This is a genomic window from Actinomadura rubrisoli, assembly GCF_004349215.1.
Taxonomy (GTDB): domain Bacteria; phylum Actinomycetota; class Actinomycetes; order Streptosporangiales; family Streptosporangiaceae; genus Spirillospora; species Spirillospora rubrisoli.
In genome coordinates this window covers 1-57,340 of record NZ_SMKU01000004.1, presented here as the reverse complement: position 1 = coordinate 57,340, position 57,340 = coordinate 1, and the positions used below count along the sequence as shown (strand labels likewise).

Below are 57,340 nucleotides of genomic sequence, written 5' to 3'. Positions count from 1 at the left end.
GAGGACCTCAGCGGCTACGGCTGGGGGACGGTCTTCGACTACGTCGGGGCGATGCGCACGCTCCCCGAGGGAGTGGTGCTGGTCTGCTTCGCCCCCGGGCACGATCACGTGGACGGCGACGACGTCCAGGCGGTGCAGCGGGCCGTCCGGGAGTACGCGCCGGACGCGGAGGTCGTCGCCACGGCCACCCACGACTGGGTCCACGACCCGTGGTCCCGGGGCACGTGGACCACGTTCCGGGCCGGGCAGATCACCAAGTACGAGACCCATCTGGCCACCCCGGAGAACCTGGTGCATTTCGCCGGGGCGCACACCGCGCACCGCTGGCCCGGCTTCATCGACGGCGCCATCGACAGCGGCCGGCGCGCCGCGACGGAACTGCTGGAGACCCTGTGACCACCTCCCCGGAGACCCCGCCCACCGGCTCGCCGACCGGCTCGTCCGGTGCCCCGCCCGTCGGGCCGGTCGACGCGACGCGGATCCCCCGCTACGCGGGCGACGCCACGTTCGCGCGGCTGCCCAGGCTCACCGATGTCCCCGACGCCGACGTGCTGATCTGGGGCGTCCCCTTCGATTCGGGGGTCAGCTACCGTCCGGGCGCCCGGTTCGGCCCCGGCCACGTGCGGCAGAGCTCCCGGCTGCTGCGCCCCTACCACCCCGCCTTGGACGTCGAGCCGTTCGCGGTGTCGCAGGTCGCCGACGCGGGGGACGTCGGCGTCAACCCGTTCGACCTGGCCGCCGCGATCCGGGCGATCGAGGACGCCGCGCGCTCGCTGTCGGGCACCCGGCGCCGCCTGATCACCATCGGCGGCGACCACACCATCGCGCTGCCGCTGCTGCGCGTCCAGCACGAGCGCCACGGACCGGTCGCGGTGCTGCACTTCGACGCGCACCTGGACACCTGGGACACCTATTTCGGCGCCCCCTACACGCACGGCACGCCGTTCCGCCGGGCCGGCGAGGAAGGGCTGATCGACCTGTCCCACTCGACGCACGTGGGCATCCGCGGCCCGCTGTACTCGCGGCTCGACCTGGACGAGAGCGAGAAGCTCGGGTTCACCGCCGTCCACGCCCGCGACTTCGCCCGGCAGCCGCTCGACGACATCATCGGACGCGTCCGCGCCAGGCTGGGGGACCGGCCGGTGTACGTCTCGGTGGACATCGACGTCCTCGACCCGGCGCACGCGCCCGGCACCGGGACGCCGGAGGCGGGCGGGCTGTCCAGCCGCGAGCTCCTCGAAGTGCTGCGCGGCCTGGACGGGCTCAACCTGGTCGGGGCGGACGTCGTCGAGGTCGCCCCCGCCTACGACCACGCCGAGATCACCGGCATCGCGGCGGCGCACGTCACCTACGACCTGCTGGCCGTCCTGCAAGGGGCGGGCCGATGACGGCGCCGGCCTTCGAGACCGTCCACAACGTCGTCAACGGCCGGCTTCGTCCCGCCGCGGACGGACGCGCCACCGACCTGGTCGACCCGTGCACCGGCGAGGTGTTCGGCAGTGCACCGCTCTCGGGCGAGCGGGACGTCCACGACGCCTACGCGGCGGCGGTCGAGGCGTTCGACGTCTGGCGCGCCACGCCGCCCGGCCGGCGCCAGCGGGCCCTGCTGCACTGCGCCGAGCTGCTCGAACGGCGGGCGGACGAGTTCGTCGCCGCCGAATGCCGCAACACCGGCAAGCCCGTCGCCACCACGCGCACCGAAGAGGTGTTCGCCGCGGCCGACTGCCTGCGCTTCTTCGCCGGGGCTACTTCCTGGCGCCCACCGTCATCACCGGGGTGACCCAGGACGACGCCGTGGTGCGCGAGGAGAACTTCGCGCCGTTGCTGACCGTCCAGCCGTTCACCGGCGAGGAGGACGCGCTGCGGCTGGCGTGCGGCGTCGACCACGCCCTGGCGTCGAGCGTGTGGACCGCGGACCACGGACGGGTCATGCGCATGGCCGCGCGCCTGGACTTCGGGTGCGTGTGGATCAACACCCACATGGTGCTGGTCCCCGAAATGCCGCACGGCGGATTCAAACGTTCCGGCTACGGCAAGGACCTCTCGCACTACGGCCTGGAGGACTACACCCGCGTCAAGCACGTCATGCACAAGCACTGACGCAGGTGATTGAGTTTTTAAATGCCTTGGCCACTGATCGCGTCCCAACCGACATTACCCGATCTGTTGATGGCCGGATCCGGACGTGTCAAGGTGGTTTCATTGCCCGCCCGCGGCGCCGCGGGAGAGGATTGTCGGGTTGCCTTCTTTGGCGATCACCGGGGGGTGTAACGGTGGAGAGTGGTCCATCGGCACGAACGTCGTTCGAAATTCTGGGGCCGTTACGTGTCCGGCGTGGTGGCGAGGGGGTCGAGCTTCCGCGGGCGGGGATCTGCAGGGTGCTCGGCGGGCTGCTGCTGACGCCGGGCGAGGTCGTGCGCGACGACCTGCTGGCCGAGTTCGCGTGGGGGCTGGACGGGGCGACCGCGTCGGCGTTGCACACGGCGGTGTCCCGGCTCCGCGCCTGGCTGAAGGAGCGTCTGGAGCTCGACGCCGCCCTGAAGCGGTCCGGCGGCGGCTACCGGATCGTCCTGGCGGACCAGCAGGTCGACGCCGCCCGGTTCCGCGCGCTCGTCGCGGCGGCCTCCGAGCAGCGGGACTCCCGCGCCCGCATGGACGGATTGTCAGAGGCGCTGGACCTGTGGCGCGGCCCGGTGCTGGACGGCCTGGACCGGTGGCTCAGCGATCAACCAGTCGTGGTCGGGTTGCAGCGGCTCCGTGTGGAGGCCGCCGGCCGGCTGTGCGAGGCGGCGATCGCGTCCGGCGCACCGGACCGGGCCCTGCCGGAGCTGGAGCGGCTGGCCGCGGTTCTCCCGTTCGAGGAATCGGTCCAGGCCGGTGTGGTCACGCTCCTGGACGCGTGCGGCCGGCGGGCCGACGCGGTGCGGCATTACCAGGCCGTCCGCGGCAGGCTCGCCGAAGAGCTGGAGGTGGAGCCCTCCGAGGTCCTTCACCGCGCCTACCTGAACGCGCGAAAGCAGCAGACGCCCGGCCCCGAACCGGCGATCCCCGGTGACGAGCCGTCCCCGGATACGCGCCCCGTCGTGCCCGGTGCCGTCCGCCAGCTGCCGAGGGACGTCGCCGAGTTCACCGGCCGGGCCGCCGACCTGCGCTACCTGCGGAAGCTGGTGGACGCCATGGGCGATGACGGCCCCCAGGTCACGGTCGTGGCGATCCAGGGGATGGCCGGGGTGGGCAAGACCCGGCTGGCGGTGCGGGCCGCACACCACCTCGTCGCCCAAGGCCGGTTCGATGAGATCCAGCTGTGGGCCGAGCTGCGAGGGTGCGAGCCGGACCGGTCGGCGGCCGATCCCGGAGCCGTCCTGGACGATTTCCTGCGGGCGCTCGGAGTGCCCGCCGGCCAGGTCCCGGCCTCGGTGCCCGACCGGGCGGCGCTCTACCGCAGCCGCCTCGCGGGGAGAAGGGCGCTGGTCGTGCTGGACGACGCGGCCACCGAGGCCCAGGTGCGCCCGCTGCTGCCCGGGGGGCCCGGCAGCCTGGTCCTGATCACCAGCCGGCGCGCCCTGTCCGGCCTGGACGGCGTCGAGCCCATGACGCTCGAACCGCTGCCGACGGGGGAGGCGGTCGAGCTGCTGGCCCGGATCTCCGGCCGGGACAGGGTCGCGGCCGACCCCGGCGCCGCCGCCCGGATCGTCGAGGTGTGCGGCGGCCTGCCCAGCGCGCTCGCCGCGGTGGCCCGGCAGTTGCAGGCCCGTCCGGCGTGGACACCGCGGTACGTTCTGGGGCGGCTCATCGCCGAGGGCGGCCTGCTCGGACGGCTGTCGGTGCGCGAGCGGTCCGTGCCGGACTCGTTCGACGCCTCGTACTACCAGCTGCCCGCCCAGCAGCGGCGCATCTTCCGGATGATCAGCCTGCACCCGGGTGAGGACGTCACCGCGGTGTCCGCGGCGGCGCTGGCCGACGTCTCGCCCCCGCAGGCCGAGGCGGTCCTGGAATCGCTGCTGGACGAGCACCTCGTCCAGCAGGCCGTCGCGGGCCGCTACCGCCTGCACCCGCTGGTCGGCCGGTACGCGCGCCGCCTGGCCGACCGCGATGAGTCCGAGCAGGGGCGGTACGTCGCGCTCGGCCGTCTGGTGGACTGCTACCTCTCCGCGGCCCAGCACGCGACCAGGCTGCGCAACCCGTCCGACTGGCGGCATCTCACCGGCGCCCGCGCGCACCCGGGCCCGATCGTGGAGGGCCTGTCGACCGCGGCGCAGGCGATCGGCTGGGCCGAGCAAGAGCGCGCCAACCTGATCGCCACCGTCGGCGCGGCCGCCGACCTCTCCGGCGCCCTGCCCGTCCAGGCGGTGCGGCTGGCGGCCGCCCTGTTCCGTCCGCTGGCCAACCGCGGTCACATCCCCGACCGGCTCGCGCTCGCCCATCTGGCCATGCGCGCCGCCGACCGCATCGGCGACGACCGCCGCCGGGCACTCGCCTTGGAGGACACCGCCAACATCAACCTCTACGACGGTGTGCTGCCGGACGCCATCGTCTACACCAAGCGGGCCCTGGACCTCTGGCGTGCCGTGGGAGACCGCATCGGAGAGGCCAAATGCGTCACCATCTTCGGGATCATCCACCGCCAGCAGGGGCATTTCGACCAGGCGGTCGCCGACCTGGAGATGGGGCTGGCGCTGAGCCGCGCGATCGGCGACCGGGTCAACGAGGCCGTCGCGCTCAACTACCTCGGCCTCACCCACCAGGGCCTGCGGAACTTCCACCGCGCCATCGACTACCACCGGCGGTCGATGCTCATCAACGAGGAATTCGGCGACCACTTCGGGGAGGCCGTCGCGGTCAGCAACCTGGCGTGGGCCCACCAGCGCTCCCACGAGCCGGACCTGGCCATCGCCCACCACCAGCGGGGCCTGGACCTCTTCCGCGGCATCGCCGACCTGTACAACGAGGCCGAACAGCTCTGGGGACTCGGACAGGCCCACAACACGCTCGGCCACACCCAGCGGGCACGCGACTACTGGAACCGGTCCATCGCCATTCTCGCCGACACGAGGCTCCTGGCTCCCGCGCAAGCGGACACCCTGCTGTCCCAGCCGATCCCCGACACCCCTGCAATCATCCGGCTCAACACCTGAAGGCCGTGTGCCCCATGCTCCCGACTCCCCGCCGTCTCGTGCGCCCTACACCGGTGACGGCCCTCTCCGCCTCGCCCGCCTGGCTCGCCGTCCTGTTATCCGCCCTGGCGGCGTCCGCCTGCGCTGGGGACCCACCCGGCGGAAGCGGAAAGACGTTCTCCTACGCCAGCCTGGAGCCGACCCACCTGACTCCCGGCCGGGAGACCAGCGTGCAGGGGCTGTACGTGCTGGACGCCCTGTTCGACACGCTGACCCGGATCAGCCCGTCCGGGCGGCCGGACAACGACGAAGCCGAGTCGATCACCAGCCCCGACCAGCGGACCTGGACGATCAAGATCAAGCCGGGGCTCACCTTCCACAACGGCGAGCCGGTCACCGCGCACAGCTACGTCAACGCCTGGAACGCCGCCGCCTACGGCCCCAACGCCTGGGTGAACGGCTTCTACTTCGCCCATATCGACGGCTACGACGCCCTGAACCCCCAAGACCCCGACGGGAAGGGCCCCCGCTCCGCGCCCGCGCCGCGCACCAGGGCACTCGCCGGGCTCAAGGTCCGCGACGGGCGGACCTTCCAGGTCAGACTGTCCGCGCCGTTCAGCCAGTTCCCGCTGACGCTGGCATTCCTGGGCTTCGCGCCGCTGCCGCGAGCCGCGTTCGCCGACCTGAAGGGATTCGACCGGGCGCCCATCGGGAACGGCCCCTTTCAGATGGACGGCGCCTGGCAGCACAACCGGCAGATCAAAGTCAGAAAGAACGCCAGGTACCACGGCATCCGTCCGGCGCGCACCGACGGGATCACCTTCAAGATCTATGCGACACGGGAAACCGCCTTCACCGATCTGCTCGCCGGCCGGGTCGACATCATGAGATCGATCCCCGCGCCGCTGGTGCCCCGCGCCCAGCGCGAGATGAAAGGCCGCTTCCGCGCCGTTCCCAGCAGCACCATGGAGTATCTGGAATTCCCGTTGTACGACAAACGGTTCCAGAATCCGGACCTGCGCCGTGCGATCTCCATGGCGATCGACCGGCAGGCCATCGTGAACGGCGTCTACAACGGCCGGTACCGCCCGACCGGCACCATCCTGCCGCCCATCGTGCCCGGCTACCGTCCCAACGCCTGCGGTGAGACCTGCACCTACCAGCCGCAGAAGGCCAGGCGGCTCCTCGGGAAGGCCGGCGGCTGGCACGGCCCCTTGGAACTCAGCGTCGCCCGGCAGGACTCCACCGACCAGCAATGGATGGTCGACGTGGCCAACCAGCTCCGGCAGAACCTCGGCATCGGCGACATCAAGCTGCGCGTGGTCCCGCAGGCGGACTACCTGCCCATGCTGCAACGCCACGGGGCGACCGGACCGTACCGGGCCACCTGGGTCATGGACTACCCCGGCGCGGAGAACTACCTGACCGCCCGCTGCTCCGCCGGCAACCGCCAGGAATACGACGGCAGCGCCTGCAGAGGTCTCATCTCCAAGGGCGACGCCGCCCCGTCGATGAGCCAGAGCCTGCCCTTCTACCAGCAGGCCGAGGACGTCCTGTTCAAGGACCTGCCCGTCATCCCCCTCTGGAACCGGCAGGACACCGCCGCCCATTCCGCGCGCCTCACCGGCGTCAACGTCGACCCCTACGTCTTCCCCCTCGTCCGCCTGGACCGGATCGCCATCAAATGACGCGGAGGACCTTCCAGTCCCCGGGCGATTCTCCCTCTTCTAGGCCCGGGGACTGGTCCGGCTCGGCCTTGACGCGTGGTCAGCAGTGGTGCCAGGGGCTCTCCCAGTAGGTGCCGGGGTCGACGTCGAGCTGGCCGCCCCACTTCACGCACTGGTTCCGGCCGTAGACGTAGGTCGGTCCCGCGTACCTGGAGAACTCGCCGGAGTCGCTGTCCCTGGCCGACCCGGTCTGGACGAAGGTCGACAGGTAGTACCGGTAGCCGGGATTGTTGAGAACGGTGACCGTGCAGTTGTAGCCATTCCCCGAGTTGTAGGTCAGGTAAATGGTCGCGGAGTTGCTCCCGCCGTAGAGGGTGTGCGAGTCCACCGTCCGGTAGCCGGATCCGCAATAGCTGCTACCGGGGTCCGCGCTCGCCGGCCCGGCCGCGAAGGTGAGTGCCCCCGCGGCAGTGCCGACGACCGCCAGAGCGGAGAGTGCTTTCCTCATTACTGGTCCCTTCTCGATGACCGCGCCCGATCCATGGCCGCCCACGAACGCAATTCCGATCCCATGACATTGATGACGGTAATCGCGGTGGATCATGGAGGCATAGGCCCCAGGGCCCAGGTCGGGACCCAATCACCCAGCGGAAACGCGCAGCGACATATTCTCGCCCCGGGCGAAAAGACCCCATCTTCTTGCAATGTCAACAAGCAGGTCGGTGACGTTCAGATGAACGCCGAGAACTGGTCACAGCGGCATACGCGACGCGGACGCTGGGTAATGATTGAAGCGTTTCCATTGGGGTGGTGGAGTCCGGGTATAGCGACTTATCGCCTGATCTGGGCTATATTTGCGGCCCGTGGCGGCGCGTGCGGGCATGCAAGCATGGGAGACCCTGGACGTGGGAGAGCACGAATGCGAGACAACGGTATGACCCCATCGCCGATCCCTGGGCCGCCTGCGGAAGGCGACGGCGCCGACGCCATCGTGGCCGCGGGAGGGTTGCACAACTACCAGCTGCACCTGCATGCCGAGTACGGGCCGGTGGTGCGGTTCCCGCTGCCGGGCGCGGGGCTGGCGGTGTCGGTCGCCGATCCCGTCCTGCTGGAGGCCACCGCGAAGATCAACAAGCGGCCGGAAGAGCTGTTCGAGTTCCTGGCGCCCCTGCAGGAGTCGGGCAACCTGCAGACGATCCCCGCCCATGAACACGGTCCGTGGCGGCGGGTGCTGCTGGCGGTGCTGGCCGGACGGCCCTCGCATGAAGCGCACTTCGCCCGGTTCACCGCCTTGACGACCGAGATGGCCGACCGCTGGGCGGGGCAGGCCGGCGCCGGTCCGGTCGCCTTGCAGAAGGACCTGAGCGAGCTGTCGCTTCGAATGATCTGCGAGTACGCGCTCGGCAGCGGCCTCGCGTCCGCGGAGTCCGCCGGACGGGTCGTGTCGGCCTTCGAGGACGTGCTCATCGAGAATCTGGCGCGGCTGTACCAGACGGACATGCCGGGCACAGAGGAGGAGCGCCGCGTCCGCGCCGAGGAGGCCCTGGCCTACCTGCGGGCGACCGTCGACCGGGTCCTCGCCGCGCACCGCGAGCCCGGGACGGGCCGGCAGGGCGGGCGGAGCGATCTGATCGCGGCCTTGGCCGAGGCGGGGGAGTCCCCGGCGCGGATCCGCGACACGGTGCTGATGACCATGCTGGCCGCCCACCACACCACCGGCGTCGCCATCTCCTGGATGCTGTACCTGCTGGCCCAGCACCCGGACGTGGCCGAGCGCGTCGCCGCCCAGGTGGACGAGGTGCTGGGCGAGCGTGCCGTGCCCGAGTACGGCGATCTCAGGAAGCTGACCCTCCTGGACCGGGCGCTCAAAGAGGCGATGAGGCTCTATCCGCCGGGGCCGTACGGCGCACGGGAGGCCACCGAGGACCTCGTTCTCGGCGAGTACGCCGTTTCAGCGGGTACGACCATCTTCTATCCGTTCTGGGCCGTCCACATGAACCCCGAGTACTGGCCGGACCCGCAGGTCTTCGACCCCGACCGGTTCGCGCCGGAGGCGTCGGCGGGGCGTCCGCGGCTCGCCTACATTCCGTTCGGGCTCGGCCCGCGCAGCTGTGAAGGCGCCGCCCTGGCGATGGTCGAGGCCGAACTCGTCCTGGCCGTCCTGCTGAAGCGATTCCGATTCCGGCCGGCGCCCGGCCGGACGGTCACGCCCGTCGAACGCTTCGTGCTGTGGGCCGCCGAGGACATCCACATGAACCTCACGTCACGCACCTGAACCCGCCACCGGCACGGCGGGTCCCTGAACGATCGTCAGCGGGCCCGTACCCCTCGCGGATGACGGTGAATCGGCGGCTCGGAGGACGCTTTCCGGACCGGGCCCTCAATAGCGTGGTCGCCATGAAGATCACGGGAATCATCAGCATGAGCGCGGCCGCCGTGGCGGCGCTCGCCCTGACGGCGGCCGTCGCCCCTGCCGAGGCGGCGGCCAAGGGAATCGACGGGGTGTGGCGCAGCGAGGGCTACAACTACATCTTCGTCGTCAAGAAAGGAAAGCTGACGTCCTACCAGACCACCTCGATCAGCTGCCTGCCCGGCGACATCAACTCCGCCCGGCTCCCCGGGGCGCCCGTCTCGAAGGGGGTGCAGTTCGGCCGGAAGGGACGGCCGGAGCTGGTCTTCACCCCGACCGGCCGGGACCGCGCCCGCCTCCTGGCGCTCGGCTCGGCGGGACCGATCGTCCTCGACAAGATCTCCGCACTGCCCGCCCGCTGCGGCAAGCCGGCGCCCAAGGACCCGTTGACGGTCTTCGACATCTACTGGACGACCTACGCGGAGAACTACCCGTTCTTCGCGTCCAGGAAGGTGGACTGGCAGGCGGCCCGCGCGAAGTACCGGCCCCAGGTGCGCCCCGACACCAGCGGCGAAGAGCTGTACAAGATCCTCGTCGAGATGACGACGCCGCTCGGAGACGCGCACACGTCCCTGGAGGCCGAGGACATCGGCGAATTCGAGGGCCTGCGCCCCGGCACCAGGACGGGATCCAACGAGTTCACCGCCAGGACCAACAAGGCGATCGGCACCTACCTCGGAGTGCCGCTGAAGTCCTGGGGCAACGACCAGATCTCCTACGCCGACCTGCCGGGCCGGATCGGGTACCTCAGGCTGAACCGGTTCGTCGCCTACAAGGGCCGCAGCGAGGACGACATCTTCTACGTCGACGACCGCGCCGAGCTCGACCGGGCGCTCAACGCGGTGTTCACCAAGTCGCGCGTGCGCACGATGAAGGGGCTCATCATCGACGTGCGCAACAACGGCGGAGGCTTCGACGCGCTGGGCCTGCAAGTCGCCGCCCGCCTGACCGACAAGCCCTACCTCGGCTACGTCAAGGCGGCCCGCAACGACCCGAAGAACCCCACGCGCTTCACCAAGCCGCAGCGGGTCACCGTCCGGCCCGCGCACGCACCGGCCTATCGCGGGCCGGTGGCGATGCTGACCAGCGACCTGTCGGTCAGCGCCGCCGAGACCTTCACCCAGGCGATGATGGGCCGCACGCCCAAGCCGACCCGGATCGGCCGCAGCACCCAGGGCGTGTTCTCCGACGTCCTGACCGGCCTGCTGCCCAACGGCTGGGCGTTCGGCCTGGGCAACGAGCGCTACACCGACGGCACTGGCCACAGTTTCGAGGGCCCCGGCATCGCGCCCGACATCCGCACGCCCGTCTTCACCGATGACGAGCTGGACCGCAACCGCGACTCGGGCATCGCCAAGGCTCGTCAGATCCTCTCGTAAGAGATCGCGTCGTCCACCCTGTCGGCATCGCCGGCCGGGCGGGGGCGTCCGCGCCGGGAGACGTTGATCACACGCGGTTGCGCTCAACCCGGGTTGAGTTAGGAGGGTTGCGTTCTGCCGGCCGCCAGGGCGGCGTTACGGAGGTGGAACGTGATCGAAGCGTCGACCCTGACCGAGGCCGCGCAGGCGCTGCGCGACGGGACGGTGACCAGCGTCGGGCTGACCGAGGCGGCGATCGCCGCGGCCGAACGGTCCGACGCGTCGCTCGGGGTGTACCTCGCGCGGTTCGACGAGCGGGCGCTCGCGGCGGCCCGGCGCGCCGACGAGGAACTGGCGGGCGGGCTCGACCGGGGGCCGCTGCACGGCATCCCGTTCGGCGTCAAGGACACCATCGCCGTGGCGGACGGGCCGACCACCGCGCAGAGCCTCGTCCTCGACCCCGCCTGGGGAGCGGGACGGGACGCCCTCGCGGTGGCCCGGCTCCGCGCGGCCGGTGCGGTCTTCACCGGGAAGACGACCGCGATGGAGTTCGGCTGCGGGCTTCCGGAGGCGGGCAAGCCGTTCCCGTTCCCGCGCAACCCCTGGCGGACCGAGTCCTGGGCCGGGGGTTCCAGCTCGGGAACGGGCAGCGGCATCGCGACGGGGATGTTCCTCGCCGGGCTCGGCGGCGACACTGGCGGGAGCATCCGCATGCCCGCCGCGTTCTGCGGGGTCAGCGGGCTGATGCCGACGTTCGGGCGGGTCCCCGGCGCCGGATGCGTGCCGCTCGCGTACAGCCTGGACCGCGTCGGCCCGATGGCCCGCAGCGCCCGCGATTGCTCCGCGGTGCTGAACGTGATCGCCGACCGGACGGACGTCCCGTTCGCCGAGCCCCCGTTCGACGGGGACCTGACCGGGCTGCGGGTCGGCGTCGTGCGGGAGCACCACTTCCCCCCGGACGGCGACCCGGCGGTGCCCGCGGCGTTCGACGAGGCCGTGGCGGTGCTGGCCGGGCTGGGGGCCGTCCCGGCGGAGACCAGGCTGCCGTACTGGCGGGAGCTGATCACCGCGCTCTTCGTGACCGCCGCCAGTGAGGGCCTGGCCTACCACCGCGCCGACCTGTCCCGCCGCTGGGACGACTACTTCACGGCCTCGCGGGGCCTGCTGGCGAAGGGCGCGCTGGTCTCGGGCGCGGAGTACGTCCAGGCGCAGCGGGTCCGGCGGGTGGCGCAGCGCGCCGTGGACGCGTTGTTCGCGGAGGTCGACGTGATCGTGTGCCCGACCGCGTCGATCGGCGCGCCGCCGTTCGACGCGCTGGCCGACGAGGCGGGCCACCAGGACGACGCGGGCGTGTTCGGGAAGATCCACACCCCGTACTGGAATCCGCTGGCCAACCCCGTGCTCGCGGTGCCGATGGGCCGCACCGCGTCCGGGCTGCCGCTGTCGATGCAGATCGCGGGCCCGGTGGCGGGCGAGGCCGCGATCCTGCGGGTCGGGGACGCGTTCCAGCGGCACACCGGCTGGCACCGCCGCATCCCCGTCCTGGACACGGCTGAGGAGATGAGCGCGTGACCACGCCGCACGAAGAGACCGCCGCACCGCACGAAGCGACCGCCGCGCACCGCGACGCGGCCGTCAGGGTGCGCAGCCTGCTGGCCGCCGCCGGGCTCCCCGCGGACGAGCGGGAGATCGCCGGGCTCGTCGCGTCCTACGTCACGCTGCGTCCGGCCATCGACGGCCTGTTCGATGTGCCCGCGGCGCGCTACGCCCGGCCCGTACTGGACCGCCGCGTCTCCGTCCGTCCGGACGAGGACGAGGACCCGGCATGAGGCCGCAGGCTCACGCGGAACGGGCTCCGGCATCGCCGCAGGAGGGCGCCCGGCGGCACGAGCGGCTGGTGATGGCGCTGGCCTGCGCGGGGTCGTTCGTCGTCATCTTGGACGCCACCATCGTGTCGGTGGCGCTGCCCGACATCCGTGCCTCGCTCGGGTTCTCACCGGCCACCCTGCCCTGGGTGGTCAACGCCTACACCCTCGCCTTCGCGGGCTTCCTGCTGCTCGGCGGCCGGTGCGCGGACGTGTTCGGCCGCCGCGCGATGCTGCTCACCGGGATGGCGGTCTTCACCGCCGCGCGGGTCCTCGGCGGCCTCGCCGTCACGCCGGAGATGCTGCTGGCCGCGAGGGCGGTGCAGGGCCTCGGCGGGGCACTGCTGATGCCGGTGACGCTGTCGCTGCTGACCACGACGTTCACCGACCCGGCCAGGCGCGCGCGGGCGCTGGGCACGTGGAGCGCGGTCGGCGCGATCGGCGCCGCGTCCGGTCCCGTGATCGGCGGGGTCCTCACCCAGTGGGCGGGCTGGCGATGGGTGTTCTTCGTGACCGTCCCGGTCGGGGCGCTCACCCTCGCGGGCGCCGCGCGCGGCCTGCCGCGGCACGACGTGCCCGGCCGCCGTCCCCGGCTGGACGTGGTGGGCGCCGCGCTGGTCACCGCCGGGCTGACCGGCGTGGTGTACGCGCTGATGCGCGCCGCCGTCGCGGGCTGGACGAGCCTTGAGGTCATGGGCGCGTTGGCCGGCGGGTTCGCGCTGCTGGGGATCTTCCTGCTGCACCAGGCGCGGTGGGCCCGGGAGCCGCTGGTGGCGCTGGACGTCTTCCGGTCGCGCGCGGTCAGCAGCGGCAACGTGGTGATGTTCCTGCTCGGCCTGGGCTTCTTCGCCAGCCCGATCCTGCTGTCGCTGTACCTCCAGGACGTGCACGGCTGGTCGCCGCTGCGGGCTGGGCTCGGCTACCTGCCGGTCGGCGTCGCGATGTTCGCGGGCGCCCAGGCGGCGGGCCCGCTGACGGTCCGCCTCGGCCCGCGCCGCGCGGCCGTGTCGTGCTGCCTGCTCGGCGCGGCCGGGTTCGCCGGGGTGGCGGCGTTCCTCGGCGTGGACGGCTCCTACGTGATGACGGTGGTGGTGTCCGGCGGTGTCTTCGGCTTCGGGACCGCCGCCGCGTTCACCCCGATCACGGTCGCGGCCACCAGCGGCGTCCCCCCGTCGAGGAACGGGCTGGCCGCGGGCGTGCTGAACACCGTCCGGCAGACCAGCGGGGCGATCGGGCTCGCCGTGCTCAGCACGGTCTCGGCCTCGGCGGCGGCGGGCTGGGCCGCCGCGCATCCGGGACGGGGCGGTGCGGACGCCCCGTCCGCGCTGGCCCACGGCCACACCGTCGCCTTCCTCGTCTCCGCCGGCTGCGTGGCCGCCGCCGCGCTCGTGGCGGCCCTGGCCATGCCCCGTTCCCGGTGACCGGCTCAGGAGGGCACGGAGACGGCCTCCCGGAACTCCGGGCACTTCTCCAGATCGTCCCCGTGGGGGCAGGAGAGGAGGTGGCCGAGATAGGCGCGCGCCGCGTCCAGCCGGGCGATGCGCGCCTCCAGCGCCGCGATGCGGCCGTGCACGGTCTCCCGCCACGCCGTGTCCGGCCCGCCCCGGCGCAGCAGGGCGTCGATCTCCTCGATGGACATCAGCCCGGTCTCCCGCCACAGCTTGATCAACGCCACCCGGTAGACCTGCTCGGAGTCGAAGTAGCGCCGCCCGGACCGCCGGTGGGGCTCCAGCAGCCCGCGCCGCTCCCAGTAGTGCAACGTGGAGATGGGCAGCGCGAACCAGTCGGCCACCTTCCGTATCGGCGTCAGCTCGTCCATGCCCCCATTGTCGGGCGTGGACGGCTGGCCGCGCCCACCGACGCCAAGGTTCCCACGGGCACCGGTGCCGGCGACCTGGCCTCTTTCGTCGGTGGTCCGGCATTCCGGCAGATGCACGGTCTGGCCTTCGCGCGACTCCATGTATTCAGCATCGGTCAAGCATTGTGACGCTCGATACTTTCGGCCTCACATCACGACAAGTCGTCGACATGGAATAACGGACGTCCATTATCGACCGGGGACGGATCCCTATTTCGAGCCCGCGCATGCGGGCGAAACCGAGGGAACCCAAGTAGCAAATGATCGATGTCGATCGGTTGCCGAGATGATTCGGCGTGCGGCGGATCGCCCGGCGTAGTTCTCGACGCAGGAGAAAGCAGGAACAATGCCGGCCACCCCGAATGATCAATTACGGGCGCTTCTGGCCGAGGCGCGGCTGAACGGAGCCGCTCTGGCCCGGGCCGTCAACCAGCTGGCAGACGAGAACGGCATGAGCTTGGCATATGGACGTGCTGCCGTGTCGCAGTGGTTGAGGGGTTCCCACCCGCGCCGTCCCGTGCCGCAATTGATCGCCGAGGTCCTGAGCCGTCGCCTTGATCGCACGATAACCCCGGATGCGGCGGGATTCGGGAACGGTCGAATTTGGACCGGCGGCCCACTCCAGTACTGGACGGACGACCCGCTCAAGCAATTGGCTGTACTGGCACCGAGCGCCTCGGGAAGTCATCTAGGGCTAGAAAAGCTGGTCTACAGCAAAGCCGCCCTGAGGATCCCCGCCTGGGCCGAGATCGCCGTCACCGCGGTCCACGACCATGGTGGTGAGCAGAAAGAACACGTGGGGCGGGCCGAGGTGGCCGCAGTGGCGGCGATGGCCGATATGTTCGCCGTTTCCGACGCTCTCACCGGCGCTGGACCCGTCCGGCCCGCGGCGTCAGGTTATCTGGCCACTCCCGTGGTCGACTGGCTGCACGCCAGCGCAGGAACCCGGATCCGTCCCTCGCTCTACTCGACGGCCGCCCGGTTGACCTGTCTGTGCGGTTATCTGTGCTTCGATGACGAACTACATGGAGCCGCCCAGCGCTACTTCCATGTGGCGCTCGCCCTGGCGGCCGAGGCCGGTGACCCCACCACGTACGCTATCGGCCTGCGAGTCCTGAGCATGCAGGCCCGGCGACTCGGCCACCACCAGGAAGCCCTGAATCTCGCGCATGCCGCGCTACAGACCCCGGCCCCGGCCCCACCCCAGACGCAGGCGCTCCTCCACAGTGAGGCCGCCGTGGCACACGCCGCCACAGGGGACAGAGCCGGCGCTCAACACCATCTGCGAACGGCCGAGGTGCGGCTCGAATGCGACTCTCGGCCCAGGATCGCCGTGGGCACCTACCACCCCGCCGACCACGCCCAGCAACAGGCCACGGCTCACAGCCTCCTGGGCGAGCGGCCCACCGCCATCAACGACCTCAAAGATTCCATCCGCCGCCGTTCCGCCGTTGAGCGCCGTGCTCGGACCATCGCTCTGGCCGACCTCGCGGAACTGCAACTCGCCTGCGGCCGGCTTGACCAGGCCATCGAGACCTGGCACCTGTTCATGGACAACTGCTCAACCGTTCAATGCGGACGCGTTCGCACCGCTCTCAGGAACATGCGCTCCAGCCTCCGATCCCATGATGGCTACCCACCGGCCCGAGTACTGCTCCACCGCACGGCACCCACCGATCGGCCAAATGGCGGGACATGACGTCGCACGGCACGACGAGGGCCGTGATCCCTGCTCCTGCGCCCGCGTCGCGGTCGTCCTGAGATCCTCGGAACCTGGCTGCCGCATGACCGTGCCCATCGACCACCAGGTCAACCGCATTGCGGTCTCATTTAACTCGGCTAGGTATTTGACATCCTGCCCGGGACCGGTGCGTTACCGGCGTCGCCGGTTCGGGCACCCAGACCGCAACACCAACCGGCGGTCAGCGCCGGCGCGGCGGCGGTGGCCCGGAAGTCCGAGCCGGCCGTCGCCTGATCGGAGGACGCGGATGATAGATCCAGAGTTGATCAAAAAGGACTTTCCACTGTTGGCCGCTTCAGCATCGGATGGCCGGGATCTGGTCTATTTGGACAGCGCGGCCACCTCCCACAAGCCCTGGCCGGTGCTGGACGCGATGTCGGATTTCTATGCCAGGAACAACGCCAACGTCCATCGGGCCGCCTACGACCTGGGTCGTAGGGCGACTGAAATGTACGAGGCCTCTCGTGATGCCGTGGCCGCGTTCATCGGGGCCCCCGCACGCGACGAAATCGTCTTCACCAAGAACACGACGGAGGCGCTCAACATCGTGGCGGGCGCGCTGGCCTGGGCGGACGCCCCGTACCGGCTCGAATCCGGTGACCAGATCCTGGTCACCGAGATGGAACATCATTCCAACCTCATACCGTGGCGGCTGCTGGCCGAACGGACGGGCGCCCGGCTCTGCCATCTCGGTATCACCGATGGGGGCCGGCTCGATCTGTCGCGCCTGGCCGAACAGATCACGCCACGCACCAAGGTCATCGCGGTAGGGCACGCCTCCAACAGCCTGGGCACCATCAACCCGATCGGCCCTATCGCCGAACGCGCCGCCCAGGTGGGCGCGCTGGTGGTCGTGGACGCCGCGCAGTCGGTGCCCCACGTGGGCATCGATGTGGGGACGCTCGGTGCCGACTTCGTCGCCTTCTCAGGCCACAAGATGTGCGGGCCGACCGGAATAGGCGTGCTATGGGGGCGCACGGAGTTGCTGGAGGCGCTGCCGCCGTTCCTCAGTGGCGGCTCGACGATCGAGTCGATCAGCATGGACGATCTGGTGTTCGCGGCGCCGCCCTACAAATTCGAAGCGGGTACGCCGCCCATCGCTGAGGCCGTGGGCCTGGGGGCCGCCATCGGCTACCTCCGCGACATCGGGCTGGACGACATCACCGACCATACTCGTGCTCTCACCGAATACGCGTTGCAAGAGTTGGCCGAGGTGCCCGGTACACGCCTCGTCGGCCCTTCCGGCGCCGTCGATCGCGGTCCTGTCATCTCGTTCGTTCTCGACGACGTCCCGGTGGAACGGGTGCGCACCGCGCTCGACCAGGCCGGAGTCGCCGTCCGGTCTGGAAACCATTGCGCGCAACTCGCCTGCCTGCGATTCGGCGTCCCTGCCACCGTGCGGGCCTCGTTCTACCTCTACAACACCCCGGCCGACATTGACGTACTGAGCAGCGAACTGCGCACCATCGCCCCGCGAACCCCGCGGACCGTCCGCCAGACCACGGGAAAGGAGCCGGTGATGCCGTCCACGACCACCTCGAACTGGGGTGCCACGTTCGCCTCCGCCGATGTTGACCACGTGAGGTCGTACCAAGACGTTCTCGTCCCGGCCCTGTTCCACCCCTGGGGGTGTCTGCTCACCGGCATGCTCGATCCGGCCGAGGGATCCGATTGTCTGGACATCGGCACCGGCCCCGGCACCGTCGCACGGATCATGGCCGCCAATGCCGGTCCTTCAGGCTCGGTCGTGGGTACCGACATCAACTCGGCGATGCTGGCGCTGGCGGCGGAACAGCCCCCGGTCCAAGGCGCGCCGATCGAGTACGTCGAAAGCGGCGCGGCCCCTCTGGACGTTCCTGACGCCGCCTTCGACATCGTCACCGCCCAGCACGTCCTTCAATTCGTTCCCGATCGGCCCGCCGCGCTCGCCGAGATCCGGCGCGCGCTGCGCCCCGGCGGGCGCCTCGGCGTGATGACCTGGCTCGGGCTGGACGACAACCCCCTGTTCCAAGCCCTGCACCAGGCCGTGGCTGCTCTGCTGGGGGATGAGCCCGCGGCGCGTTTCGCCGAACCGTGGACGCTGGAACCGGACATGGTCGCCCAGACGGTCGAAGACGCCGGCTTCACCGACGTGACCACTCACCTTCGCCGGATGCCCATCACCATCCCCGGAGGGGCTCCCGACCTGTGTCGTGTCTTTGACTTCTCCGCCGTCCGCGCGGACGTCGCCGCACTGGCCCCACGGCTTCGCACGGCCCTCCACGCCGTCGTAGCCTCCTTCTCCGATACCGCCGGCGACGCGAGCATCCACGCCCACACGGCCGCTAACGTGATCCTGGCCCGCGGCTGAACTCGCACGCTGGCGGGATCCCGGCCGCAGATCGGCGCCACTCCGCAGCGGGCATCAACGCTCAGCTTCCGAACGGCCCGGTTGATGGACGACACAAATCGGATGTGCCGCCGGCGGCCGTTGGGATCGCATGCGAAATCAGCGGGGCGATCTGGTGACCCGGCCGATCTTCTTTCGTTCTTTAGCGAAGGCGGCGGCTGTGGCGGCGTCGGCGTGCCGTTTTCCCCTGTTCCAGAACCTCCGCGCGAGTTTGCGATTGCCGTTTTCGGCGTACACCCGTCCGAGTTGGGCGTAGGCTGCGCCGGTGATGTCCGCCGGCGCCTGCGGGGCATCGATGATCTGTTGGAGAGCGACCTCCGCATCGTCGGGCTGGTCTCGGTGGATCAGACAGGCGAGGTGGAAGGCGGCGCGATGAGCGATTTCGGGGTGTTCGCTCATCAGCGCTTGCAGGTAAGCGTCGGTGGCGGTGGGAAGGTCGTTGAGCTCTGCGGCGAGTTGTCCGAGCGCGTACGCCGCTTTGGGCGCGAAGTCGCAGTGCCCGGTCGCGATCGCGCGGTGAAATGCCTGGACGGCTGAGATGGGGTGCGACACGCGCGCGTGGGCGAGGCCGAGGTTGAAGGCGGCGGCCGCCCTGATGTCCGCGTCATCGCCATCGGCTGCGATCTCCCATGGTTCGATCGCCCTGGAGGGCCTGCCCAGCACTTCGAAATGCAGGGCACCCAGGCTGAGGGCGATACGGGCGGCATGCGGGCCGCCCGCCTCGATGTGGCGCAGGCACGCCTCGTGAATACGCCGGACCAGGCGGGTCCGGTCGAGGATGTCGAGGTGCCGGCTGCGCCAAACCAGCGTGCCGGCGGGAGCGATGGCGCCGGCGACGGTGTCCGCGGCCTCACCCTCAAGGATCGCCAGCAGGGAATCCAGAGCTCGGTCGTGTTCGGTGAGATCGGCCGCGGCGAGCTTGCGTGCGGCGCGCACGGCGTAGTCGGGGTCGCCGCCGCAGGCCGCGATCCGGTAGGTCTGGCCGGACAATCGCGTGTCGCCTTCGGACTCGGCGATACGTCCCACACCATAGGCGGCCCACTCCCGCACCGGCGTGTCGGCCTCAATCATCAGATGGCGCAGCAGCGGCGCGGCCCCCGGGATCGAGCAGGGACCATTGCGCGCCAGAAGGTCACCGGCGTGCAAGGCGAGTTCGTGCGCGGCCCGTCGGGTCGCGGGGTCCGGGTGGCGGAAGAGGTTGGTGTAGATCTCCGCTGCGGTCTTGTCGTCTTCACGGGCGATGGCGATATGGGCTTGCATGACACTCATCCGTGCCAGCTCCTGCGCGCCGGGCGGTATGCCAGACGCCTGCGCCTTGTCGAGCAGCTCCTCGGCGGCGGTGAGGTCCTCCTGAACCAGATGCACCCCGGCCAAGGCGATCTGGAGGTCTGCGCGGTGCAAGACATCCCATTCGAGCGTCTCGGTCAGCCGCCGCTCGGCTTCGGCGCACTCACCGCGTTCGACGAGAATCCGCGCTAGATCAACGACCGCGCGCCCGGATTCGAACAGGTCGTCCAAATCGATGACCTGACGGAGCACTCGCTCAGCCGTGGCGAGCTCTCCCGATCGCACCAGCAGGGCCGCCAGGACACGCCCATCGAACGGCGCCAGGAGGGGGTCCTCGGAGTCGAAGGCGATCCGACCAGCGGTGATCGCCCCGGCTTCATCATCGCGCCGTATGCACATGTCCCGTAGGAGGCGTGCGGCGGGAGGCGTCGCCAGCCGATGACGGCAGTCGATCGCCTGCCGCAACAGGTCCTCGGCCCCCGGTCGCCCGGCATCGATCTCCAGCCTGGCCAGGGCGAGCATCGCCCGCGGCGCGGTCGCGGGATGGCCCTCCTTGATGATCTGCTCGAACGCGGCCCGCGCCGCACTGTGATCGCCATCGTCCAGATCGACCTCGGCGAGATACCACCGGGCCAACGCCGCCGCGTCGGCATCGTCGCCGTCGAGGGCGTAGACCAACGCCGACCGTGCGACCCCGCGGTCCCCGTGGTAGTCGCCCAGAACCCTGGTAGCCAGGGCGACCGCCGCCATTGGCGTCACCGCCCGGCCCGTCTCGTCCACCAGGCTCTCATGACGCTGCAACATCCAGGGCTGCGCGCCGCCGGCAAGCTCATAGCGCCCGGCATCGTCCGCGACGAGCAGGGACGGAGCAGCGGTCGCCCATGCAAGTCCGGCTTCGAACCCCTGTGACGTCAGCGAACACCCTGGGGCCAACGTGGCCATCCGCCGAGCGGCCTGCCGGTGAAGCAGAGGCGCCGGGATCCCGACACCGGCCGCCTGCCACCAGTCCGTGGCAGCCAGCACCACGGCCTGCGCTTCCGGCCCGGCCCCCAGCAACTCATCGAACCGCCCCTGCAGGACCCGAGCGTCCCGTTCGGCTCTGGTCTCGCCGAGTTCGGCGAGCACGTGCCCCGATCCACTCCACCCATCCCCGAGCGGCCGCATCCGAAGCCTCCACTTCACTAACCATCCGTAGCCGATCCGATACTCTTCGGCACGAAGCTATGGGTGACGGCAACCCCGCGCAGCACTCAGTACAAAATAGGCATGGATCACAAAGGACGGCCGCACACCACGACCAGCCCGGGACGACCACACCCCGCACGCCGAGTCGGCGTTCTCAGTGGTGTGGCGCCCGAACCATCTGACGGAGACCCACGCCCACCCAATCCGGCGCTCGTCCCAGTGCGCGCCGCACCCTAGTTACGCTGCACGCCATGACGATCAGATTCGCTGCCCAGGCTGTGGGCGTGGATGAAGATTCCGAACTTGAGTGCCTGACGGCGGGCGTCGCCGAGGGCGAAGACGGCAGCGGCATGAGCCTGCTGTTCATGTGTGGTCTGTTCGAGCCCGACGAGCAGGACATCGCGCTCAGACAGGACACACACTGCGTGGTCGCAGCCGACCAGGGGACCGCCTACGGTGTCGTTGATGAGGTCGTGCTGCGCGACAAGGTCCTGCGCGTCAAGTTCAGCGCCGACGGCCTGGAAGCACTGGGGTTGGACGACCGCGAGATCGAGGCATTCCTCAACGTCGAGGATGATGCCATAGATCAGCTTCGTGATGGACTGCGGCGTGTCATGGCCTATGGCCGCCCTGACGCCTATCCGGCCGTGATCGAACTCTGACCTCACTGATTCGCCTGGACGCGGGCTTCAGGCAGTCGGGGGGAAGCCACCCAGCACTCAAGCCAAGCATGACCACTACCTCGACGCCCACATCGTGCCCGCCTTCGGCCAGGACACGATCCGTCGGCCGGCGGCCAAGCAGGGGGCACAAGAACTGCCGGCGCGGTACGCGGCCGACACGGTCAGCGGCATCGTCACCCTGCCGTCGGCCCCGCTCACCGAGCCCGCCGAAGAACGCATGATCGCCCACAACCCCCACCAGCAGGTGTTCACCAGCCGGGAGGGGTAGTGGCTGCGCCGGTCCGGGTTCGGTCGCCGTATCTGGTGTCCAGCCTGTGAAAGCCTGGGTCGGCGTCGATGGCTGATCTGGGGGTTGGGGGTGGACCTGGTTGTTCGGTATTTGAACCGGTCTGACCTTCTTTTGGATCTTGAACACACGGCCCGGAACCTCCAGAAGAGCCTGACTGATTCAGTAGAGGTGTCGGCCAGCGTCCGCAGCCAGCCCAACCCAGATGGAGGGGCATCCCGCCCCCGTTTGGACACGCGCCTCTCCGAGAACGATATCCGTCAACTCGTCCAGCGATACAAGGGTGGTGAGACGGCGACCAGCTTGGCCGGTGAGTTTGACATCAGCCGCACGAGCATTAAACACAGCCTGCGCGAGCAGAAGGCTCGCCGATGCGATCAGCCTTAGTACGACAACGACAGGTTGTAACGTGAAGGTTTGATTCGGCGTTTATCACGGTGTGATGATGGATGTGGCGTTGGGGTGGTCGGCTGGGTTCGAGGCGTTCGTGGGTCGGTTCGCCGGCCGGTTCCCGCGGGTGGAGGCGCGCCGTCGTATGGTCTCCTACGTGCGGGGACTGCTGAGCGAGACCGAGCGCAAGAACGGGTGGACGCTGGCGGAGACCGCGGGCGAGGCCGGCCCGGAGGGCATGCAGCGTCTGCTGAACTTCTATTCGTGGGACACCTGCGGTGTCCGCGACGATGTCCGCGACGTCGTGGTCGAATGCCTTGGCGATGCACAGCAGGGCGTGCTGATCGTGGACGAGACCGGTTTCCTGAAGAAAGGGAAGAAATCGGCGGGCGTCGCTCGTCAGTATTCTGGCACCGCAGGTCGGATCGAGAACTCTCAGATCGGTGTGTTTCTGGCGTATGCGTCGTCGGCTGGGCGGGCGCTGATAGACAGGGAGTTGTACCTTCCCAAGGAATGGACCGGTGACCGTGAACGCTGCCGGGAGGCCGGAGTCCCCGATGAGGTGGCGTTCGCGACCAGACCAGCGCTGGCGCAGCAGATGATCGAACGTGCGGTGCTGGGTGATGTCCCGTTCGGGTGGGTGACCGCGGATGAGGCATACGGGCAGGACACCAAATTCCGGCTGTGGCTGGAGGCCGGCGACATTTCGCACGTGGTGGCGGTACCCAAGTCGGCGATGGTGGTGTCGATGACGTTGAGCAAGATACGGGTCCACCAGGTCGTCGTGGACTTGCCGGACGGGGCGTGGAAGCGTCTGAGCTGTGGTGATGGCGCGCGGGGATTCCGGGTGTCGGATTGGGCGGCGACCGAGATCCGTCCGTTGCGGCGGAGCGGCTGGGGTCATTGGCTGCTGGCTCGCCGCAGCATCATCGATCCTTCCGATCTGGCCTTCTACATCTGTTTCGGGCCCGCCGACACCCCGATCGAAGAGCTGGTCCGGGTGGCCGGAAGTCGGTGGGCGATCGAGGAATGCTTCCAGACCACGAAGAACGAGACCGGGCTCGATCACTACCAGGTCCGCGGCTATCAAGCGTGGTACCGCCACATCACCTTGTCCATGGCTGCCGCAGCTTTCCTCGTCATCGTCCGCGAAGCCGCTAAAAAGGGGCTTCAGAGCCAGCCGGACTACCGCCCTTGATCGCGTTAAGCGTGAACGAGACACGCCGGCTGTTCAACCGCATCACCGCACCGATCACCCACAGCCTCGACCACATTCTGCATTGGTCGGCCTGGCGACGACATAGCCAGAAGCGTGCCCAGATCAGTCACTACAAGAGACGCGCACATCACAACCTGTCGTTGTCGTACTAAGAGGGAGTTTTGTTAGGGTCCGTGGCGGTTCATGGTGAACAGTCCGGGCTTGGGTTCGGTGAGGATGCCTCGGTCGACCAGGCGCTTGAGTTTGGTGCGCATGTTCTCAGTGTGGCGGGGTTCTTCTCCCAGGTGCAGGGCGCGGCATACGTCCTTGACGTGCAGGCCGTGCTCGGCGGCGGTGAGCACCTCCAGGATGTCCTGGTAGGCGGCCGGCAGTGCGGTCGGGTCGGCTGAGCGGTCGGCGGGTTCGGGGTCGGTGATCTCCAGCAGGGTTTGGCGGGTCAGGCGCAGCCGGTCGAGCCGTTCTCGGGCCGTTTGGTGACCGGCGGTCAGCTCGGTGATCTGGGCGTCGATGCGTTCGATCTCCTCGCCGGTGTCCTGTTCCTGCTGGTCCAGGTACCGCAGCAGCTTGGCGGGCAGCACGGGCCGCCTCACGCCGCCGACCCGGTGGACGCGGTGGGGGTGCGCCAGGTGGGGGTGCGGGTGCCGGTCAGGCGCCGGGTCATGTTGGCCGTCATCGCCCAGTAGACGCGCCATTCGGAACTGGCCACCGAGCGCTCGTAGTCGCGGACCAGCCGCCGGTGCCACATCAGCGTGCCGTTGACCTTCTCGGCGATCCATCGTTTGGGCAGCGGCGTGAACCCCGGCGTCGCGGGATCGCGGTGCACCACCCGGACGGTGATGCCCAGCGCGGCGCCGTGGTCGGCCACGGCGTTCTTGAACCCTGCGTCTACCCATGCGGTGCGCACCGAGGGGTTGTCCAGGACGACCCTGTCCAGCAGCCGGGTGCCTATGGCGTTGTCGTGGACGTTGGCGGCGGTCACCGCCACCGCGATCACCAGTCTCAGCACGTCGGTGGCCAGGCCACGTTTGCGGCCCCGGGACCTCTTGCCCGGATCCAGCCCGGTGGTGTCGGCCGGAACGGTGGCCGCGGCGTGCACGGTCTGGGTGTCCATGCTCACCGCGCTGGGGTCCTCGCGCCGCCCGGCCCGCTCGCGGACCTGGCAGCGCAGCAGGTCGTGGACGGTCTGGTCGGTGCCGTCATCACGCCGGCGGTAGAAGTAGTACTCCACCGCGGTGTGCGCAGGCAGGTCGTGCGGCAGATAGCGCCACTGGCAGCCGGTGCGCTCCTGGTACAGGATCGCGTTGATGATCTCCCGCATCACATACCGGCCCTGGTGCCCGCTGACCGAGCGGTGCCGCGCCTTCCATGCGGTGATGATCGGCTCCAGCAGCGCCCACTGCTCATCGGACAGATCGCTGGGGTAGGGCTTGCGCTCGGCCATGCCGCCAGTCCAGCCCACCCGCTATCGACGTCAACCCCGCGCTACCAGATCCTCACCGAACCACAGCCCACGCAAGGGCAATCCATCACAAGACACCCTCTCAGAACGGCCGCTTGTGTGATCGGGGACTTCGTGGGTTGTCGGACAGCTTCGGCATCCCCGGCGTCCATGGAAGAACGACTTCATCAAGCATCACGGGATCGTGAAGTGCAACCGAGGGTGTCCGGGCTGTTGGAACCGGTTCGATTACCGCGCATTGCTGGTGTTCAGGACGGTTTCGATTTTAGTGTCGACCTCGCCGATATTTTAGGGCTGTCCGCTCCACCTTCCCGGGCCGCCTCTGAAGGAGGTTGCTCTTGACTCCATCGGGAGGCTTGCAAGTAAATTGTCAGTTTGGTTGGCTGTGTCGTAGATGGCTATGGGGTGCCGGTGGTCGAGATTCGGGCGGAGTTTGCCGCATTCAGCGAGGCCGAGCGCGCCTTCCGGGAAGCCTTACGCCAGTTCGAATCCATCCTGAACGCCTTGGAGAAGGAACTGGATCGGACACTGGCCCAGTGGGATGGCGATGCCAAGCAAGCCTATGCGGTCGCTCATGCCCGCTGGGACAAGGCCGCCCGCGACCTGCACGCCGAGCTGGCACGGTTGCACAAGGGGATCGGCCGCGCCCACCGCAACTTCCGCAGCGCCAGCGACACCAATGTACGCATGTGGTCGGCATGACCCGTGTCCGCATCAACACCGATCTCGTCCACACGGCAGCCAAGCACGTCGCGGCGGCTCAGAACGGGACGGGCAGGGCGTGGACGACCCTGGCCGGAGCTCTGACCGACAGCAAGGGCATGGCCGGCAATCCCGTCAAGGACCAGGCCGCCGCCAGGTTCGTCGCCGCCTACGACTCGGCCGTGCAGGTGGCCTGGCGGGCCTTCGGCGCCATGCACGCCTCCACAGGGGACATGTCTCGTGGCCTCACCCAAACCGCCAACAATCACGCCAAAGCCGATCGCGCCTCCAGGATCGACGGCGGGTTCTCCATGGTGCCCCGCCAAGGCTCGTTCCTCGATCAGCTCATGGGGTTCCAGGTCTCCGGCCCCCTGACCGTTCCCGCTCCGCCTTCGGCCGCAGGGCCGGGCAAGTCCCCACCACAATCGCTGTTGAGAAAGTTGACGGGTATCGAGATCGTCGACATCTCCGATCATTGGCCGACCGCGGACTCCACCGCACTCGCCGGCGCCGCCCAGGCATGGAGGAGCGCCCATGACGCGCTGATCGGAATCCGCGGGCGGCTGGTGACCGAGGTCCGGTCGGTGACCGACCAAGGCGACGCTCCCGATCTCGACGCCTTCGGCGGCTACTGGGCCCGGCTCTACCGACCCCGCACGCCACGGACGCTGTACGAAGGGCTGCCTGAACTGTGCGCGGGAATCTCCAAGGCCTGCGCCGACTACAGCTTCGCCGTGATGAAAGCCCAGATCCAGTTCGGTGATGCCGCCGCCAACCCCATCGCCGCTGTCGTCGAAGTCGCCGCCATGCGCGCCGCCCTCGCCCAAGCGGCCGCAAGACTGCTACAGGCGGTCAGCGTGATCGCGGTCGGTGCCCTCGGCGAGCACCTGATCAGCTCTGTCACCATCGGTGCCGCCCACGTACCGCGCCTGCGTGTCCTGGAGGCCGCGACCGAGAACGAGGGCGAGAAGAAGGGGGAAGACGAGGGAGGTCTGTCGGAGCGGGACGTTCACGGAGCGGGACGGACCGCGGAACGAGGCGTTGACGAAGACTACGTCTGGGAGAACGGCGAGCTCTATATCCAGAGTGACGGCCAGTTGGTCCGGGTACTGGATAATGGCAACGGTACGTATGATGTGGTGATCCGGGATCCTTCGAATCCCAGCGGGCAGTCGACGACCGTCCTGAAAGGCGCTACGGAGCGGTACTTGCAGACTAAGATCGACAAAGGGCTGTGGCAGTGATGGGCCAAGAGAGTGATCAGCCGCGCCTTACCAAGAGACTGCGCTGCTGCGTCTGCGGTGACGACACGGCCGATGCCTCCGATTACGTCCAGATAACCCTGACTGCGGAGCCGAGCGCGGCACAGCAGGTGCTCGGCGCGCACGCCGAGCACCTGAACCAGATCCTTGCACCCGGATTCAGTGTCGAGGTTCACCTCATGTAGAACCGCAAAACGAGGTACTCCGCTGAGATTTCCTAGCCAGGACCCGTCGCCGGCCGCTTCGCAGCCGGGTCCAGCCAATCATCTTGCTCTGCCCGAGAACTCGGTTTCGTGTCGTGACTTGGGCTTCGCTGCGGGATCAGTGTCCTGCCTGGGACCGTCTCGTGGTGCTGCTTTGGTCGGGCCTGTCCAGGGAGGTCGAACTCCTGGTACTGCGGCGTGAGAACCAGGTGCTACGTCGGCCGGTGCGTGGCCGGCCACTGGGAGATCACCCGAACGGCTCTGGTTGGCGGCGCTGTGCCGGCTAGTCCACCGCCGGCGGCGGGCTGAGTTGTTTCCGGCCGTCCCGGCTACGATTATGCACTGGCACTGAGCGTTTTCCATCATCAGTTTGAGCTGGCCAGGTGTAGGCAGAGGACGGCTTGGACCAGGCCGGTGATGCGGCTGGGTGAGCAGCGGAGCCTGCGCAGGAGCCGCCATGTCTTGAGGGTGGCGACGGCCGGTTCAGCCAGGGCCCGGATCTTGGCGTTGGACCGTTTGACCGCCTGCTGACCAGCCAAAAGCGTGTCCCATCGGCTGCGGTAGGAAGGCGGACGGTTCCGCCGGCGTCGGCGGGCGGGGCGAGTATTCGGTCGAGGTTGTCGGCCAAGGTCCTCGATGCGCTGCCGGGACTCGGCCTGCCGCCGCGCCGACCCCGACCGACCACACCCCAAGCAGTCGCCATAGCGGCCGGACACCGGCTACGACCCGCAACACACGTGCCAGGAAACGGCTCGACAGCGCCACCCTCAACCGTGTGACCAGACCACCGGAACCTCGTGACATCACCCGCACCCGCCCGCATCATGATCAGATGGCCCGACTCCGCGACATCGTCATCGATTCCGCGCACCCAGCCGCCTCAGCCCGGTTCTGGGCAGCAGCCCTGGACGAGTACACCATCGCCCCATACGACCAGGCCGAACTCGCACGACTGCGCAACAACGGAATCACCGACCCAGAAGACGACCCGACCGTGCTCCTCGAACCACAAGACACAGGCCCTCGCCTGTGGTTCCAACTCGTCCCAGAACCCAAGCACACCAAGAACCGCGTACACCTGGACCTGCTGGCCACCGACACCGAAGCCGAGATCCTCCGCCTCACCGAACTCGGCGCGACCGTTCACACCCGCCATGAGGAACACACCGTCCTAAGCGACCCCGACGGCAACGAGTTCTGCCTCTTCCAGGGAAGATGAAAGTCCCTCAGCCGGAACTACACCCCGCTCACATCGCGCCCGCCTTCGGCGGAATCGGCTTGGGCGGTCAACGGCTGGTGTTCTAGTCATCTCCTTGCAAGGGAGCCGTCCCGGTCGAGTCTTCCCGCCGAATCAGCGGAGTGCGGGGAAAGCCCGGCCTTGCGGGTGGCGTTGCAGGACGGCGGCGCCGTGATGATCGAGGCCGCGCACTACCTGGTGGCGACCGGGTCGACGCCGTTGCCCGGCCTGGCGCAGGCCGGACATCTGACTTCGACCACGGCGATGGAGTTGGGCCGGTCGCCCAAGCCCAGCGCCATGCTCGACCCCTGATCCAGAGCCTGCCCCTAGGCGGCCGGGCGACTGGTCTTGCTGCAAGCCCGGTGTTTCCTTCGCGGCGGCGACAATTCAATGAACTGGCTCTGGGGGCGCAGCGATGCCGCTGGCGGGTCCGGCGGCCGACGTGTGGCGGTGGCCGAGTCTTCGGCGATGGAAGGAGCTGTTGACTCACGAAACCGGCTGTCCCGATGTGCCCGGTTGGAGAGGGGTGAATTCCAGCAGCTGGAATTCCACGGTCGTTGTGGCGGTGGAACGTTGCTCATGGGCGGAGGTATCGATTCGGTACTGCCGGCGCGCCGCGATTTCGTCGAGGCGCGTTCGGTTCCTCAGGTCGGAGAAGCCGAGGTAGAGGCGTCCGCCTGGCCGCAGGTGTCGGCCGGCTCCGGCCAGGTAGCGCTCGTGGCTGTCGTATCCGGGGTCGAAGAAGGCGCGGGCGAGTTCTGACGGGTAGGCGGCGTCGGCCGGTGCCTCGACGAAGTTGGAGTTCCAGAAGATCAGGTCGAAGGCGTCGGTGTCATCGAGCGCCTCGAACATGTCGCTGTGCAGGACTCGGACGCGGTCGGCCACGCCGTGCCGTTCGGCGTTGAGCCTGGTGTTGTCGACCGCGGCCGGGTTGATGTCAAGAGCGGTGACGGATCGGCATCCGGCCAGTGCGGCGGTGACGGCGGTGAGCCCGGCTCCGCAGCCGACCTCCAGCATGGAGCCGCCGGACGGGTAGCGCAGCCACCGTGTGAACAGGCTGGTCGAGGTCGCGTAGACGGGGGCGTAGACCTCGGGAAGCAGGTCCCAGTCCCGGTCGAGCATTGTGAAGACGCGAGGACGCTCGGCGGAGCGGTGTCGCTCGATCAGGCCGGTCAGCTCCGTCGCGTCGTCGTTGGGCGGTCCGGGCTTGTGCATGGCTTCCTCGGTGGAGGTTGATGGTGGCGCCGCTTTGCGACGATGGCGGGGGCGACGGCCGCGGCGGCGTGCACCGCGGCCAGCAGTATCCAGCCGGGTTCGCCGAGAGCGAGGACCACGCCGGTCATGAGCAGCGGTCCCGCGGCTCGGCCGGTCGCCCGGCCCAGGCCGAACGCGGCGAGATAGGTGGTGCGCTGGTCGGGCGGGGCGATCTCGAACGAGAGGGTCCATGCCGACCCGACCTGGAAGAGTTCGCCGATGGTGAGGGTGATGACGGCGGCTGCCAGGACGGCGACGGTGGCGGTGCCCGAGACCGCGGGGGCGGCCGCGAGACCCAGGCTCGCCGTGGCCAGACAGAGCCCGGCCAGCACGTAGCCGTGCAGTGCCTGCCGCGGTGTACCGGCCCGGACGCTGATCGGATATTGCAGGATGATGCAGGTCACGGTCGCGGTGGCGTACAGGATGCCGACGAGGCTGACCGGGGCGTCGGTCCGGGTGATCAGCCAGAGGGGGAAGGCGATGTTGAGCATCGGCTGCCACAGGCACATCACGGAGTCGTAGGCGGTCAGCGCGAGCAGCCTGGTGTCGCGCAGCACCCTCCAGCGGGCCAGGGCGTCGCGAGGGCGGGGGGACGGTCGTCCGGGGAGCTTGCACAACAGGGCCGCGGCTGCGATGAAGGCGGCGGCGTCGGCGAGCAGGAGCACGTGGAAGACGTGCTCCAGCCCGACGCCGAGGAGGATGCCGGCGCTCAGACCGCCGATGCTCAGCCCGACGTTGATCACCGAGCGGTGCACGGCCAGGACCCTGGTGCGCCGGTCGATGCCGGTCAGATCACCGACCAGTGCCTGGATCAGCGCGGGGGCGGCGTGGTCGGTGACGGCGATCAGGACACTGACCGCCAGGAAGCCCCACCATCCATGGACGAGCAGGAAGCAGGCGGTGGCGGCCGCCCGCATCAGGTTGATCAGGACCAGGACGTTGCGCGGCCCGTATCTGTCCGCCAGCCGTCCCACCGGCAGTACCGCCGCCATCGCCACCACCGCGGCGATGGTCAGCCCGGGACCGACCTGGGCAGGGGTCAACCCGACGACCTTCACGAAGAACACCGTGGAGACGGCGAGGAACAGTCCGGTCCCCACCCACTCCACGAGCGCCGCGGCCAGAAGCCACGGCAGGAACGCACGGACGCGTTCGAGCAGCGACGCGATCAAGTGAGTGCTTTCGCGATCGGGTCGCCGGACCGTTCCGCCAGCGTCGCGACGTCGTCGAGGACGCCCCGGACGAGAGCCGCGCCTTCCGCCGGGCGGAACACGTCGCTGCGGAACTCGCCGCCCCACCACATGCGGCCGTCGGGCTCCTCCATGAGCAGCAGGTGCAGGGGCAGGGCGCTCGCGGCGATCCGGTAGCGCTGGAAACGAAGGGTGAACTCCTCCGGGCGCGGGTTCTCACTCGGACCGGCCGATTCCGGCGGAACATGCTGGACGGTGATCTGAGCGCTGACGACGTTCCGATCCTCGGCCGCCTCCAGCAGTTCGAAGTAGGCAGGGCCGGAGTGATCGATCAGGTCGAGCATTCGTGCCTGCACGGTGTGGACCACATCGATCGCCGATTGCTCGGTAGCGACCGGTACGACCAGCGGAAGGCGGTTGGAGAACAGGCCGACGGTGTGCTCGTAGTCCGGGAGGCGCGGCCCCAGGTGCGAGACCAGCAGGACACGCCGCGCCACGCCGGTGCGGTGTCGCAGTGCCGCGGCGAGCAGCGCGACCGCGACCACATAGGTCGACGCCCGCGCGGGCCGCGCGATGCGGCGCAGATCGTCACGGAACGACCGCGGCGTCGGGTGATGCCGTTCGATGGTGTCCAAGGTGGTCGCGGGGCCGATGGCCGACCCGAGGAGCGGTGCGGGCGACACGTCATGGAGGGTCTCTACCCACCATCGCAGTTCGGATCGGTGCTGTGCCGTACTGCGGCGTTGCGCCTCCGCCTCCACGTAAGCGGTGTACGGCGGGGAGGTGGGGACATCGGCGAGCCCGCCCGTCCGATAGGCGTGCCCGAGGTGGCGGACGACCAGGGCCGCACTCCAGCTGTCGGCGACCAGGTGATGAACGGTCAGCATGAGCAAATGCTCGGTGGGGGAGAGGCGGAGCAGGAGCGCCCGCACCGGCCAGTCACGGCCCAGGTCCAGGTAGGTCGACGCCTCCCGCTCGCCGTACATGGTGATCAGCTCGGCGGTGGTGGGCCCGTCCAGGCCGGTGAGGTCGATGAGCGGGAGCGGCGGTGACGAGGGCGGCTCCCGAAGGGTGGCGACCGGCGCGTCGGGCGCGCCGGTCACCCGCAGCCGCAGCTGATCGTGGTGGGTGATGACGGTCCGCAGCGCTCCTCGCAGCCGATCAGGGTCGAGCGGGCCGTGGACGGCGTAGGTCGCGGAGATCTGCCTGCTCGGAATGCCCGGGTTCGCCGCCACTTCGAGCCAGGAGTACCGCTGCTTCGCCGACAGCGGGACCTGGACCTCCGCCGGGCTCACCTGGCGGCCCGCCGTTGCAAGGCCGTGGCGATGCCACCGAACGTCGGGTTCTCCAGGACCTCGCGCAGCGGCAGGTCGACGCCGGTGGCCTTCTCCAGCCGGCCGATCAGCCGCACGACCAGTACCGAGTGCCCACCGGCATCGAGGAAATCCTCCTCGGCCTCGGCGGGGCCCCGTCCGAGCAACTCCTCCCAGCACGTCGCGAGCGCGCTCTGCAACGGCCCCCGGGGCGTCAGCGTCCGCGCCGCGACCGGCCGTTCGGCGTCCGCGGCGAGATCGGCCAGCCGCGTGCGATCGAGCTTCCCGGCGCTGTTGGCCGGCAGCGCGGCGACCCGATGAACACGTGAGGGGACCATGTAGTCGGGGAGCCGCTCGCGCAGATACGCGCGTAACGCCGCGATCTCAAGATCCTTCGTGCCGGCCACGCAGGCGATGAGGACGGTGTCGCCGGCCGGCGGTGCGGCGTGGACACCGGCCGCCGTGACGTTCGGGGCCTCGGCGATGGCCGCCTCGACGTCTTCGAGCACGACCCGGTAGCCGCGCACCTTGACCTGGTTGTCGAGCCGTCCGATGATCTCAAGCTGACGGTCGGCGCTCCAGCGGCCGACGTCTCCGGTGCGATGCAGCACCGAGCCGTCCGGCATACGGACGAACCGCTCGGCACTGTCGGGGGCGTCGCCGAGGTAGCCGAGGGCCAGCGGGGGACCGGCGACACAGACCTCGCCCCGCACGCCGATCGGTACCGGCCGCAGATGCCGGTCCCGCACGCTCAGCTCGGCTCCGGCGACCGGCCTGCCGACCGGGACGGTCACCGCGTCCTCGGCCAGCCGCGCCGTATCGAAGGCGGCGGTGTTGGAGGCGGTCTCCGTCGCCCCGTAGAGGTTGAGGAGGGTGGCGCCGGGCAGCCGGCGTCGGAACCGGTGGACGAGGTCCACGGGCAGGGTGTCGGCGCCGCTGGTCACCAGTGCGATGTCCGGCGCGGCGGACGTGCGGCCGTCGAGCTCGTCGAGCAGGCCGGTGATGAGCTGCGGGGTGAGGTAGAGGTGGGTGACTCGCCGGTCCAGCACGGCGTCGGTCAGGAGCACCGGGTCGAGCAGCTCGTCGCGGCGCAGTGAGACGGAACGTATCCCCTGAAGAAGGCCGCCGAGCATCTCCCAGGGGGAGGCGACCAGCCCGTAGGACTTGTGGATCAGGACCGCGGCGCCGGTGGGGAAAGGGTGGTCCGTCCACATCCACCGCAGCCGGTTGAGCACGGCGCCGTAACCGATTCGCACCGCCCTGGGGGAACCGGTCGTCCCCGACGTGCTGACGACATGGAAGACCCGCGACCCGTCATCGTCTGGGGGCGGCGCCTCGGGCCTTGCCGCATCGCCGAGACCGGCCTCGTCGGCCCAGACCGTCGGTAGGTGGTGAGTGGGCAGGCGATCCAGGTGGTCCTGGACGATGAGCGCGACGGGTGCGGCGGCCGAGATGAGGGCACGCTGCCTGCGCCGGGGCAGGTCGGGATCGAGTGCAAGGTAACCGGCCCCGGCCTTGATGAGGCCCAGCACGGCGACGATCGCGACTGGACCGCGCTCCACTGCGAGGCCGACCAGGTGGCCCGGTCGCACGCCGACCGCCTGCAGATCGGCCGCGATCGTGTCGCTCCAGTCGTCCAGCTCGCCGCGGGTCAGCTCCTTGCCGGCATGCTGGACCGCGACGGCGCGCGGGTCGGCCCGCACCTGTCGCGCGAAGAGTTCCGCGAGGACCGCGCGGGGGTGGACGTCGTCGAGAAGGCCAGGGTCGTCGAGATCGGTCATTTCTGCTCCCCGTGAGTGACCTCGGTCAGCGCTAGGCGATGCGCCGCCGGAAGGAGATCGACCGTGCTGATCGATAAGGCCCCATCGGCGGTCATCGCCTCTATGGCGGCGAGCACGCTGTCGAGAAGTGCCTCGGCGAGCTCGTCGGTGAGGACGTCCAGCTGGTAGGCGAGCTGGAGCAGATAGGCATCCGGCCCGTGCTGCTGCACATAGAGCGTGCAGTCGTACTTGGTGAACCCCGTGTCCAGTTCGGTGAAGGACCAGTGCGCGCCGTCCACGTCGATGGCTCCCGCCGGGTAGGTCAGCATGTTCAGCATCGTCTGGGATACGGGAGTCCGGCCGCTTCTCCGCGTGGGATGTGAGTTCTGCAGCATCCAGCCGAAGGGGTAGCCGGCCGTTGAGTAGGCGTCGGCGACCTTGTTCCGCACGTGTCTCAGGTGCTCGGCGACGGGCCTTCCGGGGGGCATGTCGATTCGCAGTGGCAGCATGTTCAGCGTGAACGTCGGCACGTCGATCCGGTCCGGGCCGTCGCGGTTGGCGATCGGCGCGCCGACGATGACGTCGTCGGTGTCCGCGTAGTAGCCGAGGGCCAGCGCGTATCCGGCGAGCACCACCATGAACGGCGTGCAGCCGGTGGCCCGGCACGTCCTGCGGAGGTCGGCGTACCGGTCGCCGGACAAGGCGCGTTCGACGATCCGGCCCCGGTAGCTCGGTGGCGGGCGGCGGGGCCCGGGGGACGGGAGATCGAGGATCGGAAGCTCTCCTCCGAGCTCCTGGCGCCAGTGGTCGCGGGCGCGGGCCATCTCGGGGCCGCGCAGCTCGTCGGTCCGGCGGTCGAGGAATCGCTCGTACCTTCGACGCCGATGTGGATCGGGCGCGGACGCGTCATCGCGGTACAGCACGCCCATGCGCTGGAACAGGATCGTGGCGCCCCATCCGTCCAGGAGCACCTCGTGCATGGTCACGAGGAGCCGGTGGTCGTCGGGAGCGAGGCGGAAGCCACGTATTCGCAGGATGGGCTCTCGGTCCAGGCGGAACGGTCGTGCGGCCTCGGCCGCCGCGTCCGCGCGGAAGGCCTGCTCCGGCGCCGGCGTATCCTCCAGATCGGTTGGATCACCGAGAGGGATCGTCCAGTGCGGGAAACTCTGGACCGGCTCACCGTCGTCTTCGGCGATCCGCGCCGTGAGGTTCGGGTTCTCGGCGAGCAACGTCGACCACGCTCGGGCCAGCCGTTCCCACTCGACCGGCCCGTCGATGCGCAGCACGCCCTGATAGCTGTAGTACGGGTTGTCCGGCTCCAGCCGCCAGTGGAACCTCCTGCTCGGGGGTGAGCCGGCGCGTGCGGACGGGGCGTGGCGTCGTCCCGGCGCCCGGACGTTCCGCACCCGCGTGATCTTCCCGCTCATCGATGGGCCGCAGCGACCGGGCGAGCTCGGGGATTCCGCCGGCCAGGAGAATGTCGCGGACCCCGACGTGGTAGCCCGCGTCCCGCAGCCTGCTCGCCAACCTCATCGCCTGCAGCGAGTCGCCGCCCGCCTCGACGAACGACTCGGCCGCGTCGAGCGCGTCCGGCCGGGGAAGCCCCAGCACCTCGGCCATCGTCGTCGCGACCAGTCGCTCACGGTCGTTCGCCGGTGTGCCGGGCGACTCGCCGCGCTTCTTTCGAGGTCGTTCGGGTTGCGTTGCGGGTGACGGTAACGCGCTGTAGTCCACCTTGCCGTTCGGCGTCGTGGGAAGAGCGTCCAGCGCGACCCAGCGACGCGGCACCGCCGAGTGCGGCAGGCGATCGCGCAAGAATCGGCTGATGCCTCCGGTGTCGGCGTGCGCGCCCACGTAGTAGCCGACGAGTTCGGGGGAATCGGGTAGGGCGAGGCGCGTCTCCCGTGCGACGAGCGCACCGGGGGATCTCTTCGCCGCGAAGGCGACCGCGCAAATCTCGATGTCGGGGTGCTCGCGGAGCACCGCTTCGACCTCGCCGAGTTCGATGCGGACCCCGGCCACCTTGACCTGCCGGTCGACACGGCCGAGGTACTCCAGGACGCCCTCGTCGTTCAGCCGTACCGAGTCGCCGGTGCGGTAGATCCGGCCGGTGGGCGAGAGGGCGTCGAACGGGTCGTCGAGGAAGGCCGCACCGGTGCGTTCGTCGTCGGCGAGGTAGCCGCGGCCGACGCCGTGACCGCCGACGAACAGCTCGCCCGGCTCACCGGGGGCGCAGGCCGTCCATCCGTCCTCGCCGGGGCTCAGCACGTAGAGTGCGGTGTTGCCGATGGGACGACCGATCGGCAGATGCCGCCGATTCACGTCACCGTTCTGGACGACGTGGTGAGTGACATCGTCGGAGCACTCGGCCGGACCGTAGGCGTTGAGCAATTTCGCGTGCGAGAGAGCGTCCATGCAACGCCCGGCGAGCTTCGGTGGCAGTTCCTCGCCGGTGGCCAGCACCCATCGCAGAGCGGGTAGTGGATCGTCGGCGGCGGACCGGCCCAGCTCGTCGAGGACGAACCCGATCACCGTGGGGACCAGCTCCACGACGGTCGTCTGGAGTTCGGCGAGTTCCATGACCAGCCGTGCGGGGTCGTCGGCGTCGCGGAACACATGCACGGTCCCGGCGACCAGGAGCGGCGCCAGCATCTGCCAGATCGAGATGTCGAAGACCAGGGGCGCTGTCAGCGCCACGGAATCGCGGTGGGTGAGCCCCAGATCGTCCACCTTGGCCCACAGATGGTTGAGTAACCCACGCTGCTCGATCAGTGCGCCTTTGGGTACGCCAGTGGATCCTGACGTGAAAATGAGGTAGCAAAGCCGATCCGGCGACGAGGACGCTTGGGCGTCCAATGCGGCGGGAGGCATGTGCTCGGAATCTCCATCGCCGGCGACGACCGGCACGCCCGCCCGCCGCGCGGCGCCGGACACGGCATTGGCGGGGCCCGGTCTCCCCCCGAGCGCGGGGACGGCGACGGCGCCGCTACGGGCCAGCAGCTCGGTCGTACGCCGCTCCGGCCACCGTTCGTCCAGCGGCAGATAGACCGCCTGGCAGCGCTCGATCGCGAGGTAGGCCACGACGAGGTCGGCGGATCGCGGCCCGCAGACGGCGACGACGTCCCCGGACCGGCACCCTGACCGGAACCCCGGTTCCGCGGTGGTCCGACGTCACGAACTCCGCGCTCATCTCCCAGAAGCCGTTGGAGATACCTCTCATCGCCCCACCGCATCGGCTGCCCGGCGAACTCCGGTGGCGCCGGGAAGTAATCTGAGATCACCTCATGGAAGTGTGCGGTCCAGCTGCGCGGTGTCCAATTGCACATGCCCAGTACGCCTTCAGGCTTGCAGACTCGGGCGACCTCCGCGGCGGCCCTACGGTGACGTGGTGCGAACTGGATGCCGTACGCGGATGTGACCGTGTCGAAGGACCGATCGGGGAACGGGAGCCGCTCCACGTCCCCTTCCATGAACCGGACCGTCGAGCCCTGCGCGGTGGCTCTGCGGCGGGCGTCCGGGAAGAATTCAGCGGTGAGGTCCAGGCCCGTGACCGAGGCGCCCAGCCCGGCCGTCAGCACGGCGACGTTGCCGTTGCCGGTGGCGATGTCGAGGTGCGCCGCCCCGGACTGGTCGCCGAGCTGGTCCACTAGCCGGACCGCTCCAGGCCAGAGCAGTTCGGCGACCTTGGCATAGTCGCCGTACGACCACATGGTTTTGTTTATCTCGGTGAGATCGGCGATCCGTGGATCGGCGCGATGGAGATCTTCCGCAGTCAACGTCACGTCTCCAGGAGAAATCCGAGGCATTCAGAGCGAAGCCGATCGTTTGCATTCCGAACGTCGTCGAGGATTCCCTGCTCCTCTAGTCAATTATCCGAGTAGAATGTTTCCAGGTATCTGCCGGCAAGCTGCCGCCGGTCGAGACGGCAATGTAGGCGGTATTGCACGAAGAGCCACCCTGCCGAGAAATCTCCGGACCTGTCGTGCGCGCATGAACGTCAGGGTTGGCCGGATTGCCGTACTGATTTGGCCATCGATAGACCGGGTTATCCGAACATAACCTTCGGACTTCACGGAGACGGCTCAGCAGGTAGCCCCCGCGCTCATCTGGATCATCCACCATGACAGGCTCGGCGTCGAGTTCGGACAGCCGCCGCCGTGTGGCCTCCGGGGTCCGAAGGTCGATGACGGCGATGAGGTGGCAGTCGATCCGGCGCAATGCAGCGTCTGACGGCCGGGCGGCAGCCGCCGCCACCGCGAACCGGTCCGGAGCCGATGCTCGCGGATGAGATCGGCCACAAATGTGCGGGCCGAGCGGGACACATCAAGGGCAGCGCCATGGAATAGCATCCAGAGTTCCTGGTGGTCGAGGTCGTTGCTAACCCTCGGTCTGCCACTAGCTCCTTGTTGCTCACGCCGCGCGGACCGCAACCAGGTCGTGACCGGCAAGATCAGGATGGAAGGGGCTCAATGTCGCGAACGCCCTGGTACAAGTGGGCGCACCTGCCATCGAAGACCCGCCTTCCACGATCCGCCGCCGTCGCATCAACACATGTGTAGATCAGCGTCAGTGCGTGGCGGGGGACGAATTCCATTTCCCCTTCTTACGTTGTTCCTGTTGCTGAGATGCCGTGCGCGGAATCAATCCAGGCAGCATTGGACTGGAAGGCGCCTCCTCGGCCGCGAGGACGTGGTGGATCGGTGCTGGAGATGGTGATCGAGGAGGGCCTTAGGTGGCGGCTTTCAATGACATGCATCGGCTTCTGGCGCAGGCAGAGGCACAGGACGTACTCGACCACCGCATTCGTGTGGACGGTGCCCACCCCAACGTGCTGGACGGGCGGCTGACCAACCCGGATAGTGCCGTTTTCGTCTCCGATTGGAACGGTGCACATCCGTTCACCGGTATTTTCCTCGGGTCCTTCCTGACGCAGACGATCGAGTCGCTCGGCGGGCTGAGCAGGTACTCTCATCTGGAGGAGGACACCACCCTCCAGGAAAGCATCGCACGGCTGCATGCCGAGCGCTATGGCGAGCCGCTCCGGAGCAGCAGATGCTTCATCCCGGGCACTGGATCGGCAAGTTTCCTGACCACCCTGCTGTTTCGGGCCCAGCAACTCGGTCTCCGCCGGCTGTGCTATTTTCCTCCCGTCTACAACAGCGCGGTCCACCTGATTCGCAACATGGGATTCGCGGTGCGACAGGTCGCCGACGACGTCGACTTCGCCGATGATCCGGGGCTGCGGCTTCCGAACACCCGCTGCGTACTGTGGCTGACGGATCCAGTGTGGTTCGCCGGGCGCCGTGTACGGCGCGAGACCATCGACGAAGTGGCACGCTGGCAGCAGCGAACCGGCTCGCTGGTCTTCGTGGACGGGACATTCCAGTATCTGAACTGGGGTGCGGAGCGGCGCGAGTTCAGTTCCGATCTGGATCCAGGACTCACGTACCGGCTGGTCTGCCCGACCAAGGCCCTCGCACTGCACGGGTTCAGGTTCGCCTATCTCATCGTCCCCGAGCGGGATTCGAGCGAAATGATCGAACTCCACAGCATATTGCACGGGGCGGCCGGCATCGCGGACCGAACCTTCGCGCACCGTGCGCTGAAGACCCTCCGGGAGGGCGCGGGCAACGGTCCGCTGACCGAATACGCGAGGAATCGCTATCATGAGCTGATCGAATCGCAGGCATTCGAGGAATGGATTGCCCCGGAAGGCGGCTACTTCGTGTTCGGTCGTCCAGCCGCGCCTCCAGACACCCTGCACGGCATGGGGCCCGAATGCTTCGGCATGCGTGGCACGAAAGGCCACGTTCGCGTCAACCTGCTCAGCGAGCGCGGCTTCACGCACCTGAAGGATTGGGGACTCCGACAAGGATCTCCGAGGAGCGAAGGTGGGCCACATGCCGTCGCCAAATAGGGCGGCCGGAGCCTCGGCGAGGAACAGTGCAGGGAACCTCGACAGGCCAGACCGTCAACGATGGGAGCGTGGCGGCGACACGGAGATCAGTGAACGGGTCGAGCGGGTACGCGAGCGCATTTCTGCGGCGGCCGCCCGCGGGAACCGCGACCCGGGTGACGTCACGGTCGTCGCCGCGGCCAAGTTCCAGCCGGTTTCTGCGATTCTGGCCGCTGCCAGAGCCGGCCTGCACGATGTCGGTGAGAACTATCCGCAGGAACTCGATGGCAAGGCCCCGTCCATCCCGGGGGTGCGCTGGCATCTGATCGGCCGCCTGCAACGCAACAAAGTGAAGATCGCGGTTTCCCGCGGCGCCCTGCTCCATTCGCTCGACGGCCTTGCCCTGGCGCGGGCACTCGGACGGCGGGCATCGCAGGCGGGGACGACCGCCGAAGCGCTGATCCAGGTCGAGGTGACCGACCGTTCCGCGGCCCATGGCGTCCCGGCCGGTGATCTCCCCGGTTTCCACGCCGCCTGCCAGGAGATCGAGGGCCTGCGGATCCGGGGGCTCATGGTCATGCCCGCTCTCGGGGGACGGCCGGAGGAATCCCGTGCGGCTTTTGCACGTACCGCTGAACTCGCGCGGGTCCTCGGCCCGGGCTCCCGGGAGCTGTCCATGGGAATGTCCGACGACTTCGAGGTCGCCGTGGAGGAGGGGGCGACCCTGGTCCGTGTGGGCACAGCGATCTTCGGACCTCGACCGCACCGATCCGAAGGCTCGCACCGATCCGGCCGGTGAGGACGTCGCGACCCGGCGCTGAGGACGTCACAGCTCGGCGACCGCGGGGATCACCTCGTCACCGAGCGTCTCCAGCGGTGTGAGCCCTGCGACGCCGACGACCCGGCCGTGCGCGACGCCGATGCCCCGATCGGCGAGTCCCCCGAGCGCATCGATGATCGCGCCCACGTTCCGCTTCCTGTGGCCCACGTCGAAATTGAAGAGCACGGTCTTCTCGATCGCGTCATAGTCTGTGCCTTCGCGGGCACAGTGCTCGCGCAGCACTCGCAGCTTGCGGTCGAGCTCGGGACCCGGCTGCAGATTGCAGGACTGGCCATATTTCGCCACCAGCCGCAGTGTCCTCTTCTCGCCTTCTCCGCCGATCAGTATGGGCGGGTGGGGTTCGGTCAACGGCTGCGGCACATTGAGCGTGCGTTCCAGCCGGTAGTGCGCGCCTTCGAACGCGGCGGCATCATCGCTCCACATCCTCCGGCAGATCTGCAACGTCTCCTCGAGCCGCTCGAAGCGTTCGGCGACGGGTGGGAACGGCAGTCCCAGCCCGCGCGCCTCCTCCTCGAACCATGCGGCGCCGACGCCGAGCATGGCCCGGCCGGCGGACAAGACGTCCAAGGTGCTCACGATCTTGGCGAGGAGTCCCGGCTCGCGGTAGACCACTCCGGTGACCAGCGCCAGCAGCCGCACCCGCGAGGTCCGGCCGGCCAGGAAGCCCAGAGTCGTGTACGCCTCGAGCATGCTGTCATCGCGCGCGCCGATGTGGTCGACCTGCCAGAGGTGATCCATGACGCTGATCCGGTCGAAGCCCGCGTCCTCAGCCGTACGGGCGACGGTGGCCAGGTCCGCCCTCAGCCTTTCGCTCCCGCCGGGCCAGGCGAATTCCGAGATGTCAAGGCCCAGCTTCATGATCGGTCCACCTCGGGGATCACGCCGTCACCGGGCCGGTGGGCCCGGGCGTCAGCCAGTCCTGGTGACCGCCGTCGCCCGCACAGATCTTCTGATAGGTCTCTTGCAGGGCGGCGGTGACGGGGCCGGCCCGCCCGCGGACCGGGATGCCGTCTACGGACAGGACCGGTGCGATCTCGCACAAGGTCCCGGTGAGGAAGACCTCGTCGGCGGCGTACAGTTCGGTGCGGTCGACCGGCCGCTCCAGCGTCTCGTAGCCGAGATCGGCGCGGGCGAGGGTGAGCACGGTGTCACGGGTGATGCTCTCCAAGATCGAGGCGGTCACCGGCGGCGTGATGATCCGGCCATCGCGCACCAGGAACACCGAGGCGCCGCCGGTCTCGGCCACCTTGCCGTCCTCGCCGAGGAGGATGGGCTCGTCCGCCCCGCGGTCGGCGGCCTCCAGCCGGGCGAGCCGCAGGTTGTAGTAGTTGGCGCCGGCCTTGATCCGGGGCGGCATGGCCAGGTCGGACGGCCGTCGCCAGGAACTGACCGTGCAGTGCACGCCGGCTCGGGCGCTCGTGGCGGGCACAGGGAAGATCGGAATGAACGCCCTCGTCCGGACCTCCCCGGGGTCGGTGGAGTACTTCCCCTTCTCCAGCAGAACCGTCGGGCGCAGGTAGACGTGCTCTCGGTAGCCGAGGGCCGCCAGCAGTTCGCCGATGCCCTTGGCGAAGTCGTCGGCGGCGTACGGGCAGGGGATCCTGGCCGCCTTGAGCGAGCCGAGCAGCCGGTGCAGATGCCGGTCCAGGTGCAGGACGTGGTGCCGCTCGTCGGAGGGACGCCAGTAGCCGCGGAGCCCTTCGAAGACGTTGATGCCGCAGAGGGCGTCCGTCCAGACGTGGATCCGGGCGTCCTCCCACCGCACCACCGCTCCGTCGGACCAGATGTACTCCGGGGTGATCGCCTTGTTCGACATGCTCTGCCTCCGATCAGCCGACGTCGATGAGCACCTGGCCGAAGGCCTGCTGCCCGTCCCGCGTGAACTGGGCCGAGGTCGCCCTCGAATACCGGTGGTCGACCAGCTTGGTCAGGATGGGCGGCGGCACAGTGATGACATGCACGCCCGCGGCGGCCAGGCGCTGAACGTCGCGCGGCGCGCGGATGCTCCCGGCGATGACCCGGCTCGGCATCCCCCAGTCCCGCAACCACGAGCAGGTCTGCCCGACCACGCCGGAGCCGTCGTTGCCCTCGTCATCGATGCGGCCCGCCAGCAGGCTGACGTAGGTCGCCCCCGCCTTGGCCGCCAGCGCGGCCTGGCCGAACGACATGCACGCCGTGCAGTTGACGCGAACGCCCTCCGATTCGAGCCGGTGCACCACCTCCAGGAGCGGACGCCCGTCCCCGTCGATGACCGGAACTTTGATCACGATGTTGTCGGCCCACCCGGCGAACGTGCGGGCCTGCGCGAGCATCTCGTGGTCCTCGTCCGCGAAGACCTCGACGCTGAGCGGACGGGGGTGGATGGCGTTCGCCAGCCTCACCACTCCGTTCTGGAGCCTGGTCCAGCGTTGCGCCAGCAGGAGACTGGGATTGGTGGTGACGCCGTCGACCACCCCGTACCGGCTCCAATGGCGGACCTCGAGTTCGTCGGCAGTGTCAATGAAGATCTGCATCGAACGTCCTTTCCGTGGTGATGAGGCGCGCGGCGTCGAGGAGCGTTGCCGCGCGGAGGTCGGGCCACGCGCCGGTGTCCCCGGAGATCTGACAGTGCTCGCATTTCCAGTTGCCGATCCACACGTTGCGGCAGCCCGCCCGCCGGCCCGCTTGGAGATCGGTCAGCCCGTCACCGACCATCCATGACGCGGACAGGCCCAGCCGGAGGTCGTCCGCCGATTTCAGCAGCAGCCCCGGCTCGGGCTTCCGGCAGCGGCAGGCGACGCGGAGGTGCGGGAGGAGGGCGCGGGGGTGGTGCAGGCAGTAGTAGACGGCGTCGAGGAGGACGTCGTGCAGCGCGAGTTCGCGGCGCATGCGGGTGGTGATCGCATCCAAGGCCGGCAGCGTCATCTTGCCCTTCGCCACGGCCGGCTGATTGGAGACGACGACCAGCGCGTATCCGGCCTTGCCCAAGAGCCGCAGTGCTTCCGGCGCCGTGTCGGACAGTTTGAAGCGCTCTGGTGACAGCGGCGAATCCACCGTTCCGTGGTCGGGGTCGTAGGAGAGGTCGTTGATGACTCCGTCGCGATCCAGGAAGACAGCCGGTCTGCGGGTCATGGGACCATGGCCGCCGACAGCGATTCCCAACGGCCCCGCGTCCGGCTCAGCTGCGGATGGGTGACCGCCAAGTGCCACAGAACGGCCTGGAATGCCTCGGTGTGGGGAGTGACCGTCTCGCTGTTGACGACGGGCACGATCACGCAGGCGTCGGCGAGCCGCGCGGTCGTGCCTCCGTCGCGGCCCACCACCCCCAGCACCGTGGCGCCGCGAGCACGCGCGAACTCCAGCGCCCGGACCACGTTGACGCTGACCGGCGGATCGAGGGAGCCGCCCCCGACCGAGAACACGAGCACGGCGTCCCGGGCGGCGAGCCGGCTGTGGTCCAGCCAGGTGCTCAGCGAACTGTCCCAGCCGCGGTCGTTGATGAGCGCGGTCAGGCCGCTGACGTTGTCGGTGAGCGCGTAGGCCTCGATGTCCGCGAGGCCGCGCAGATCGGCGGCCGCGTGCGACGCGTTCCCGGCCCCACCGCCGACGCCCGCGACGAAGACCCTGCCGTTCCTGTCCCGCGTGGCCCGCAGGTGCTCGACGAGGGCGGTCACCTGGACGAGGTCGATCTTCTCGGCGATCCGGGCGACCTCGCTGAGATAGTGCCGGCTGTACTCGTCGGTCACGGTCGGTCTCCTCTCTGTGGGCTTGGGTCGCGCAGCAGCACGGTGGTGCCGTCGGGCGCGAACCTGAACGGGAACGGGCGCGGCCCCAGGGCTTGAACGGCGGCGCTGACCTTGTCCCGGAACGGCTCGGGAACGCAGAAGAGGAAGAAGCCGCCCCCGCCCGCTCCGAGCACCTTCCCGCCGAGGGCGCCGCTTTCGCGGGCGACGTGGTAGACGCGGTCAAGGTGAGGGTTGCTGACTCCTCCCGTCGATGCCCGCTTGGCCAGCCAGTGCTCGTGCAGCAGAGCGCCGAAGCCTTCGATGTCGACCCGATGGAGCGCCTCGGATATCTCGGCGCCGATCTCCTTGACCCGGTGCAGGTAGTGGGTTCTGTCGGCGGCCTGCCCCGACGCGGTGTCCGGCCCCGGTGCCGTGTCCTGCTTCGCGAGCAGGGCCTGGCTGTCACGGGTCTGGCCCGTGAAGAACAGCAGCAGGTTCTCTCGCAGGCGTTCGATGCCTCCGTCAGGCAGTCGGAGAGCCGCGGTCTCCACATGGCCTTCGGTGCCGATGCGGAGGACGCGGATGCCGCCGAGGGCGGTGATGTAGTGATCGTGCTTCCCTACCGGACGCCCCAGGCAGCCGTGCTCGACCTCCCATGCTTCTTCAGCGAGCACCGAGGGATCGGTCCGCTGGCCGCGCAACGCGTCGAGGGCATGCAGCAATCCGACGGTGAAGGCCCCGGAACTTCCCAGGCCCGTTCCGGCCGGGACGCCGCCCAGCGAGACGATCTCACACTCGCGCCCCAGCCCCCGCCGGCGGAGGCAGTGCCGGACGAGCGGCTCCTGGAGCGACTCCGGGCCGGCGACCGTCTGCGTCGACTCGTAGCTGAAGCGCGTCCGGCCGTCGAGCCGTCCTTGCCGGACCGTGACATAGACCCACGCGTCGATCGCCGCGCTGACGAGCTCGCCCCCGAAGCGCCCGGCGAAGTTCGGCAGGTCGGTGCCGCCACCGCCGAGCGAGATCCGCAACGGGGTCCTCGTGACGATCACCGGTCGGCTCCGAGCAAGGCCGGGACCAGCCGGCGCGCGGCGAGGGCCACGGCCCTCGCGGGACTGTGCGCGGCCTGCCAGCCGAGTCCTGCGGCCTTGGCGACGTCGAGTTCCACGACCGGCTGGTCTCCGGGCCACGACAGGCCGTCGCCCGCCGTGCTCACCACGGGGGCCAGTCCCATCTCCCCGGCCACGATCGACGCGACGGTCAGGACGTCGAGACTTCCGTCGGCTGCGATGTTGACGACGTCGCAGGGTGCCTTGCCGGTCAGGTCGTGTGCGTCCCGCAGCGTCGCCATGCCGTCCAGCACGTCGTCGACGAGCACATAGCTCTTGCGCTGCGTTCCCGTGCCGAGGACGGCGAGCCGCTCAGGGTCGGCGCTCAGCTTGAGGATGAAGTCCCGGATCACACCGCGGGGCATGCCGCCGCCGACGACATTGCCCAGCCGGAAGATCCAGGCGCGCAGGCCGAAGAGGTGGCAGTAGGCACTGATGAGGGCCTCCGCGCCGGCCTTCCCGGCTCCGTAGAGAGAGGTCGGCAGGGTGGGGCCGTGGGTCTCGGGCACGGGACGCGGCGGTTCGGCGCCGTACACGGCGCTGGTCGACGGGAAGACGATCTCGGGCGTCCCGGCGCCCCGCATGGCCTCCAGCACCGCACGGGTGCCCATGACCGACGAGGCGAGGTCCAATCCGGTCCGGCGGGCACCGCCCGGTATGTCGGCACTGGCCGCGAAATGCCAAACGACATCGACCCCTTCAATGGTTTCTCTCAGTCGCCCCTCATCACCTATGTCGATCTGACGATAAGTGACCTTGGCGCCGTTAAGTGCATCCGTAACGTCCAGTGCGTCATCGAGGGCAAGCTGATCTACCGCGATGACATGATGCCCGTCGCGAACGAGGCGGGCAACGGCGTGACTCCCAATGAATCCGGCCGCGCCGGTGATCATCATCAGCATCCTGGGAGCCCACTTCCTTGGAGTTTTACCTCTGCTTTGCTTTGTATTCGATAGTGTTCCCAGACGTGTAGGGCGCATATTGTGGGCGGGTCGACGATCTCGCCCGCAAGAATCATCCGATTGAGCTCCCGTGCGGGGACGGCCCTGACATCCGAGACGTATTCCCCGGGGCAGGGTCCGAGAGTTTCACGGCCACCGGGATCGACCAGTGCGACTCCGAACGTCTGCGTTGCCCAGTCGCCGGCCTCGTACAAGCCGTTCAGCAGCACCGTCACCCGGTCGGCCCGCCAGCCCGTCTCCTCACGAAGCTCGCGCGCCGCGGCCCGCGCGAGGTCCTCGCCGTCCTCGACCCCGCCCTGCGGCAACTCCCACAGCCACCGGCCCGCGGCATAGCGGAACTGCCGGAGCAGGATTATCGAATCCGCCCTGACGGCACAAAGAACGACCACGAAGGGTGCCCTCTCAACCACGCCAAATAGCGAAACGTGGCCGTCCGGTTCAACAATCCTGTCTTCTCGGACCCGCATCCATGGCGTGTGGTGGACCGTCCGTGACGAAAGTGCCGTCTTCGGCCGCTGTTGTCCGCTCACCTGACAGCTCCCGGCAGGATTCTCGATTCCGATGCGAGAACCGTAGCCCGATCATCCGGCGGGGTCTCCTAACCATCGTTGACTGAATCCCTGCACCGGTGTGCAGCAATAACTCGGCGAAACGGCCGGATGTCGACAGCGGACCTCAACGTCTGTTTCGGGTCCTCCGGTGCGGGTAGTCGGCCTGTCATCGCGCCCCGCCTCGTCGACCGGCAAGGAGAAGCATGGATCAAATCCGGGTTCTGATTTGCGATCACCAGCCTCTGTTCCGGTCCGGCGTGCGCGCGATGCTTGAGCGGGACCCCGGCATTCAGGTCTTGGCGGAGGTCAGCGGGCGGGAGGTCGTCTCCTCCGCGAGACGGACGCGGCCCGACGTCGTCGTCACCGACATCGATCTGCCGCTGGAACGCGGGCTGGACGTGGTGCGGCGCCTGGCGCGGCCGGACGAGGGGCGGCCCGTCCCCGTCCTCGTCCTGACCATGCTGCTGGAGGACCGCTGCGTGTTCCCGGCACTGCGCGCCGGCGCGTGCGGCTTCCTGCTCAAGAGCGGCAGCCTGGAGGAACTCTACGCAGGGGTCCGCGCGGTGGCCGATGGGGGAGCCGTGCTCGCTCCCGCCGTCGCGCGCCGCCTGCTCGACAAGGTCATCGCGCACCTGCCGAACAACATGGAGAACGGCCAGCGGCTCGTCGACCGGCTCACGCCACGAGAGCGCGAGGTCCTCGACCGGGTGGCACGCGGCGAGTCGAACCGGAGGATCGCGCGCGACCTGAACCTTTCGAACGCCACCGTGCGCTCGCACGTCCACCATGTGCTGACCAAGCTCGGAGTGGAGGACCGGGCCCAGGCCGTCGCCTTCGTCTACCAGGCCGGGCTGCTCTCATCGGTGAACGGTCGAGGCCTGGAGTCCTGCGGCCTCCGCTAGGTCGCGGCGCTGCTGCCCGAACCACTCGCGCGGTGGCGCCCGCACGGCCGCCTCCCGTACGAGCGCGGCGCGTTCCGCGCGCTCCTCCGCCGTCATGTCCAAGGCGGCCGCCATCGCGTCGGCCAGCTCGGCGGTGTCGAACGGATTCACCATCAGCGCGCCGGCGGCCAGGTCGTCAGCCGCTCCTGCGTTGCGGGACAACAGGAGGGGAGCGTCCTTCTCGTTGATGACGGGACCTTCCTTGGCCACCATGTTCTGGCCGTCCCAGAGCGGGTTGACGACGATCATGTCAGCCAGGGACAGAGCTGCGAGCGAACGCGGGTAGTCGTCGTCAGTGGCCAGCCGGACCGGTGTCCACCGAGAATCACCGAAACGCGCGTTGATCTCGGCGACGGCGCTGTGCAAGTCCCCGGCATAGCGCTGGTATTCGGGGACCTGCTGCCGCGACTCGTAGGCCAGCACCCAGTGGACGATCCTTCCGCGCAGCTCGGGCCTGCGCGTCAGCAACTCCTGGAAGGCGCGGAGACCGCGAAGGATGTTCTTACTAGGTTCGAGCCTGTCGACGCGCACCACGACCACGGCGTCGCCTGACATCGAGGAAAGACGACGTCGGCCGGCGGCCACGGCGGGCGCGGCGGCGGCCCGACGCAGCTGGGTGGCGTCCACCCCGAGCGGATACGAGCGGACCTGGACGCGTCGACCGTCCGGAGCCAGCACCGCCGCGGAGTCGACCTGGTGGCCGAGGGCCGCGCAGCAGCGCAGGAAGTTGGCCGCCCACCTCGGAACCTCGAAGCCCAGCAGATCCGCGCCCAGCATGCCCTCGATGAGCTCGCGGCCGGTCGGCAGCACCGCGAAGTAGTGCGGATCAGGCCAGGGACAGTGGGTGTAGTGCGCGATCTTCAGATCCGGCCGGGAGCGTCGCAGCGCACTCGGCGCCAGGGCCAGGTGGTAGTCATGGACGAAGACCTCCGCATTCGTCGCGGCCGCATCCGCGCACGCTGCGGCATAACCCTCGTTGACCGTCCGGAAGTGCTTCCAGGCCGCCCGGAAGGCACCGTCGAAGGCCGGACCACGCGCAAGGTCGAACAGGCAGTGGTTCAGCGGCCAGAGCACACGGTTGCCGATTTCGTTGTAGAAGGCGTCGTAGACCTCTTGAGCTGGGGAAAGCAGCCGGAGACGGATACGCCCTTCGGGGAGCACCACCGTCAGCATGGGCCGGGACGCGGCAACCCTCCGGTCCGCGTCCGACATCGACGCGGCGATCCAGACACCGCCGCCATCGGCGAGCGCGGGGCCGATGGCGGTGACCAGGCCGCCTCCACCGCGGCGCGGCACCGCCGTCTCGTCGCTGTCACCGGTGAACTGGACCGGCCCGCGATTAGACGCGACGACCAGGGAGGCTCCCATCAGCCGGGCAGCCGTCGGGGGACTGGTTCCGGCACCTGGACGGTCGTGCGCTCGGCCACCGACCGCATCACCGCCTCGATGACGTCGTAGGTACGGGCGACGTCGTCGAGGTCGGTTCCTTCCGTCGGGGCGTCCGAAGTGACGGACTCGGCGAAGGCCGCGAACTCCTCCGCGTACCCGTACCGTCCCCAGCCCCGGTAGAGCTGGCCTGGCTCCCAGCAACGGGTCGTCCGATCTCGGATGCCTCCGGGGGTGCCGGTCCACGTGGGCTGGGCGGTGACGGTGACTCGCTGCATGGTGTCCATCTGCCACAACGACCCATCGGAGGCATGCCCCAACGCCGTCACATCGTAGGCGTCCGACCCCGTCACCAGCGTGACCGCGCCGGCCCGATCACGAGCGGCGCCCTCGATCCACAGGTGCACCGCCAGCCGGCCGTCGCCGGTGTCGAGTTCCCGCGCATGCGCCTCGCCGATCGGGCCCAGCATGGAGGACGCCCAATCGATGGGGTGAATGAAGCCGTCGTAGTAGGCGTTCTCCCGGAGCGACAGGCCCCAGTCGCCACGCCAGGATGGTTTGAGGTCGATGAAGGGCAGCGTGACGGTCATGTTCAGCAGCCGGGTATGGGCTCCCCGCCCGGCCAGCCATTCCCGGACGACCTGAGTGACCGGGGCCCGGCGCCACATGAGGCCGCTCATGACCGCGCACCCGTGCTCGGCGCCGACCTCGGCGAGCCTCCGCACCGGTGCTGCCGACGTCCCGAGCGGCTTCTCCACGAAGACGTGTTTGCCCGAACGGACGGCCGCCTCCGCGAGCGGCACGTGCGTCGCGGGAGTCGTACTGATGAGCACCGCGTCCACCTCGGGGTCGCCGAAGACCTGCTCTGCCCGCTCCACGAGCCGGACACCGGGGAATCGGCATCCCGCCTCGGCGCGGAGTCCGGGATCGAGCTCAGCGATCTTGCGGATCGACAGCCGTGGCTCGGCGATCACGTTGGGCAACAGGTACCGGCGGAAGTGGCGGCCGAAACCCACCACTCCCAATCTCACCACCGGCTTGTCAACCATGGGCTCGTCAACCATGGGATCCCGCCTCCAGCGCATGCGCGTAAAGGTCCGCCAGACCGGCCGCCAGGGGCGTGGGCGGCAGCCAGCCGAGCCGAGTCCGGATCTCGTCGTCGGGGGCGGGGGCAGGGAAGACCCGGCCACGCTCCGACTCCGTGATCGGCAGCGGCCGCTCGGACATGCGGGCGAGGATCGCGGTCACCTCGCCGAGAGAGGCGCGTTCGGTGGACGCGATCAACAGCGGGGCCCGATGGTTGGACCGCATCAGCAGGTACAGCCCGTCGACGCAGTCCTCCAGCGCGCAGAAGGCGGTCGCGGCGTCGGTCCCCACGTCGAAGACCCCGTTCGGGGACGCCGGTACCCCGGCCGCCATGAGGGCCAGTTCGTGCACCGGCGAGGCTGCGGCTTCGCCGGCTGCCTTCCAACGACCGTAGACATTCGCCGGCAACGCGACCCGTGACTCCATTCCCGTGCGCCTTTCAAGATCTTGAAGTAGCCGGGTGGACTCCCGCTGGGCCGCGCAGCACGGGTGATCGGGGCCAGGCTCATGGTGGACGCAACCCGGCGCCGCATACAGGTAGCGGTGAACGCCGGCCTTCGCCGCCGCCGCGGCCAGGTTCTCCGTCCATTCGATCTCGAGTTCGGGCCCTCCGGCGGAGCCCTGCTCGTGTGCCCGGCCGTCCGGCGGTCTCTCACGAGCCATCGGACCGTCCAGCGCGTACACGTGCCCGACCCCGGCGGTTATCTCCCGGGCGCCCTCGAAATCGGTCGGCTCCAGCCGGACGGTCTCGTTGGCGGGCCCGGCATATTCCCGGTGGTCGACGGCGCGGACCCAGAAGGCCCGCCTCCGTAGATACTCCACAAGACGGCGACCCACCAGGGTCGCTGCTCCGGTGACCAGCACACGTTCCATCACCGCACCTCCGCCTTGCGTCCGAGCACGGTGTCCATCACCCTGTTCGCCCGTACCGCGGCGGCGGCGGAGCCCACCGGGGTCGGCCGGTCTGCGAGCGCTGAGACGATCTCCTCGACGAACGGCGTGTACACGTGCGGTGGATCCGGGCAGGAGAGGCGGCGGGAACCGAAGTCGCCGTCCAGTTCGATCCGGTGGTTCCAGTAGATCCGGAGCCGCATCCTGCCTCGGGTGCCGACGATGTCGAGAGCGTCGTCACGCATGCCGGTGGCGAAGCACCAAGCTCCCGCACCAAGGACACCTGAAGCCGTCCGGAAGGACATCACGACGTCACCCTCAGGCAGCCCGCCCGGCCCGGAGCGGACGTGTCCGGACACCTCGTCGATCGGGCCGCACAGGAAGTCCACCAGGTCGACCACGTGGCACCCGAAGTCCACGAAGAACCCACCGCCGGACACTTCTGGGCGCACCCGCCACTCCGTGGCGGGGTCGGGGGCCCAGTGCAGCCTCGGATGGCAGAGCCGGTAGTGCACGCTCGTCACGGTTCCGAGGACGCCCGCGTCGATGATCTCTTTCGCCTTGGCGAAACGTGGCAGGGCCCGCCGGTAGTAGGCGGCGAACAACGGCAGGCGCGCGGCTTCGAAGGCCCCCGCGAGCGCTGCCGCCTCCTCCTCGTTGCGGCCCATGGGCCGCTCGACCAGGAGGGGCTTGCCCGCCGCGCAGACCTCCAGACCGTATTCGAGGTGCATGTGAGGCGGCGTGGCCAGGTAGACCGCGTCCACATCGCCGTCCCCGATGAGCGCGCCGGCGTCGCCGTGCCATCTGCCCACTCCGTGACGGCGCGCGTAGTCTTCGGCTTTCGACGTGTCCCGCCGCATGACCGCCGTCACTTGACTGCCGGACACTTGCCGCAGGGCCGGCCCGCTCTTGACCTCGGCCGCTTCACCGCAGCCCAGGATGCCCCATCTGATGGTCACCGGCCCACGCCTCCTTGGTAGCCGAGGCTCCGGTTCACCTCTCCGGCGAGTCGCTCGAACGTTCTGAGGTCACCGTCGTCGAGGTCCCGTCGCCAGTCACGAATGTCCCCTCGAAGGGGTTCAGCGAGGTGCTCGTGGTACCGCGGTCGCTCGTGGCGCAGAACCTCGTCCGCACGCCGGTGAAAACCCAGCATGCGGGACTCGTAGTTCAGCCCCAGGAACTCGCAGATCTCGCTCAGCGTCTCCTCCGGTTCGGCGACGAGCCGCTCATATCGCGACTCCATGTATCGCTGTGGGCCCAGGCGGTGGCCCGCCCTGAGACCGGCCTCAAGCCAATCCCGCCAGTAGCGGACCGCGCCGGCGAAGTCGTCCGGCCCCCACGGCGCCTGTTGCAGAGAGCGCGCTGCGTCCCTGCCGTCTCGGACGAGGTGGACGAAACGAGCCTCGGGGAACCTTTCCGCGATATGGGTCATGCGGAATATGTAGGAGGGAGACTTGTCTCCATACAGGCGCTTGCCGCGCAGCCGGGCGTACAACGCGAACAAGGACCGGATCGCGTCGGCGTAGAAGATCGGGTCAGCCGCGCGCAGTCCCGTCACCACCTCGTTCTCCGAGAGCTCCCAGCGCTTGAACCACCGGTGCTCGATGAATGCCTTGGCGAACGCGTCGACGTTGAGGGTCCCGTCGTCGCGGCGGACGAACGCCGCATCCAGCTCGGTCACGACGTGCGACTCGTAGAGGACGGCCAGCTCCGAGTGGCAGTCGAGCATGCCCCGCAGCACCGTGGTCCCCGATCGCTCCGCGCCGACGATGAGCACGAACGGGTCCGCCACTCATCTCACCCCTTGCCGCGCGAGCCGCCCTGCCGAGACCAGTTCGTCGAACTCCCGGTAGCCGGACAGCGAGCCGATCTCGAAGAACCGGGTCCCGACCTCGAAGGCCGCGAGATCGCCACGGGCGATCAGAGGCCGGAAGATCTCGCCCAGGTCGCTGGGGCGACCGGGTGGCAGCGCATCGACCAAGCCTCGTTCCAGCACGGCGACGCCGTAGTCCACATGCTCATACGTCCCGGCCTCGGCCGACTTGTCGTACTCGACCACCCGGCCCTCATGGATCCGTATGTTGCTGCGCTCAAGCGCGTCTCCGTTGCGGTAGACGGCCATCAGCGCCGGCTTCCGAGAGGTCTCATGGGCATGCGTGATCGCACCGAAATCGACAGGTGTATAGGTGTCTCCCAGTAGGACGAGGAAGCGCGTGTCCAAGCGGGGAAGGGCCAGGCGGAGGCACCCGGCCGTTCCCAGCGGAGTGGCTTCGGCAGTACTCGTGAGGGGGAGCCTGCCTGCCGGCCGCTCCGCGATGAACCTTTCGATCTGATCCGCATGCCGTCCGAGGCAGAGGTGGACGGATGTGACGGCTTCGCAGGACTCAAGGAGGTCCAGGACCCAGGAGAGGAAGGGACGGCCCGCGACCGGCAGCAATGCCTTCGGGCGCTGACGGGTGAGCGGCCCCATCCGCGTCGCCGCCCCACCGGCGATGATGGCGACCTGCATCATTCCGTCCAAGGATCGACGAGACGCAGGATCGTCCACAGGCCGCGTGAGGCATGTGGCGGCGCCGGCGGAAACAGGTGACACATCATTCCGGCCGCGACCGCACCCCCGTCGCTCAACGGGTTGTCCCCGACCATCAAGGTCTCTTCGGGAGGAGATGACAGTTCCGCGCAGGCCAGCCGGAAGAAGTCCGGATCAGGCTTCTCCATTCCGTGCTCGCACGACAGCGTGAAGGATTTGACATGGCCGGCCAAGCCATAGTGTTCGAAGGTTTTCCGCAGATCCCAACCGGTGTTGCTGATGACGCCGACCGGGACACCGATCCTGGAGAGTTCGGCAAGCGTGGCGGCGGTGTCGCGGTAAGGGTGCCAGCCGCTGGGATCCAGCAGTCGTTCGTAAAGCGCGTCGGCCAGCTGCTCGTCCACGCCGCCCGCATGCAGCCAGAAAAGCGTCGCGCTGCGGTGCGCCTCCGGAGACCGGTCCCGGCCCTTCTGCCCCTCGACGACATCGGGAAATTCTCTGGCCGCATTGACCTGGGTCAGCAGGGTCTCGATCTCGGGCAGGGCCGTATCGCGTCCGATGCCAGTGCAGGCCGCACCGATCCAGGACTCACCGGCCTCCACCTGAAAGAGCGTCTGGTGGAAATCAAAGAGGACAGCTCCGACCGGGGTTCTGCTCACACCTGCCCCTTTCGATGTTCTCCCTTCAAGCGCCACAGTACGAATTCGTATGAGCAACCGTCGCCTGACATTCGCTGAGCGTCACCTAAACAGGTGTTGAGCAATTATGGTCAGGACTCCACGGGGGCCCTATCGAGCGCCAGGCACGTCACAGGGTCCCGAATCGGCCTCACGGAGGCAGTGCGCCAGCGGAAGAGTGGCGAGCACGAGCGCCGCCGGAAGCAGCAACGCGACGCGGAGACCCGCGTCCTCCGTCAGGCCGCCCACCAGCGCGGGGGCGACGAACGACCCCACATAGCCGACCATGGAGACCCGAGCCACGGCGCGTGCCGTGTCAACATCGGGCAGGCCCCCCGCCGCCGCCAGCGTCAGCGGCAAGGTCACTGATGCGCCGATGCCGAAGACCGCGAATCCAAGGAAGCCCCCGGCCACCTGATCGGTCACCGTGCCGGCCGCCAGCCCGAGCCCGCCGATCAGTGCCGCGACCCGGAAGACCCGCACGGCGCCATAGCGTCTGACCAGCCGGTTGCCGACCAGGCGACCGAGGGCCATGGCGGCGAGAAAGGCCGTGACGACGGCACCCGCGACCCCGGGTGAGGCATGCAGGACGTCCCTCAGGTACACCGCGCTCCAGTTGTTGGCGGTCCCGTCGGCGAACGTCATGCAGAACGCCATCACGCTGAAGAGGACCAGCGGCCTGCTCCAGCCCCGCCCCGTCCGGTCCCCGGACCTCTCCCCGTCCGTCCGGTCGGCCTTCCCCGGCAGCAGCCGCGGGCCGATGACGAACGAGAGCACGAGCATGACCGCCCCGACCATCGGGAGATGCAATGCCCGGTCAACCGACTGGTGAGCGGCCAACGCGCCGACCGCGGAGCCGACAATGCCCCCGATCGGGTGCATTGCGTGGAAGGCGGACATCAAAGGACGCCCCAGCCGCCGCTCGACGACGACGCCCTGCGCGTTCATGGCGACATCGATAACACTGTTGGCCAACGCGAACATGGCCACGGTCGCACCGAGGGCTCCAAGGCCCGGAACGAAGCCCAACACCGCCAAGGCCATTGCGAACAGCGGAATCGACCAGCGGACCGCAGGGCCGCTTCCGATGCGGACCGCCAGCGCTCCTCCGACCCACAACCCGGCGACCGCGGCGCCCTCCAGGCAAACGAAGGCCACGGCCAGTTGGGCGTCGCTGAGCGAGAGATCCCGCTTGAAGTCGGGTATGCGCGCGGCCCACGTCCCAAAGGCGAGGCCAACCAGGAAGAAGACACCTCCGATTGCGATACGCGCACGTTCCATTGCACGCTCAGAGAGCTGCACCTGACTGGTCGACATGGTTGACCGATCGTACCCCCTGCGCCTGTGACCAAACTCTATGCTCACCGTTGCAGTGGGCCCGGGGCATGCCAATTGCCCACACGACGCAATTCCCATGACCTTGCCGCGCAAATCATGGCGGTCACAGCATCGGCGGCTCATAGGATCAGCGACAACTCGCGGAATGGCTCCTACCGGGCTCAGACGGACAACGCCGTCAGCGATCCCGCATGGCAAGCCGGTTTCTGAAGAGCACTGGATTGTTGCCAACGCTCAGATGATTCGAGGCTGGGCACCCGTACCCACGGGCACCCATGGCTTGCCGGCAGGGCGGGTAAGTCCGTCATCAGCGAGCACCGTGATCAAGATGCGCCTATGAGCTTCCTATGAGACCTATTCCTACCGCTGCAACGGGTGATCTTCGAGAGGTGCTGGATCCGCCGACGCGGACGGCCGCTCGGCAATAATGCTGGCTGCGCCATCACCGGCTGGCCATCACTACTCAGGCCAAGTACCGATCCCACCTGGACACCCATCTGCTGCCGCAGTGGGAGGACTGGCCGTTCAACCACCACCTGGAGATCCAGGGCTGGGTCAACCGGGTACCGCGGGTTCGTGCCGGCGCTGCTGGACGGCTACACCGGCGCCCGCTGGTCGGAGCTGGTCGGGCGGCAGCCGCACGAGTACGACGAGATCAACAAGGCCATACGGATCGCCGAACCCCTCGCCGAGGCCCGCGGACGGCTGGTCAAGGTTGCCGTACTGGTGACGGATGCCTGTTGGTCGATCCCGGTATCGGATCCCTGCGCGGGGTCGGGGGCCGGATGTGGTTGGCGCCGCCCAAGAGCGCGGCCGCTGCCCGGTGGTTCGATCTACCGCTGGTCCTCGGCAGGCACCTGGAGGAGGTCGTGGACGGCCACCGCCGCGAGCAGGGTGCTTCACCAGCCGGGAGGGGAGGTGGCTGCGCCGGTCCGGCTTCGGGCGCCGCGTCTGGCGTCCGGCCTGCGGCGGTGACCTAGGCCCCGGCGAGGGAGTTCTGCTGGTCGTGCTCGGTGCGGTCCTCACGGGTTGCGGTACCACCACAAGGCCGTGCTGGATGTGCTCAAGGTGGGTGGGTGGTGGGCGATACTGGGATTGAACCAGTGGCCTCTACCGTGTCAAGGTAGCGCTCTCCCACTGAGCTAATCGCCCTTGCGTGTACTGCGAGGTGGAGACGGGATTTGAACCCGTGTACACGGCTTTGCAGGCCGTTGCCTCGCCTCTCGGCCACTCCACCAGAGCGAGGCCGTCGCGGCCTCTCAGAGCGGACGACGGGATTCGAACCCGCGACCCTCACCTTGGCAAGGTGATGCTCTACCAGCTGAGCCACGTCCGCTTGGCGGTCCGAGGTGCCCCTCGGCGCGCACAATAACTCTAGCGGAATCCCGGAGTGGTTGCGTACAGGACGGGATCGGACTCGGCGGCCTCGGCGTGCAGGGAGTTCCAGAAGGCGAGCTCCTTGTCCTCCTCCAGGTGGGCGATGCGGCCCCAGAACTCGCGGTCCTCGGCCTCGTGGGCGGCGGCGAGGGACAGGACGGGCATCATCGTGGTGCCGGCGTCGGCGGCGTCGAGGTCGGCGGCGGTGACCTCGGCGGGGAG

General features: G+C 69.0%; 53 protein-coding genes, 3 tRNA genes and 5 pseudogenes (1 of these 61 cut by a window edge). 26 read left to right on the top strand and 35 right to left on the bottom strand.

Annotation, left to right across the window (positions count from 1 at the left end):
• From E1298_RS02285 to E1298_RS02265, 6 genes and pseudogenes are all read left to right on the top strand, one after another.
• On the top strand, positions 1–396 hold the 3' portion of the coding sequence (locus tag E1298_RS02285) for a flavin monoamine oxidase family protein (protein ID WP_131889048.1). It extends 900 nt beyond the left edge of the window; only the last 396 of its 1,296 coding nucleotides appear in the window; the start codon falls outside the window, past its left edge; its stop codon occupies positions 394–396.
• Entirely contained in the window at positions 393–1,388 is a 996-nt protein-coding gene (speB, locus tag E1298_RS02280; RefSeq protein ID WP_131889047.1) for an agmatinase, read from the top strand. Before E1298_RS02285 ends, speB begins: the two co-directional genes overlap by 4 nt.
• Positions 1,385–1,780: an aldehyde dehydrogenase family protein gene (locus E1298_RS50100; protein ID WP_243725342.1), complete on the top strand. Its 396-nt coding sequence runs from the start codon at positions 1,385–1,387 to the stop codon at positions 1,778–1,780. The genes speB and E1298_RS50100 overlap by 4 nt, the downstream gene beginning before the upstream one ends.
• A pseudogene (locus tag E1298_RS50095) lies at positions 1,744–2,100 on the top strand (aldehyde dehydrogenase family protein); the annotation flags it as partial. The gene E1298_RS50100 and the pseudogene E1298_RS50095, both read left to right, overlap by 37 nt.
• A 278-nt stretch (positions 2,101–2,378) precedes the next feature.
• Entirely contained in the window at positions 2,379–5,135 is a 2,757-nt protein-coding gene (locus tag E1298_RS02270; RefSeq protein ID WP_165975263.1) for an AfsR/SARP family transcriptional regulator, read from the top strand.
• 53 nt (positions 5,136–5,188) lie between these two features.
• On the top strand, positions 5,189–6,802 hold the full coding sequence (locus tag E1298_RS02265) for a peptide ABC transporter substrate-binding protein (RefSeq protein ID WP_165975262.1): 1,614 nt from the start codon (positions 5,189–5,191) through the stop codon (positions 6,800–6,802).
• A gap of 79 nt (positions 6,803–6,881) precedes the next feature.
• Here the strand turns inward: E1298_RS02265 and E1298_RS02260 are convergent, their stop codons facing one another.
• Positions 6,882–7,289 carry a spore-associated protein gene (locus tag E1298_RS02260; protein ID WP_131889044.1) on the bottom strand — a complete coding sequence of 136 codons (408 nt, stop codon included), beginning with the start codon at positions 7,287–7,289 and terminating at the stop codon, positions 6,882–6,884.
• 411 nt (positions 7,290–7,700) lie between these two features.
• On the opposite strand from E1298_RS02260, the gene E1298_RS02255 reads away from it, so the two are divergent.
• The 5 genes from E1298_RS02255 (at position 7,701) to E1298_RS02235 (ending at position 13,835) form a co-directional block, all read left to right on the top strand.
• Positions 7,701–9,056, top strand: coding sequence for a cytochrome P450 (locus E1298_RS02255; RefSeq protein ID WP_131889043.1), 1,356 nt, complete (start codon positions 7,701–7,703; stop codon positions 9,054–9,056).
• 122 nt (positions 9,057–9,178) lie between these two features.
• On the top strand, positions 9,179–10,570 hold the full coding sequence (locus E1298_RS02250; protein WP_165975261.1) for a S41 family peptidase: 1,392 nt from the start codon (positions 9,179–9,181) through the stop codon (positions 10,568–10,570).
• Between the two features lie 150 nt (positions 10,571–10,720).
• Positions 10,721–12,121, top strand: a complete 1,401-nt coding sequence (locus E1298_RS02245; protein ID WP_131889041.1) for an amidase — start codon at positions 10,721–10,723, stop codon at positions 12,119–12,121.
• Positions 12,118–12,378, top strand: coding sequence for a hypothetical protein (locus E1298_RS02240; protein WP_131889040.1), 261 nt, complete (start codon positions 12,118–12,120; stop codon positions 12,376–12,378). Before E1298_RS02245 ends, E1298_RS02240 begins: the two co-directional genes overlap by 4 nt.
• Positions 12,375–13,835 (top strand): MFS transporter, encoded by a 1,461-nt coding sequence (locus E1298_RS02235; RefSeq protein WP_131889039.1) that lies wholly within the window; start codon positions 12,375–12,377, stop codon positions 13,833–13,835. Before E1298_RS02240 ends, E1298_RS02235 begins: the two co-directional genes overlap by 4 nt.
• A 5-nt stretch (positions 13,836–13,840) precedes the next feature.
• Here the strand turns inward: E1298_RS02235 and E1298_RS02230 are convergent, their stop codons facing one another.
• Positions 13,841–14,233: a MerR family transcriptional regulator gene (locus E1298_RS02230; RefSeq protein WP_131889038.1), complete on the bottom strand. Its 393-nt coding sequence runs from the start codon at positions 14,231–14,233 to the stop codon at positions 13,841–13,843.
• Positions 14,234–14,618: 385 nt separating this feature from the next.
• On the opposite strand from E1298_RS02230, the gene E1298_RS02225 reads away from it, so the two are divergent.
• A complete protein-coding gene (locus tag E1298_RS02225) occupies positions 14,619–15,971 on the top strand; it encodes an NsdA family TPR-like regulatory protein (protein ID WP_131889037.1) in 1,353 nt (450 codons plus the stop codon).
• A gap of 304 nt (positions 15,972–16,275) precedes the next feature.
• Complete coding sequence (locus tag E1298_RS51505) at positions 16,276–18,363, top strand: SufS family cysteine desulfurase (RefSeq protein ID WP_341770585.1); 2,088 nt, start codon at positions 16,276–16,278, stop codon at positions 18,361–18,363.
• Positions 18,364–18,501: 138 nt separating this feature from the next.
• Here E1298_RS51505 and E1298_RS02215 read toward each other — a convergent pair whose 3' ends face one another.
• Positions 18,502–20,814, bottom strand: coding sequence for a hypothetical protein (locus E1298_RS02215; RefSeq protein WP_131889035.1), 2,313 nt, complete (start codon positions 20,812–20,814; stop codon positions 18,502–18,504).
• A gap of 311 nt (positions 20,815–21,125) precedes the next feature.
• Here E1298_RS02215 and E1298_RS02210 point away from each other — a divergent pair, with 311 nt between their 5' ends.
• The 4 genes from E1298_RS02210 (at position 21,126) to E1298_RS02195 (ending at position 23,431) form a co-directional block, all read left to right on the top strand.
• Positions 21,126–21,536 (top strand): Imm10 family immunity protein, encoded by a 411-nt coding sequence (locus E1298_RS02210; protein WP_131889034.1) that lies wholly within the window; start codon positions 21,126–21,128, stop codon positions 21,534–21,536.
• 94 nt (positions 21,537–21,630) lie between these two features.
• Positions 21,631–21,825: a hypothetical protein gene (locus E1298_RS02205; protein WP_131889033.1), complete on the top strand. Its 195-nt coding sequence runs from the start codon at positions 21,631–21,633 to the stop codon at positions 21,823–21,825.
• A 90-nt stretch (positions 21,826–21,915) separates the two neighbouring features.
• Complete coding sequence (locus E1298_RS51685; RefSeq protein ID WP_165975260.1) at positions 21,916–22,230, top strand: helix-turn-helix domain-containing protein; 315 nt, start codon at positions 21,916–21,918, stop codon at positions 22,228–22,230.
• Between the two features lie 55 nt (positions 22,231–22,285).
• On the top strand, positions 22,286–23,431 hold the full coding sequence (locus E1298_RS02195; protein WP_207944384.1) for an IS701 family transposase: 1,146 nt from the start codon (positions 22,286–22,288) through the stop codon (positions 23,429–23,431).
• A 185-nt stretch (positions 23,432–23,616) separates the two neighbouring features.
• On the opposite strand, the gene E1298_RS02190 is transcribed toward E1298_RS02195, so the two are convergent.
• Both E1298_RS02190 and E1298_RS02185 read right to left on the bottom strand, forming a co-directional pair.
• The gene (locus E1298_RS02190) at positions 23,617–24,042 is read right to left on the bottom strand and encodes a hypothetical protein (protein ID WP_131889031.1); all 426 of its coding nucleotides are present in this window, start codon (positions 24,040–24,042) and stop codon (positions 23,617–23,619) included.
• Positions 24,039–24,893, bottom strand: a complete 855-nt coding sequence (locus E1298_RS02185; RefSeq protein WP_131889030.1) for an IS5 family transposase — start codon at positions 24,891–24,893, stop codon at positions 24,039–24,041. The genes E1298_RS02190 and E1298_RS02185 overlap by 4 nt, the downstream gene beginning before the upstream one ends.
• Positions 24,894–25,316: 423 nt before the next feature.
• Here E1298_RS02185 and E1298_RS02180 point away from each other — a divergent pair, with 423 nt between their 5' ends.
• Genes E1298_RS02180 through E1298_RS02170 form a run of 3 tightly spaced genes read left to right on the top strand, consistent with a single transcriptional unit; the run spans position 25,317 to position 27,060 of the window.
• A complete protein-coding gene (locus E1298_RS02180; RefSeq protein ID WP_165975259.1) occupies positions 25,317–25,613 on the top strand; it encodes a WXG100 family type VII secretion target in 297 nt (98 codons plus the stop codon).
• Positions 25,601–26,857 carry a hypothetical protein gene (locus E1298_RS02175; protein ID WP_165975258.1) on the top strand — a complete coding sequence of 419 codons (1,257 nt, stop codon included), beginning with the start codon at positions 25,601–25,603 and terminating at the stop codon, positions 26,855–26,857. The genes E1298_RS02180 and E1298_RS02175 overlap by 13 nt, the downstream gene beginning before the upstream one ends.
• Positions 26,848–27,060 (top strand): hypothetical protein, encoded by a 213-nt coding sequence (locus E1298_RS02170; protein WP_207944383.1) that lies wholly within the window; start codon positions 26,848–26,850, stop codon positions 27,058–27,060. The genes E1298_RS02175 and E1298_RS02170 overlap by 10 nt, the downstream gene beginning before the upstream one ends.
• 383 nt (positions 27,061–27,443) lie before the next feature.
• Here E1298_RS02170 and E1298_RS02165 read toward each other — a convergent pair.
• Positions 27,444–27,664: pseudogene (locus E1298_RS02165) on the bottom strand (IS5/IS1182 family transposase); the annotation flags it as partial.
• A 246-nt stretch (positions 27,665–27,910) separates the two neighbouring features.
• On the opposite strand from E1298_RS02165, the gene E1298_RS02160 reads away from it, so the two are divergent.
• Entirely contained in the window at positions 27,911–28,297 is a 387-nt protein-coding gene (locus E1298_RS02160; protein ID WP_131889027.1) for a VOC family protein, read from the top strand.
• A 165-nt stretch (positions 28,298–28,462) separates the two neighbouring features.
• A complete protein-coding gene (locus E1298_RS02155; RefSeq protein ID WP_207944382.1) occupies positions 28,463–28,627 on the top strand; it encodes a hypothetical protein in 165 nt (54 codons plus the stop codon).
• Positions 28,628–28,801: 174 nt separating this feature from the next.
• Here the strand turns inward: E1298_RS02155 and E1298_RS02150 are convergent, their stop codons facing one another.
• From E1298_RS02150 to E1298_RS51675, 9 genes and pseudogenes are all read right to left on the bottom strand, one after another.
• The gene (locus E1298_RS02150; RefSeq protein ID WP_131889026.1) at positions 28,802–29,530 is read right to left on the bottom strand and encodes a methyltransferase domain-containing protein; all 729 of its coding nucleotides are present in this window, start codon (positions 29,528–29,530) and stop codon (positions 28,802–28,804) included.
• Positions 29,488–30,741, bottom strand: coding sequence for an MFS transporter (locus tag E1298_RS02145; RefSeq protein ID WP_165975257.1), 1,254 nt, complete (start codon positions 30,739–30,741; stop codon positions 29,488–29,490). Before E1298_RS02145 ends, E1298_RS02150 begins: the two co-directional genes overlap by 43 nt.
• Positions 30,738–32,054, bottom strand: a complete 1,317-nt coding sequence (locus E1298_RS02140) for a condensation domain-containing protein (protein ID WP_131889024.1) — start codon at positions 32,052–32,054, stop codon at positions 30,738–30,740. The genes E1298_RS02145 and E1298_RS02140 overlap by 4 nt, the downstream gene beginning before the upstream one ends.
• The gene (locus E1298_RS02135; protein ID WP_131889023.1) at positions 32,051–33,853 is read right to left on the bottom strand and encodes a non-ribosomal peptide synthetase; all 1,803 of its coding nucleotides are present in this window, start codon (positions 33,851–33,853) and stop codon (positions 32,051–32,053) included. The genes E1298_RS02140 and E1298_RS02135 overlap by 4 nt, the downstream gene beginning before the upstream one ends.
• Positions 33,850–35,118 (bottom strand): condensation domain-containing protein, encoded by a 1,269-nt coding sequence (locus E1298_RS02130; RefSeq protein WP_165975249.1) that lies wholly within the window; start codon positions 35,116–35,118, stop codon positions 33,850–33,852. Before E1298_RS02130 ends, E1298_RS02135 begins: the two co-directional genes overlap by 4 nt.
• A complete protein-coding gene (locus E1298_RS50080) occupies positions 35,009–35,566 on the bottom strand; it encodes an acyl carrier protein (RefSeq protein WP_341770586.1) in 558 nt (185 codons plus the stop codon). The genes E1298_RS02130 and E1298_RS50080 overlap by 110 nt, the downstream gene beginning before the upstream one ends.
• 222 nt (positions 35,567–35,788) lie before the next feature.
• Positions 35,789–36,964, bottom strand: a pseudogene (locus E1298_RS50075) (amino acid adenylation domain-containing protein); the annotation flags it as partial.
• A gap of 191 nt (positions 36,965–37,155) precedes the next feature.
• Positions 37,156–37,542, bottom strand: a pseudogene (locus E1298_RS51680) (class I SAM-dependent methyltransferase); the annotation flags it as partial.
• Between the two features lie 151 nt (positions 37,543–37,693).
• The gene (locus E1298_RS51675) at positions 37,694–38,086 is read right to left on the bottom strand and encodes a pyridoxal-phosphate dependent enzyme (protein WP_424923052.1); all 393 of its coding nucleotides are present in this window, start codon (positions 38,084–38,086) and stop codon (positions 37,694–37,696) included.
• A 478-nt stretch (positions 38,087–38,564) separates the two neighbouring features.
• On the opposite strand from E1298_RS51675, the gene E1298_RS02110 reads away from it, so the two are divergent.
• Together E1298_RS02110 and E1298_RS02105 are read left to right on the top strand one after the other, a co-directional pair.
• Complete coding sequence (locus tag E1298_RS02110; RefSeq protein WP_131889019.1) at positions 38,565–39,749, top strand: aminotransferase class I/II-fold pyridoxal phosphate-dependent enzyme; 1,185 nt, start codon at positions 38,565–38,567, stop codon at positions 39,747–39,749.
• Positions 39,733–40,527, top strand: coding sequence for a YggS family pyridoxal phosphate-dependent enzyme (locus tag E1298_RS02105; RefSeq protein ID WP_243725344.1), 795 nt, complete (start codon positions 39,733–39,735; stop codon positions 40,525–40,527). Before E1298_RS02110 ends, E1298_RS02105 begins: the two co-directional genes overlap by 17 nt.
• Before the next feature lie 27 nt (positions 40,528–40,554).
• Here the strand turns inward: E1298_RS02105 and E1298_RS02100 are convergent, their stop codons facing one another.
• The 8 genes from E1298_RS02100 to E1298_RS02065 are packed head-to-tail and all read right to left on the bottom strand — an operon-like array spanning position 40,555 to position 46,871.
• Positions 40,555–41,427: an LLM class F420-dependent oxidoreductase gene (locus E1298_RS02100; protein ID WP_131889017.1), complete on the bottom strand. Its 873-nt coding sequence runs from the start codon at positions 41,425–41,427 to the stop codon at positions 40,555–40,557.
• Between the two features lie 19 nt (positions 41,428–41,446).
• Positions 41,447–42,385 (bottom strand): aminotransferase class IV, encoded by a 939-nt coding sequence (locus tag E1298_RS02095; protein WP_131889016.1) that lies wholly within the window; start codon positions 42,383–42,385, stop codon positions 41,447–41,449.
• Positions 42,386–42,398: 13 nt separating this feature from the next.
• Positions 42,399–43,082 (bottom strand): transaldolase family protein, encoded by a 684-nt coding sequence (locus E1298_RS02090; protein WP_131889015.1) that lies wholly within the window; start codon positions 43,080–43,082, stop codon positions 42,399–42,401.
• Positions 43,066–43,680 (bottom strand): D-glycero-alpha-D-manno-heptose-1,7-bisphosphate 7-phosphatase, encoded by a 615-nt coding sequence (locus E1298_RS02085; RefSeq protein ID WP_131889014.1) that lies wholly within the window; start codon positions 43,678–43,680, stop codon positions 43,066–43,068. Before E1298_RS02085 ends, E1298_RS02090 begins: the two co-directional genes overlap by 17 nt.
• Positions 43,677–44,294, bottom strand: coding sequence for an SIS domain-containing protein (locus tag E1298_RS02080; protein ID WP_131889013.1), 618 nt, complete (start codon positions 44,292–44,294; stop codon positions 43,677–43,679). Before E1298_RS02080 ends, E1298_RS02085 begins: the two co-directional genes overlap by 4 nt.
• Positions 44,291–45,322 (bottom strand): GHMP family kinase ATP-binding protein, encoded by a 1,032-nt coding sequence (locus tag E1298_RS02075; protein ID WP_131889012.1) that lies wholly within the window; start codon positions 45,320–45,322, stop codon positions 44,291–44,293. Before E1298_RS02075 ends, E1298_RS02080 begins: the two co-directional genes overlap by 4 nt.
• Positions 45,319–46,281, bottom strand: a complete 963-nt coding sequence (locus E1298_RS02070) for an NAD-dependent epimerase/dehydratase family protein (RefSeq protein ID WP_165975255.1) — start codon at positions 46,279–46,281, stop codon at positions 45,319–45,321. The genes E1298_RS02075 and E1298_RS02070 overlap by 4 nt, the downstream gene beginning before the upstream one ends.
• Positions 46,275–46,871 (bottom strand): NUDIX domain-containing protein, encoded by a 597-nt coding sequence (locus E1298_RS02065; RefSeq protein WP_131889010.1) that lies wholly within the window; start codon positions 46,869–46,871, stop codon positions 46,275–46,277. Before E1298_RS02065 ends, E1298_RS02070 begins: the two co-directional genes overlap by 7 nt.
• Before the next feature lie 224 nt (positions 46,872–47,095).
• On the opposite strand from E1298_RS02065, the gene E1298_RS02060 reads away from it, so the two are divergent.
• A complete protein-coding gene (locus E1298_RS02060) occupies positions 47,096–47,794 on the top strand; it encodes a LuxR C-terminal-related transcriptional regulator (protein WP_131889009.1) in 699 nt (232 codons plus the stop codon).
• Here the strand turns inward: E1298_RS02060 and E1298_RS02055 are convergent.
• The 8 genes from E1298_RS02055 to E1298_RS02020 all read right to left on the bottom strand — a co-directional run bounded on the left by E1298_RS02055 (position 47,750) and on the right by E1298_RS02020 (position 55,720).
• The gene (locus tag E1298_RS02055; RefSeq protein ID WP_131889008.1) at positions 47,750–49,201 is read right to left on the bottom strand and encodes an alpha,alpha-trehalose-phosphate synthase (UDP-forming); all 1,452 of its coding nucleotides are present in this window, start codon (positions 49,199–49,201) and stop codon (positions 47,750–47,752) included. The genes E1298_RS02060 and E1298_RS02055 overlap by 45 nt on opposite strands.
• Entirely contained in the window at positions 49,201–50,268 is a 1,068-nt protein-coding gene (locus E1298_RS02050; RefSeq protein ID WP_165975253.1) for a Gfo/Idh/MocA family protein, read from the bottom strand. Before E1298_RS02050 ends, E1298_RS02055 begins: the two co-directional genes overlap by 1 nt.
• Positions 50,269–50,275: 7 nt before the next feature.
• Positions 50,276–51,178, bottom strand: a complete 903-nt coding sequence (locus E1298_RS02045; protein ID WP_131889006.1) for an NAD-dependent epimerase/dehydratase family protein — start codon at positions 51,176–51,178, stop codon at positions 50,276–50,278.
• Entirely contained in the window at positions 51,178–52,155 is a 978-nt protein-coding gene (locus E1298_RS02040; RefSeq protein ID WP_131889005.1) for a Gfo/Idh/MocA family protein, read from the bottom strand. The genes E1298_RS02045 and E1298_RS02040 overlap by 1 nt, the downstream gene beginning before the upstream one ends.
• Positions 52,152–52,988 (bottom strand): sulfotransferase family protein, encoded by an 837-nt coding sequence (locus tag E1298_RS02035; RefSeq protein ID WP_131889004.1) that lies wholly within the window; start codon positions 52,986–52,988, stop codon positions 52,152–52,154. The genes E1298_RS02040 and E1298_RS02035 overlap by 4 nt, the downstream gene beginning before the upstream one ends.
• The gene (locus E1298_RS02030; RefSeq protein ID WP_131889003.1) at positions 52,989–53,708 is read right to left on the bottom strand and encodes an NTP transferase domain-containing protein; all 720 of its coding nucleotides are present in this window, start codon (positions 53,706–53,708) and stop codon (positions 52,989–52,991) included.
• Complete coding sequence (locus tag E1298_RS02025; protein ID WP_165975251.1) at positions 53,705–54,385, bottom strand: HAD family hydrolase; 681 nt, start codon at positions 54,383–54,385, stop codon at positions 53,705–53,707. The genes E1298_RS02030 and E1298_RS02025 overlap by 4 nt, the downstream gene beginning before the upstream one ends.
• Before the next feature lie 129 nt (positions 54,386–54,514).
• Positions 54,515–55,720, bottom strand: a complete 1,206-nt coding sequence (locus E1298_RS02020) for an MFS transporter (protein ID WP_165975250.1) — start codon at positions 55,718–55,720, stop codon at positions 54,515–54,517.
• A 597-nt stretch (positions 55,721–56,317) separates the two neighbouring features.
• Here E1298_RS02020 and E1298_RS02015 point away from each other — a divergent pair.
• Positions 56,318–56,716: a hypothetical protein gene (locus E1298_RS02015; RefSeq protein ID WP_131889000.1), complete on the top strand. Its 399-nt coding sequence runs from the start codon at positions 56,318–56,320 to the stop codon at positions 56,714–56,716.
• 102 nt (positions 56,717–56,818) lie between these two features.
• Here E1298_RS02015 and E1298_RS02010 read toward each other — a convergent pair.
• From E1298_RS02010 to E1298_RS01995, 4 genes and pseudogenes are all read right to left on the bottom strand, one after another.
• Positions 56,819–56,893: transfer RNA gene (locus E1298_RS02010), tRNA-Val, on the bottom strand.
• Between the two features lie 14 nt (positions 56,894–56,907).
• Positions 56,908–56,978: transfer RNA gene (locus E1298_RS02005), tRNA-Cys, on the bottom strand.
• A 26-nt stretch (positions 56,979–57,004) separates the two neighbouring features.
• Positions 57,005–57,077 (bottom strand) — tRNA-Gly (locus E1298_RS02000).
• A gap of 38 nt (positions 57,078–57,115) precedes the next feature.
• Positions 57,116–57,340, bottom strand: a pseudogene (locus E1298_RS01995) (CHAP domain-containing protein); the annotation flags it as partial.

Bases quoted from the DNA above. Each gene is read 5' to 3' on its own strand.
- E1298_RS50100 (WP_243725342.1), top strand. From the start codon at position 1,385: ATGACGGCGCCGGCCTTCGAGACCGTCCACAACGTCGTCAACGGCCGG.
- E1298_RS02260 (WP_131889044.1), bottom strand. From the start codon at position 7,289: ATGAGGAAAGCACTCTCCGCTCTGGCGGTCGTCGGCACTGCCGCGGGG.
- E1298_RS02255 (WP_131889043.1), top strand. From the start codon at position 7,701: ATGCGAGACAACGGTATGACCCCATCGCCGATCCCTGGGCCGCCTGCG.
- E1298_RS02250 (WP_165975261.1), top strand. From the start codon at position 9,179: ATGAAGATCACGGGAATCATCAGCATGAGCGCGGCCGCCGTGGCGGCG.
- E1298_RS02235 (WP_131889039.1), top strand. From the start codon at position 12,375: ATGAGGCCGCAGGCTCACGCGGAACGGGCTCCGGCATCGCCGCAGGAG.
- E1298_RS02230 (WP_131889038.1), bottom strand. From the start codon at position 14,233: ATGGACGAGCTGACGCCGATACGGAAGGTGGCCGACTGGTTCGCGCTG.
- E1298_RS02225 (WP_131889037.1), top strand. From the start codon at position 14,619: ATGCCGGCCACCCCGAATGATCAATTACGGGCGCTTCTGGCCGAGGCG.
- E1298_RS02210 (WP_131889034.1), top strand. From the start codon at position 21,126: ATGACGATCAGATTCGCTGCCCAGGCTGTGGGCGTGGATGAAGATTCC.
- E1298_RS02195 (WP_207944384.1), top strand. From the start codon at position 22,286: ATGATGGATGTGGCGTTGGGGTGGTCGGCTGGGTTCGAGGCGTTCGTG.
- E1298_RS02185 (WP_131889030.1), bottom strand. From the start codon at position 24,893: ATGGCCGAGCGCAAGCCCTACCCCAGCGATCTGTCCGATGAGCAGTGG.
- E1298_RS02160 (WP_131889027.1), top strand. From the start codon at position 27,911: ATGGCCCGACTCCGCGACATCGTCATCGATTCCGCGCACCCAGCCGCC.
- E1298_RS02150 (WP_131889026.1), bottom strand. From the start codon at position 29,530: ATGCACAAGCCCGGACCGCCCAACGACGACGCGACGGAGCTGACCGGC.
- E1298_RS02135 (WP_131889023.1), bottom strand. From the start codon at position 33,853: ATGACCGATCTCGACGACCCTGGCCTTCTCGACGACGTCCACCCCCGC.
- E1298_RS02105 (WP_243725344.1), top strand. From the start codon at position 39,733: ATGCCGTCGCCAAATAGGGCGGCCGGAGCCTCGGCGAGGAACAGTGCA.
- E1298_RS02100 (WP_131889017.1), bottom strand. From the start codon at position 41,427: ATGAAGCTGGGCCTTGACATCTCGGAATTCGCCTGGCCCGGCGGGAGC.
- E1298_RS02095 (WP_131889016.1), bottom strand. From the start codon at position 42,385: ATGTCGAACAAGGCGATCACCCCGGAGTACATCTGGTCCGACGGAGCG.
- E1298_RS02090 (WP_131889015.1), bottom strand. From the start codon at position 43,082: ATGCAGATCTTCATTGACACTGCCGACGAACTCGAGGTCCGCCATTGG.
- E1298_RS02085 (WP_131889014.1), bottom strand. From the start codon at position 43,680: ATGACCCGCAGACCGGCTGTCTTCCTGGATCGCGACGGAGTCATCAAC.
- E1298_RS02070 (WP_165975255.1), bottom strand. From the start codon at position 46,281: ATGCTGATGATGATCACCGGCGCGGCCGGATTCATTGGGAGTCACGCC.
- E1298_RS02060 (WP_131889009.1), top strand. From the start codon at position 47,096: ATGGATCAAATCCGGGTTCTGATTTGCGATCACCAGCCTCTGTTCCGG.
- E1298_RS02055 (WP_131889008.1), bottom strand. From the start codon at position 49,201: ATGGGAGCCTCCCTGGTCGTCGCGTCTAATCGCGGGCCGGTCCAGTTC.
- E1298_RS02050 (WP_165975253.1), bottom strand. From the start codon at position 50,268: ATGGTTGACAAGCCGGTGGTGAGATTGGGAGTGGTGGGTTTCGGCCGC.
- E1298_RS02045 (WP_131889006.1), bottom strand. From the start codon at position 51,178: ATGGAACGTGTGCTGGTCACCGGAGCAGCGACCCTGGTGGGTCGCCGT.
- E1298_RS02030 (WP_131889003.1), bottom strand. From the start codon at position 53,708: ATGATGCAGGTCGCCATCATCGCCGGTGGGGCGGCGACGCGGATGGGG.
- E1298_RS02020 (WP_165975250.1), bottom strand. From the start codon at position 55,720: ATGTCGACCAGTCAGGTGCAGCTCTCTGAGCGTGCAATGGAACGTGCG.